The organism is Streptomyces sp. NPDC059832 (assembly GCF_042731715.1).
Classification (GTDB): Bacteria; Actinomycetota; Actinomycetes; order Streptomycetales; family Streptomycetaceae; genus Streptomyces.
Genome location: NZ_JBHWIY010000044.1, coordinates 1 through 46,218, shown reverse-complemented (window position 1 = coordinate 46,218; position 46,218 = coordinate 1). Strand labels below are relative to the sequence as shown.

Genomic DNA, 46,218 nt, shown 5'->3' with positions numbered 1-46,218 from the left:
CCGCCGGTGGCTGCGGCGCACAGCCGCCCTGATCATCGGGGCGCCGCTCGTCGCAGCTCTGCTGGCCGGCCCGACCGCACCCGCGGCGCAGGCCGGCGGGACCGGCAAGGCCCCCACCGGGTCCGAAACGGTCGACGTGTCCCTGAACACCCTGGCTCCGAGTGCGCCGGTCAAGGGGGACACCCTGACCGTCTCCGGCACTCTGACCAACAGGGGCAAGGACACGATCACGGGGGCCACGGTCGACCTTCGGGTGGGCCCGAAGCTCCGCAGCAGGACGGAGATCGACACCGCCGCCAGACGCACCGGGTACGTGCTCGGCAGCGACCCCGCCCCGCTCGGCGACAAGTACACCGTGAAGGTCGCGAAACTCCCTTCCGGAATCAGCCAGGACTTCACGCTGTCCGTCCCGGTCGGCAAGCTGGGGCTCGGCGACGACGGCGTCTACCAGCTCGGTGTCTCGCTGTCGGGGCAGACCTCCAGGGTCCCGTACCCCCAGGTGCTGGGGATCGAGCGCACCTTCCTGCCCTGGCAGGAAGAGGAGCGTGACTCCAGGACGAAGGTCACCTATCTCTGGCCGCTCATCGCATCGGCCCATGTGACAGCCGAAACCGGCACCGACGATCAGCAGACGCCCGTGTTCGCGGACGACAACCTGGCCGCCGAGCTGGCTCCGGGCGGACGGCTCGAACAGCTTGTCTCGCTGGGCAGCGAACTGCCGGTGACCTGGGTGATCGACCCGGATCTGCTGGCCAGTGTCGACGCGATGACGGGGAACTACCGCGTCAAGTCCGGCGACACCACCGTCGCCGGGACGAACCAGGCCGTTGCCAAGCAGTGGCTCACCTCGCTCGAGGCCGCGGTGTCGGACGGGAAGGTCGTCGCACTGCCGTTCGCCGATCCTGATCTGGCGTCCATCGCACACCGCGGCAAGAACGTCTCCGGCACCCTCAGCCATCTGCAGACCGCCACCGAGGTGGCCGGGACGACGGTACAGACCATCCTCCATGTGAAGCCGTCGACCGACTTCGCGTGGCCCGTCGACGGGGCCATCGACCCGTCGGTCGTCGATGTCGCCACCTCGGCCGGGGCCCACAAGGTGATCGCCCGCAGCGACAGCCTCCAGGAGACCGGCGGTCTGCTGTACACGCCGACCGCTGCCCGGCCGATCGGCGGCGGCACCACCGCGGTGGTCGCCGATGCCCGGCTCTCCACGGCCTTCCAGGGCGATATGTCGAAGGCGGGGAACTCCACCCTCGCCGTGCAGAAGTTCCTCGCTCTGACTCTCGCTCTGACCGAACAGGACACGGACGCGGAGCGCAGCATCGTCGTCGCACCGCAGCGGATGCCCACCGTGGCCCAGGCCCAGTCGATGGCCCGCGCCCTGCACGGACTCGACGACGAGCGCTGGACACAGCCCCTCGGGCTGGTGGAAGCGGCCGGTGCGAAGCCCGACGCGGACGCGACGACCAGCGTCCCCCGGGCCTCCCAGTACCCGAGGAAGCTCCGCAGCCAGGAGCTGCCCACCCAGGCCTTCCAGGACATCAAGTCCACCCAGGCCTCGCTGAACAACTTCCAGGTCATCCTCACCCAGCCCGAGCGGGTGGTGACCCCCTTCGGCAACGCGCTCAACCGGTCCATGTCGACGTCGTGGCGCGGCAGGCCGCTGGAGGCCCAGCAGTACCGGGACTCGGTCCGCACCTATCTGCAGGACCTCACCAACGAGGTCCAGCTCATCTCGAAGTCGGACGTCACCCTGTCCGGCCGCAGCGCCACGATTCCGGTGACCGTGCAGAACAGGCTGTTGCAGGGCGTGGACCATCTCGTCCTCCGGCTGAAGTCGGAGAACGCGACACGCCTCAAGCTCAACGACGGCGGGGCCGTGGCGGAGCAGCCGATCCGGATCGGCGCCGGCCACAGCCAGTCCGTGAAGTTCGACGCGGCGGCCAACGTCAACGGCCAGGTGCAGATGACGGCGCAGCTCTACACGGAGGACGGCACGCCGTACGGCGGAGAGATGACCTTCACCGTGAAGGTCTCCGAGCTCACCCCGACCGTGCTGCTGGTCATCGCCGGCGGGCTGCTGCTCCTGGTCCTCGCGGGCATCAGGATGTACACCCATCGCAAGCGCGCCAACGCGGGCGGCGCGACCGGGGACGACGGCGGCGAACCCGGGCAGCCGAGTGACCCGACTCCGGACACCGGTCCGGAAAGCGGGGAGCCGTCGGGCTCGGGTGAGAAAGTGGAACGTTGAGCGATGTCTGTCGTGGCCGGTCGGCCGGGGACGATGAGGTGGGGTTTCGATGAACGCGCCGTACGACGGTGACCGCGGTCAGGGTGCGGGCGGAGCCGGGTCTTCCGGCGGGCCCCCGATGCCTCCGGGGCCTGGCCAGGTTCCGCCGACGCCCGATCCGTACCTGCAGGACGCCTACGACCGCGATCCCTACCGCGCCCAGGATCTGTCGGTTCAGGACCCGGTGACCGAGGCGCTGTACGACCGGGCCGCGCACCCGCCGCCGCCGCCGGGCACGTACCAGCAGCCCCAGCCGCTCTACCAGCAGCCGGCCGCGGCCCAGTACCCGCCCGATCCGCGCATCTGGGCGCAGACCCCGCCTCCCGAGCCCGGTGGCCCGTCGCGGCACCTGCCGTACGGCGACAATCCGGCGACCACCCAGTTCGTCGGGGTGGACGACCTCGTCAGCCAGGCTTCCCGGGACGACGAGCAGCCGGATGCCTTCGCGCACCTCTTCCGGGACCAGGAGGGCCCGGCAGGAGCCGCCCCCGTCCCTCCGGAGCCCGAGCCGGCCCCGGCACCCGCTCCGCCCAAATCCGGCGGCCGGGCCTCCGGAATACTGAAGTCCAGCGCACTGATGGCGGCCGGCACGCTCGTGTCCCGCCTCACCGGATTCGTCCGCAGCCTCGTGATCACCGCCGCGCTCGGTGCCGCACTGCTCGGCGACAGCTTCACCATCGCCTACACCCTGCCCACGATGATCTACATCCTCACCGTGGGCGGCGGCCTGAACTCGGTCTTCGTACCCCAGCTCGTCCGGTCCATGAAGGACGACGAGGACGGCGGCGAGGCCTACGCCAACCGGCTGCTGACTCTCGTCATGGTCGCGCTCGGCGTGATCGTCGCGCTCGCGGTCTTCGCCGCTCCATGGCTGATCCACATGATGTCGCCGACGATCGCCGAGGACGCGGCGGCCAACAGCGTCGCCGTGACCTTCGCCCGGTACTGCCTGCCGACCATCTTCTTCATGGGCGTGCACGTCGTGATGGGCCAGATCCTCAACGCCCGCGGCAAGTTCGGCGCGATGATGTGGACCCCGGTCCTCAACAACATCGTCATGATCTTCACGTTCGGCATGTTCATCTGGGTCTACGGAACATCCGCCGAGTCCCAGATGGGCGTCCAGACCATTCCCCCGGAGGGCGTCCGGCTCCTGGGCATCGGCACGCTGCTCGGGCTGGTCGTACAGGCCCTGGCCATGATCCCGTACCTGCGCGAGGCCGGTTTCCGCTTCCGCCCGCGCTTCGACTGGAAGGGACACGGGCTCGGCAAGACGATCAAGCTGGCCAAGTGGACCGTCCTGTTCGTGCTGGCCAACCAGGCGGGTGTGATCGTCGTCACCCAGCTCGCGACCTCGGCGGGCAAGCTGTCCGGCAAGGACGGCACCGGCTTCCTCGCCTACTCCAATGCCCAGCTCATCTGGGGCATGCCGCAGGCGATCATCACCGTCTCCGTCATGGCGGCCCTGCTGCCCCGCATCTCCCGCGCCGCCCACGACGACGACCCGGGGGCCGTCCGCGACGACATCTCCCAGGGGCTGCGGAACTCGGCCGTCGCGATCGTGCCGGTGGCCTTCGCCTTCCTCGCACTCGGCCTGCCGATGTGCACCCTCCTGTACGCCTCCGCAGGCACCGAGGCCGCCCGCTCCATGGGCTTCATCCTCATGGCCTTCGGTCTCGGCCTGATCCCGTACTCCGTGCAGTACGTCGTACTGCGCGGCTTCTACGCCTACGAGGACACCCGCACGCCCTTCTACAACACGGTCATCGTCGCCGCGGTCAACGCGGCGGCCTCGGCCCTCTGCTACGTGGTTCTGCCCGCCCGCTGGGCAGTGGTGGGCATGGCCGCCTCGTACGGGCTCGCCTACGCCGTCGGCGTGGGCATCGCCTGGCGGCGGCTGCGCAACCGCCTGGGCGGAGATCTGGACGGTGCCCATGTCGTACGCACCTACGCCCGGCTGTGCCTGGCCGCGATCCCGGCGGCGGTGCTCGGCGGCGGCGTGGGCTTCGCCGTTCTCCTGGGCCTCGGCGAAGGCGCCTTCGGTTCGCTCACCGCTCTGATCTGTGGTGGAGCCGTTCTGCTGGGGGTCTTTTTCGTCGCCGCCAAGCGGATGCGGATCGAGGAGATCAACGGCATGGTCGGCATGGTCCGAGGGCGGCTCGGTCGCTGAGGAACAACGGCCGCACAACCATCACCGCCCCTTGCGTGTCGTGCATAGCGCCGGAGTGTGGGCACAATTGGCGTGACTGTGCAGAGCTGGCTGGCATCGCGCAACGGATGGGGAGGCAGGAACGACGGTGGCGGAACGTAGCACGGCTGCCGTCGACGTGGCCGACAACAGCGGTGATGAACCGCTGGCCGCCAAGGCGGACGAGGCCACGACCGACGGGACGGCAGAAGCTCAGGACACCAAAGGCACGAAGCCACAGGACACGGATGGTGAACACATCGGTTCCGAGGCCACCCTGCCGAGCCCCGATCTGCACAGCGGGCACAAACTTGCCGGACGCTACCGGCTCGAGGAATGCGTCACCCGTCTGGACGGCTTCAGCAGCTGGCGCGCCGTCGACGAGAAACTTCGCCGCGCGGTGGGCGTCCACCTGCTCCCGGCCGACCACCCGCGTGCCCGCTCCGTGCTGGCCGCAGCCCGGTCCTCCGCACTGCTCGGCGACCCACGCTTCGTGCAGGTGCTCGACGCGGTGGAGGAGGACGACCTCGTCTACGTCGTCCACGAATGGCTCCCCGACGCCACCGAGCTCACCTCCCTGCTGGCCTCGGGGCCGATGGACGCGCACGACGCGTACCAGCTCGTCAGCCAGGTCTCCCAGGCCATGGCCGCAGCACACCGGGAAGGCCTCGCACATCTGAGGCTCACCCCGGGGGCAGTGCTGCGGAGCTCGACGGGGCAGTACCGGATCCGCGGCCTCGCGGTGAACGCCGCCCTGCGGGGCATCACCGCCGACAGTCCCCAGCGAGCGGACACCGAGGCGATCGGCGCCCTGCTCTACGCCGCGCTGACCCAGCGCTGGCCTTACGAGAACGACGCGTACGGCCTGGCCGGGCTGCCCAAGGGAGTGGGGCTGATCGCTCCCGACCAGGTGCGGGCCGGCGTCCACCGCGGCCTTTCCGAGCTCGCCATGCGCGCGCTCGCCAACGACGGCGCCACTGCCTCCCGGCAGGAGCAACCGTGCACCACGCCGGACGAGCTGGCCAAGGCCGTTGCCGCGATGCCCCGCATCCGTCCCCCGGAGCCCGCCTTCACAGCGCCTCCCGAGTACCAGCGCACGACCTACCAGCAGGGTTCGTACGGGCGTCCGCCGACCGGTCCCATCGCCGCGCCGCCCACGATCGCCGTGCCCCTGGCACCGCTCCAGAGCCGCACCGGCAAGGCCCTCAAGTGGGCCGTGTCTGCGCTGCTCATTGCCGCGCTGGGCCTCGGCAGCTGGCAGCTCGCCGAGGCGCTCCTCGACCGCAACAAGGGCTCCGACCCCGGGGACAGCACACAGACCGACCCGGAGGACAGCGACAACAAGCCTCGGCAGCCGACCGAGCCGCTGCGCATCGCCGGTGCGACGGAGTTCATGCCCAGCGGTTCGGGGATCAAGCAGAACGAGGTGCCGAACTCCGTCGATGGCGATGCGAGCACGGCCTGGGTCACCCCGCGCTATCGGGGCTACGCGAACTTCGGCAACTACCCCAACCGCAGGGACGGCAGTGGCATAGTCGTCGACCTGGGCAGCGTCAAGGACGTCGCGGGCATCACGGCCAAGATGTACCGCAGCGGACAGAAGGCCGAGGTACTGGCGGCCGATCCGAGCGCCTCCGCCCCGTCGTCCCTCTCGGACTTCCCACAGCGCCTCACAGAGCTCGGAACGGTGGGAAGCGATCTGAAGGAGACCTTCTCCAAGCCGGTACGGACCCGCTACGTCCTGATCCATCTCACCGAACTGCCGTCGGACGGAACAGGTGGCTACCGGGGCGGCATCTCGGAGATCTCCGTACTCAAGTGACGGAGAGGCCGGTGGGGGCGCCCCCACCGGCCTCCCGCGCTTCCGTGCCTGAAGCTCTCGTTCCCGCATCGGACAGTGCCGCTTTCGCCCCCTGCCCCCGCACGCTCGAATCGTGATAGACAGACGCACCTTGACGCAGCGAAAGGGAGGGAGGGGGAGGTGGCCGCCGAGCCGTCGGAACCACTCAGCGACTCAGACCTCCTCGCTCGCCATGTGGCCGGCGAACCGGACGCCTTCGGCGAGCTGGTACGGCGCCACCGCGACCGGCTGTGGGCCGTCGCGATACGGACCCTGGGTGACCGCGAGGAAGCCGCGGACGCCGTCCAGGACGCCCTTGTCTCCGCCTTCCGGGCCGCCCACACCTTCCGCGGCCAGTCCGCCGTCACCACCTGGCTGCACCGCATCACCGTCAACGCCTGCCTCGACCGGGTCCGCAAGGCGGCCACCCGCAGGACCGCGCCGGTCGACGACACCGAACGGTTCGAGCAACTCCTCGAACCGCACGAATCCGCGGAGGCACCGGCGGAGCGCCAGGACCTGCACCGCGAGCTTCTGGCCGCACTCGTCACTCTCCCCGCCGAGCAACGGGCCGCGCTCGTCCTCGTGGACATGCAGGGTTACCCCGTGGCCGAGGCGGCACGCATCCTCGACGTACCGACAGGCACCGTGAAAAGCCGCTGTGCGCGAGGGCGGGCCCGGCTGGCTCCGCTGCTCACCCACCTCCGCAGCGAGGTCGCAGAAGCCGACGGGACGGCCACGAAAAGGAACCGGACGCCGCGTACATCCGTCCCACCGGCATCGGGGCCGAGAGATGCGGGCACAAGCGATCCCGCTGCAGTGAAGGGCGGAGGTGGGCGCACATGACATCAACGACCGACACGGCCCAGCACCCGGACGTCACGGAGATCTCCGACCTGGCGGAGGGGCTGCTCCCACCGTCACGTGCGGCAGAGGTGCGCGGCCACATGGATGGCTGCGAACTCTGCGGTGAGGTCCATGCCTCCCTCACGGAGATCCGCGAGCTGCTCGGCACCGTACCCATGCCACAGCACATGCCGGACGACGTCGTGGACCGCATCGATGCCGCACTCGCCGCCGAAGCGGCTACCGGCACCACGGCCCCACATGAATCGGCGCCTGTTTCACAGGGCTCCGCGCATGTTTCACGTGAAACAGAAGCGCCGACAGCACAGAAGCCGAATACAGAGCCCAGCCCCTCGGACCGTCCCGCAGGGCGTCCTCGGTCGACCACCGGCCCCGGCCGTCGACCGGTCCGGCGCCGCCGCCGCACAGCCGTACTCGGGACCGCTCTGGGTGCGGCCGTGGTCGGCGTGAGCGTCTTCCTGCTGCAGAGCGTCCAGCCGTCCCAGGATTCCGCGAGCCTCAAAGCGGCAGACCGCGGGTCCAGCTCCGAGGGCAACGGCAGAGGAGACTTCTCGGAGCCCACACTCGAAGACCAGGTGCAATCGCTCCTTCTCAGTACCAGCACGAAGCCGTCCAGGTCGGCGGATGGTGTGGGGGCTGAGAAGCAGGCGCCTTCCGCCGAGTCGCAATCGACGCCCAAAAGCACCTCGGCCGGGTCGGGGTCGCCCCAGACACCATTGCGCGCACCCACCGTGCCCGTCCCGCCCTGTGTGGAGCAGGGCACCGGGCGCAACGCCGCAGCCCTCGCGGTGGAAGAAGGCACCTACGAAGGCACGGATGCCTTCCTCGTCGTGCTGCCGCACCCATCCGACGCGACCCGCGTACAGGCGTACGTCATCGACGCGTCCTGCGTCCATGAGAAGCCCGCGGGCAAGGGGGAACTCCTGCTGACCCGCACCTACGCACGCCCCTGAGAATCGCGTCGGACGCCGCCCCGGCACAGCGGGGAATGCATCCCCCGTAGGATCCGTTGGGTGGGGTGAGAGTCGTTGAACCGACCCCAGTAGGCGTGGACAGTAGGCAGTCTGCAGAGACGAGGAAGAAACCCGTGAGCGACGTCCGTAATGTGATCATCATCGGCTCCGGCCCCGCAGGCTACACGGCCGCCCTTTACACCGCACGCGCCTCGCTGAAGCCGCTGGTGTTCGAGGGCGCCGTCACCGCCGGTGGTGCGCTGATGAACACCACCGACGTGGAGAACTTCCCGGGCTTCCAGGACGGGATCATGGGCCCGGAGCTCATGGACAACATGCGCGCCCAGGCCGAACGCTTCGGTGCCGAGCTCGTCCCCGACGATGTCGTCTCCGTGGACCTCACCGGAGACATCAAGACCGTCACCGACACGGCCGGCACGGTGCACCGTGCCAAGGCCGTCATCGTGACGACCGGCTCCCAGCACCGCAAGCTCGGCCTGCCCAACGAGGACGCCCTCTCCGGACGCGGCGTCTCCTGGTGCGCCACCTGTGACGGCTTCTTCTTCAAGGACCAGGACATCGCTGTGGTCGGCGGCGGCGACACCGCGATGGAGGAGGCGACCTTCCTCTCCCGCTTCGCCAAGTCGGTCACCATCGTCCACCGTCGCGACACGCTGCGCGCCTCCAAGGCGATGCAGGAGCGCGCCTTCGCAGACCCGAAGATCAAGTTCGCCTGGGACAGCGAGGTTGCCGGAGTGCACGGCGAACAGAAGCTGTCCGGCCTGACCCTTCGGAACACCAAGACCGGCGAGACGTCGGAGCTCGCGGTGACCGGCCTGTTCATCGCGGTGGGCCACGACCCGCGCACCGAGCTCTTCAAGGGCCAGCTCGACCTCGACGACGAGGGCTACCTCAAGGTCGCTGCTCCCTCCACGCGTACCAACCTGACCGGTGTCTTCGGCGCCGGTGACGTCGTCGACCACACCTACCGGCAGGCCATTACCGCTGCCGGCACCGGCTGCTCGGCCGCACTCGACGCCGAGCGCTTCCTCGCCGCGCTCGCCGACGACGAGAAGGCCGCTGCGGTCACCGCCTGACTCACGACTCTCACCCCACACACCCCAAGAAGTTAAGGAGGCCGCCGTGGCCGGCGCCCTGAAGAACGTGACCGACGACTCCTTCGACGAGGTCGTCCTGAAGAGCGACAAGCCTGTGCTGGTGGACTTCTGGGCAGCCTGGTGCGGCCCGTGCCGTCAGATCGCCCCCTCCCTGGAGGCCATCGCCGCCGAGCACGGCGACCAGATCGAGATCGTCAAGCTCAACATCGACGAGAACCCGGCCACGGCCGCCAAGTATGGCGTCATGTCCATCCCGACCCTGAACGTCTACCAGGGCGGCGAGGTCGCGAAGACCATCGTCGGCGCCAAGCCGAAGGCCGCGATCCTCCGTGACCTCGAAGGCTTCCTCGGCGAGTAGGACCGCAACTCGCTGTTTCACGTGAAACGGGTCCATCCCTCGGGGGATGGACCCGTTTCACGTTGTCATGGGCTCTCGAATCACAGCGGCCTCAACGCCGGCTCCTTCTGCACTGCACCGAGCAACCGGTCCAGTGCCAGCTCGACGTCTTCCTTCCAGGACAGCGTCGTACGCAGTTCCAGCCTCAGCCTCGGATGGACGGGATGCGGCCGTACGGTCTTGAAGCCGACTGCCAGCAGATGATCCGCGGGAAGCACACAGGCAGGCTCCTTCCACCGAGCATCGCCGAAAGCCTCGATCGCCTTGAACCCCCGGCGCAGCAGGTCCTTGGCAACGGCCTGCACCATGACCCGGCCCAGTCCCTGCCCCTGGTAGCCCGGCACGATCCAGGCAGTCATCAACTGCACGGCATCGGGGGAGACAGGGCTGGTGGGAAACGCGGTCGAACGCGGGACATAGGCCGGCGGCGCATAGAGAACGAAGCCCACCGGCACATCATCGACATAGACAACGCGGCCGCACGACCCCCACTCCAGGAGAACGGCCGAGATCCAGGCCTCCTTCTCCAGCTCGGGTGTTCCCGCCTTTACCGCAGCTTCCCCGCTGACCGGATCAAGCTCCCAGAAGACACACGAGCGGCAGCGTCCGGGGAGATCGGAAAGGTTGTCCAGTGTGAGCGGTACGAGCCGACGCCCCATGAAGGCTGTTCCTCGCTTCCTTCGCCCGCCTCATCGCGTGCGACAGTCAGTGCACTCCGTTCGAGGAGCAGGCTGCCGACGAACCCTCCGACAGCCCCCAGGCCCAGCCCCACTGTCATCAGTCGGCTGCGGCTCACTGATCGCATGGCCCTCCCTACCGAGGTGGCCCAAGCCGGATGTGCCATACCAGAACGCATCGTATCCACCCAGGGATGAAGCCGACACCGAGAGAAAGCAAAGGGCGGGCTGTGTTCCGGTAACCCCCGGAATACAGCCCGCCCCACAACCCCGTCAGCAGGGTCAGCCCTCGTCGTCCTCTGCGGAATCCTCGGAGGGGGCCCGATCCAGCACGCGCCCCTCGCCCGGTGCCAGGCTGCCGAGAATGCGGTCCAGATCCTCCATCGACGCGAACTCGACGACGATCTTCCCCTTCTTCTGACCGAGGTCGACCTTCACCCTGGTCTCGAAGCGGTCCGAGAGCCGGGTGGCGAGGTCCGACAGTGCGGGCGACACCCGACCACCGGCCCGCGGCCCCTTGGACTTGGCGGGGCTCGTGGGGCTGGAACCCATGAGGGTCACGATCTCCTCGACCGCACGCACCGAAAGCCCCTCGGCCACGATGCGATGAGCCAGCCTGTCCTGCTCCTCCGAGTCGTCCACGGACAGCAGCGCCCGCGCATGACCGGCGGACAGCACCCCGGCCGCCACCCTCCGCTGCACCGGAGCTGACAGCCTCAGCAGTCGCAGCGTGTTCGACACCTGCGGCCGAGAACGCCCGATCCGGTCGGCCAGCTGGTCATGCGTGCACTTGAAGTCCTTGAGCAGCTGGTCGTACGCGGCTGCCTCCTCCAACGGGTTCAGCTGAGCCCGGTGAAGGTTCTCCAGGAGTGCGTCCAGGAGAAGCTTCTCGTCATCCGTGGCCCGGACGATAGCCGGGATCCGCTCCAGACCCGCCTCCCGGCAGGCCCTCCAGCGCCGCTCGCCCATGATGAGCTCATAGCGCTCCGGCCCCACCTTCCGCACGACAACAGGCTGGAGAAGGCCCACCTCCTTGATGGAGGTCACCAACTCCGCGAGTGCGTCCTCGTCGAACACCTCACGGGGCTGGCGGGGATTCGGCGTGATGGAGCCGAGAAGAACCTCGGCAAAGTACGCCCCGGCAGGTCCCACCGATTCGGCGGCCGCTCCGGACTCCGAAACCGGTGCACTCGGCTCCGGCACCACTGGAGCACCCCCGAGCGCGGCCACCTTTGCCGCAGCCACCCCCCGCTCCGCCGTCATCACAGGACCCGCCCCGACAGAGGTCGATCCCACCCCTGAGGACGGCACCTGCTTCTCCTGCGGAGCGGCGGGGATCAGGGCACCCAGCCCACGCCCCAACCCTCTTCGACGCTCACTCACTGAATCCCCTCCGAAATGCTCTGCTGGCTGTTCCCGCTGCCCGTCCGGGCGTGCTGGGACTCGTAGTGGATCCCGACACCCCGCAGGGCGATCTCACGCGCCGCTTCGAGGTACGACAGCGACCCGCTGGAACCCGGATCGTAGGTCAGCACGGTCTGCCCATAACTGGGCGCCTCCGAAATCCGCACCGATCGCGGAATGCTCGTCCGCAGCACCTCCTTGCCGAAGTGGCTGCGCACCTCCTCCGCAACCTGCGAAGCGAGCCTGGTCCTGCCGTCGTACATGGTGAGCAGGATCGTCGACACATGAAGATCGGGGTTGAGATGCCCCCGCACCAGGTCCACATTGCGCAGCAGCTGCCCCAGCCCTTCCAGCGCGTAGTACTCGCACTGGATAGGGATCAGCACCTCGGCGCCGGCGACCAGCGCATTGACCGTCAGCAGGCCGAGTGAAGGCGGGCAGTCGATGAGGATGTAGTCCAACGGCTGCTCATACGCCTGGATCGCTCGCTGCAGTCGACTCTCCCGCGCCACCAGCGACACCAGCTCGATCTCCGCACCGGCGAGATCGATGGTGGCGGGGGCGCAGAAGAGACCTTCGACGTCCGGTACGGGCTGAACCACCTCGGAGAGCGGCCTGCTCTCCACCAGGACGTCATAGATGGAGGGGACTTCGGCATGGTGATCGATACCCAGAGCCGTAGAGGCGTTCCCCTGCGGGTCGAGGTCGACCACCAGAACACGTGCGCCGTGAAGCGCGAGCGAGGCAGCAAGATTGACCGTCGTGGTCGTCTTGCCCACACCGCCCTTCTGATTGGCCACCACCATGACCCGTGTCCGGTCAGGACGGGGCAGGCCCTCGCCGGCGCGGCCGATGGCCTCAACCGCCAGCTGGGCCGCGCGACCGATAGGTGTGTCGTCCATCGGCGGCGGTGTTTCACGTGAAACACCCTCCCCCGCCGATTCGGTTCGGGGACCGGGGACCGGATCGGTCATCGGTCCCGCGATGTTGGCGTCGGACCGCAAGGATTCACTCTCCTCGACTTCAGGCTCGCAATGAACAGAGCCTGCCATGCTTTCGGGGCCGTGAACCAGCGAGGCCCGCTCTTCTGTGGATGAATCCACTTCTGTGGACAACTCCGTAGCCCTAACGGGCCTGCGATGCCGCGGCGCGGCAGCCACGCGACCGCGGCTGATGATTCCATGCAGCAGAGAGCGACGTTTCACGTGAAACACGATGCCCCTGCAGCCTAGCTACAGGGGCACGACACTCCGCATGGGGACGTACGGCTACATACCGGAAGCACAACCGGCAGACGGCATGAACCGCACGTAGCACTCGACCCCGCGGCGCAACCGGAGACGTCAGCGACGGCGCCTCGTACGACTCGTCCTGGCGGCCTTGGCCCTCTTTGCGGCGAACCTCACACCGCCCGGACTCTCACCGACCACCACACGCACCACTGTGGACATCGGATCGACAACGCCCTCCCCGACATGCAGCACCTCGGTCTCCACCACACCGAGCTTGCTCAGCGCCGCACGAGCCCCGACGATCTCCTCCTCGGCGGTGTCCCCCTTGAGCGCCAGCATCTCTCCGTACGGACGCAGCAGCGGAACGCCCCAACCGGCCAGCCGGTCCAGCGGCGCCACAGCACGAGCCGTCACCACATGCACCGGCTGAAGCGAGCCCAGAACCTCCTCGGCCCGGCCACGCACGACCGTCACATGGTCCAGACCCAGCAGCTCCACGACTTCCTGAAGGAAATTGGTGCGTCGGAGCAGTGGCTCCAGCAAGGTGATCTTGAGATCCGGGCGCACCAGCGCCAGCGGAATACCGGGAAGACCCGCACCCGACCCCACATCGCAGACCGTGACTCCCTCGGGCACGACCTCGGAGAGCACCGCACAGTTCAGCAGATGGCGCTCCCACAGCCGCGGGACCTCACGCGGGCCGATCAGCCCCCGCTTCACCCCGGCATCCGCCAGCAGCTCCGCGTACCGGACGGCCTCCGGGAAGAACTCGCCGAAAACCGCCCGCGCTCCTTGGGGCGCCTGGGGAAGCTCTACTTCCGCCGTCACGGGGACCGTCCTTCCATACCGCACTACCGCACTGTGGGTGGCTGACTATCAGGCTGACAAAGATCGGCCCCGCCTGCGAACAGACGGGGCCGACAGAACTAGGGTCCGGTCAGGCCGGGAGGACGACGACGAAGCGCTCCGGCTCCTCGCCCTCGGACTCGCTGCGCAGACCGGCGGCCGCGACCGCGTCGTGAACAACCTTGCGCTCGAACGGCGTCATCGGGTCCAGCTTCACCGGCTCACCGGTGCTCTTGACCTCATCCGCGGCCTTGGCACCCAGCTCGGCGAGCTCCGCCCGCTTCTTGGCCCGGAAGCCCGCGATGTCCAGCATCAGTCGGCTGCGGTCTCCGGTCTCCCGGTGAACAGCGAGCCGCGTCAGCTCCTGGAGCGCCTCCAGCACCTCACCGTCGCGGCCCACGAGCTTCTGCAGATCACGTGCCGAGTCGCTGATGATCGAGACCGCGGCCCGGTCCGCCTCGACATCCATGTCGATGTCGCCGTCCAGGTCGGCGATGTCGAGCAGACCCTCGAGGTAGTCCGCTGCGATCTCGCCCTCCTGCTCAAGGCGGGTCAAGGTGTCGCTGCCCTCAGCGGCCGTGGAGGTGGTGCCTTCCGTCACGGATGGACTCCTTCTTACTTCTTGGACGGGTGCTTGGGCCGCTGCGGACCCTTGCGCTGTCCGGACTTGGCTTGGCGTGAGGAGCCGGACGCGGGCTTGCCCGCCGGCTTGGACTTCTCGTCCTGCGATGCGTCCCGCTTCTGCAGGGAGGTCTTGGAACCCGACTCGGTCGAATCGGCGTCCTTGGCCCCTGCCTGCGTGGCACCGGTCTGACGCTGGGACTTGGTCTGGCGCTTGGGCTGCTGACGCCGCTGCGCGGCACCGCCCTCGGCCTCGGAGACAGCGGTCTCGCCCTTGGTCACCGTGCCGTCCTCCTGGGCGACGAGGCCCAGCTTGGCCAGCCCGGTGACGAACTTCCGCTCGATGTCATTGCGGTCCGGGCCCTTGGCCACGATCCGCTTGACGGTGTTGCGCCTGGTCCTGCCGCGAACCTCACCATGAGCGGTGACGCTCTTCAGCAGACGTCCCAGGTACTGGTCCTGCGCCTTGCTGCCCGGGGTCGGGTTCTGGTTGATCACGTACATCTGCTGACCCATGGTCCAGACGTTGGTGGTCAGCCAGTAGACGAGGACACCGACGGGGAAGTTGATGCCCATGCCGGCGAAGATCAGCGGGAAGATGTACATCAGCATCTTCTGCTGCTGCATGTACGGCGTCTTGACCGTCAGGTCGACGTTCTTCGTCATCAGCTGGCGCTGGGTGAAGAACTGGGACGCCGACATCATCACGATCATGACCGCGGTGACGACCCGGACATCGGTCAGAGAGGCGCCGAGAGCGCTGACCTCCGACGAGCTGTTCATGAACTTGGCGGCGAGCGGAGCACCGAAGATGTGTGCCTGACGGGCGCTGTCGAGCAGCGACTGGTCGATGACACCGATCTTCTTGTTCGAGGCGATGGCCGACAGCACGTGATACAGGGCGAAGAAGAACGGTGACTGCGCCAGGATGGGAAGGCACGAGGAGAGCGGGTTGGTACCCGTCTCCTTGTACAGCTTCATCATCTCTTCGGACTGACGCTGCTTGTCGCTCTTGTAGCGCTCCTGGATCGCCTTCATCTTCGGCTGGAGCACCTGCATGTTGCGGGTCGACTTGATCTGCTTCACGAAAAGCGGGATCAGGCAGATCCGGATCAGCACCACCAGGGACACGATGGACAGGCCCCAGGCCCAGCCCGTGTCGTCGCCGAAGATCGCCCCGTACAACTTGTGGAACTGGACGATGACCCATGAGACGGGCCAGGTGATAAAGCTGAACAGACTGGCAATCGTGTCCACTAATCAGGCTCCTTGAGCATTGGGCGAAGTCTCTGCGGCCTGACTCGGGGCTTCGGAAGCCGATCCCCGGACAGACGCATCAGCGGCGGAGTCCCCGCCCTTGCCACCGCGCATGGCATTACGCAGGAGTTCATGCCAACGCGGACGTTTGCGTGGTGGAACATGGTCCACGCCACCGGGTGACCACGGATTGCACCGCAGGATGCGCCAGGCCGTCAGCGCGGTTCCCTTGATCGCTCCGTGCCGGTCGATCGCCGTATATCCATAGTGGGAACACGACGGGTAGTAACGGCAGACAGGCCCGAGTAGTGGGCTGATCGTCCACTGATACAGCTTGATAAGAGCCAGCAGCGGGTACTTCATCGCGCGCCCCCTCCCAGCAGCCGCTGCAGAGCGGCGTCCAGGTCTCGGGCCAGCTGTTCATGGTCGGCGTCGCCCGCTCCGGGCAACGCTCGTACGACAACCAGGCTACCGGGGGGCAGCAGGGCAAGCCGTTCTCGGACCAGGTGGCGAAGCTTCCGCTTCACCGCTGTGCGTACAACCGCTCCACCCACGGCTTTGCTGACAACGAAACCCGCACGCGGCGGGGGAGCATTCTCCCCAGTCACGTGCGGGTCCGTTGCACCGCTGCGTAGATGAACGACGAGTAGCGGGCGGCCGGCCCGGCGTCCTCGACGTACTGCGGTCGCGAAGTCCTCGCGCCGCCTCAGCCGATTCTCGGTAGGCAGCACGTCATGACCTGTAAGCGATCAGGCGGACAGGTTGGCGCGACCCTTGCCACGGCGGGACGCGAGAATCGCGCGGCCGGCACGGGTGCGCATACGCAGCCGGAAGCCGTGGGTCTTCGCGCGACGACGGTTGTTCGGCTGGAAGGTGCGCTTGCTCACTAGGGGGCTCCAGAAATGACTCGTGTGTTGGCGGGACATCGCCTGGCTGTCACCGTGCGCCCACGAGAGACTCGCGTAAACGCTCTAGTGCACCGCTTCACAATCACAGATCGTGATCTTTGCCCATCGGAGGCAGGCGGCAGCAGCCATCGACAACTCGACCTGGTCACGGTACGCGCGGCTACGCCATCCGGTCAAACCGGCTCCGCAACACCCCCCACTGTGCACAGGCTGTGGACAACAACTTGAACCTCGCGGGTCGCCCTGACTACCGTGGCTGAGTTCCGGTCTTTTCTTCCTGCCTGCCGGTCCCCACCCATCCCGTCCCGAGAACCACACATTCGTGGGACCAGCGAGAGAGCGTGCCTTGTGGCTGACGTACCTGCCGATCTTGCCGCAGTGTGGCCACGAGTACTGGAGCATCTCCTCGGGGAGGGCCAACAGGGCATCGAGCCGAAGGACAAACAGTGGATCGAGCGCTGCCAGCCGCTCGCCCTGGTCGCGGACACCGCGCTGCTCGCCGTCCCCAATGAATGGGGCAAGCGCGTCCTCGAAGGACGGCTCGCGCCGCTCATCAGCGAGACGCTGAGCCGCGAATGCGGCCGCCCGATCCGCATCGCGATCACCGTCGACGACTCCGCGGGCGAGCCTCCGAGCCCGCCCGCGCCTCCGATGCACCAGTCCCAGCAGCCCCAGCAGCACCGCTACCAGGGACCTCAGCACGACGAGCGGCAGCACAACGACGCGTACGACGGATACGGGCACCGGCCCTCCGACGACGGCATGCCGACCGCCCGGCCGGCCTACCCCGACTACCAGCAGCAGCGTCCCGACCCCGGCGCGTGGCCGCGCACCCAGGAGGACCTCTCCTGGCAGCAGCCCCGGCTCGGCGGATTCCAGGACCGCGAGGCTCCCGCGGACCAGTGGCGCGAGCCGTACGCCGGCGGCCGCCCCCAGCAGCCGCAGCACGACTACCGTCCGCAGCCGCCCGAGCGCCAGGGTTACGAGCAGCAGCGCCCCGACCACCACGACATGCAGGAGCCCCAGCCGCAGCACCGGCAGGGCGGCGCCGGCACCGGACGGCCCGGCGGCGCCTCCGGACCGATGGGCTCGCAGCCCGCTCCCACGCCCGGCCCCGGCGAACCGGCGGCCCGGCTGAATCCGAAGTACCTCTTCGACACCTTCGTCATCGGCGCGTCCAACCGGTTCGCGCACGCCGCGGCGGTCGCGGTCGCCGAAGCCCCCGCCAAGGCGTACAACCCGCTCTTCATCTACGGGGAGTCCGGGCTCGGCAAGACCCACCTGCTGCATGCGATCGGTCACTACGCCCGCAGCCTCTACCCGGGCACCCGGGTGCGGTACGTGAGCTCCGAGGAGTTCACCAACGAGTTCATCAACTCGATCCGCGACGGCAAGGGCGACACCTTCCGCAAGCGCTATCGGGATGTGGACATCCTGCTCGTCGACGACATCCAGTTCCTGGCGAGCAAGGAGTCGACGCAGGAGGAGTTCTTCCACACCTTCAATACGCTCCACAACGCCAACAAGCAGATCGTGCTGTCCTCCGACCGGCCGCCCAAGCAGCTGGTGACCCTGGAGGACCGGTTGCGGAACCGTTTCGAGTGGGGTCTGACCACCGACGTGCAGCCGCCGGAGCTGGAGACGCGGATCGCGATCCTCCGCAAGAAGGCGGTGCAGGAGCAGCTCAATGCCCCGCCGGAGGTGCTGGAGTTCATCGCCTCCCGTATCTCCCGGAACATCAGGGAACTGGAGGGGGCGCTGATCCGGGTCACGGCCTTCGCCAGTCTCAACCGTCAGCCGGTGGACCTCGGGCTGACCGAGCACGTGCTGAAGGACCTGATCCCGGGTGGCGAGGACTCGGCTCCGGAGATCACGGCGACGGCCATCATGGCCTCGACCGCGGACTACTTCGGCCTCACGGTGGACGATCTCTGCGGAACCTCGCGCAGCCGCGTGCTGGTGACGGCCCGCCAGATCGCCATGTACCTCTGCCGGGAGCTCACCGATCTCTCACTGCCCAAGATCGGTGCGCAGTTCGGCGGCCGCGACCATACGACGGTGATGCACGCCGACCGGAAGATCCGCGCACTGATGGCGGAACGGCGCTCCATCTACAACCAGGTCACCGAGCTCACCAACCGCATCAAGAACGGCTGACGGACCGCCGACCGGCGCCGACGCCGGTCGGCACCCGGGTCGCCACGCACCTCGACAGCTGCTCCCGTACGCGCCTCAAGGGCGCCCGAAGAGCCCTCACAGGGTTCCTCGGGCGCCCTTTTCGTTGCCTGGAAACCGCCCGGAGGCCGTCCTGATAGCCGCCGGAAGCCGTCCTGGAAGCCGCCCGGAGACCGCGCCGGAACCGCCCGGAAGTCGCCGGAAGGCACTCGGAGACCGTCCGGAGGCGCCGCGGAGGCCGCTCAAAGGCCCCTGGAGACGGTCCGGATGCCGTCCGAACGCCGCCTGGGGACCTCCCATCGCCCGCCCCGGACCCCACGGCCAACGCTCCGACGCCACCACGGTGTTCGAATACCTGCCGCCAGCCGTCCGTTCTCCACAGATCTGGTGAGTTTTCCCCTTCCACAGCCTGGGGATCCGGAAGTTGTCCATATTGCTTCCACAGGGCCGACTGCCGATACTCCATCAGGCCAGGTCAAGGGCCTGGGGATTTGTGGTCAACAATGATCCACAGCCTGTGGACAAAATATTCGTCCACAGGAGGCGGATGATGTTGTCCACTGGCGGCCCACAGGTCGAGCCGTGTTGTCCCCAGCTTCCTGCTGCTTCTCCACACCCCTGTCCACTGTTCGGCAACGCGGCACCGCCTTTCACCGCGCCGAGTGAAAGGCGTCACACCAAGAGGGTCGGTTGGGCTGTGGGGAACCTGGGTAAAGCTGGGGACAGCCCTGGGGAGAAACCCCCCTGTCCTGTGCATCGGGTGTGCAGAACTTTCCTGTGTCCACAGAAGCGCCGTGTTGTCCACCGGTGCCACCCACAGGGTCGGTGGACAAAAAACCGGACTTGACCTGCGGAAACGACGTTATCCACGGTTTCCACAGGCCCTACTACTACTGCCACATAGAGTTAGCCCGGAATCCGCTTCGAAGTGGGGCCTGTGCACAACTCGGGGCCGGAGCGCTCCGAAGCTCTTGTCGCGACTTGACCCCGAGCAGCACCGAGTGTCGGTGCCGTACGTCAGACTGGTCCCCGGCGTCCTTCCTGCCTCGTCGGCGGGAGACCCGATCAGACGACGAAGGCCAGCAGGGCGAGCGAGCAACAGCAGGAGGCGGTTCCGGTGAAGATCCGGGTGGAGCGCGATGTACTCGCGGAGGCTGTGGCCTGGGTGGCCCGTAGCCTCCCGGCCCGTCCGCCGGCGCCCGTTCTTGCGGGCCTTCTGCTGAAGGCTGAGGACGGGGCCCTCAGCTTCTCCAGCTTCGACTACGAGGTCTCGGCCCGGGTCTCGGTGGACGCCGAGGTCGAGGAGGACGGCACGGTGCTGGTCTCCGGCCGGCTGCTCGCCGACATCTGCCGCGCCCTTCCCAACCGCCCGGTGGAGATTTCCACAGACGGTGTGCGGGCGACCGTGGTCTGCGGCTCCTCGCGATTCACCCTCCACACCCTTCCTGTGGAGGAGTACCCGGCGCTTCCCGAGATGCCGACCGCGACGGGCACGGTCCCCGGCGAGGTCTTCGCCTCGGCCGCCGCCCAGGTCGCCATCGCCGCAGGCCGTGACGACACGCTGCCGGTGCTGACCGGTGTGCGGATCGAGATCGAGGGCGACACCGTCACCCTGGCCTCGACCGACCGCTACCGCTTCGCGGTCCGCGAGTTCCTCTGGAAGCCGGAGAACCCGGACGCCTCGGCCGTCGCCCTGGTGCCCGCCAAGACGCTGCTGGACACCGCCAAGGCCCTGACCAGCGGTGACACGGTGACCCTGGCGCTGTCCGGCTCGGGTGCCGGTGAAGGGCTGATCGGTTTCGAGGGCGCGGGCCGGCGGACGACCACGCGGCTGCTCGAAGGTGATCTGCCGAAGTACCGCACGCTCTTCCCCACGGAGTTCAACTCGGTCGCGGTCATCGAGACGGCGCCGTTCGTCGAGGCCGTCAAGCGTGTGGCTCTCGTCGCCGAGCGGAACACCCCGGTGCGGCTCAGCTTCGAGCAGGGCGTGCTGATCCTGGAGGCGGGTTCCAGCGACGACGCACAGGCTGTGGAGCGGGTCGACGCGGTACTGGAGGGCGACGACATCTCGATCGCCTTCAACCCGACCTTCCTGCTGGACGGGCTGAGCGCGATCGACTCCCCGGTCGCCCAGCTCTCGTTCACGACGTCCACCAAACCCGCGCTGCTCAGCGGCCGCCCGGCCGTGGATGCCGAGGCCGACGACGCGTACAAGTACCTGATCATGCCGGTCCGCCTCTCCGGCTGACCCGGTCGCAGGTCCGGTGATCGGTCCGGTCGCAGGTCCTGTCATGGCGGATCCCGACGGGCACGCTCGGCTCCGAGCATGCCCGTCGGTCCGTCCCCGGCCGGGCGTAGGCTCGTCCTTGGGTACGAATCGGCACAACGCTTAAGGAATCTCTGATGGAGCTCGGTCTCGTCGGCCTCGGCAAGATGGGCGGCAACATGCGCGAGCGCATCCGCCGCGCAGGCCACACCGTCATCGGTTACGACCGCAATCCGGACGTCTCCGATGTCCACAGCCTCGAAGAGCTTGTGGGCAAGCTGAAGGGTCCCCGGGTCATCTGGGTGATGGTTCCGGCCGGCGCCCCGACCCAGGCCACGATCGACGAGCTCGCCGGTCTCCTCTCGCCCGGCGACATCGTCGTGGACGGCGGGAACTCCCGCTGGACCGATGACGAGAAGCACGCGGTCGAGCTGGGCATCAAGGGCATCGGCTTCGTGGACTGCGGAGTCTCCGGCGGCGTCTGGGGCCTGGAGAACGGCTACGCGCTGATGTACGGCGGCGACGCCGAGAACGTGGCGAAGGTCCAGCCGGTCTTCGACGCGCTGAAGCCCGAGGGCGACTTCGGTTCGGTGCACGCGGGCAAGGTCGGCGCCGGCCACTTCGCGAAGATGGTCCACAACGGCATCGAGTACGCCATGATGCAGGCCTACGCCGAGGGCTGGGAGCTCCTGGAGAAGGTCGACTCCGTCACCGATGTGCGCGAGGTCTTCCGCTCCTGGCAGGAGGGCACGGTCATCCGTTCCTGGCTGCTCGACCTGGCGGTCAACGCGCTGGACGACGACGAGCACCTCGACAAGCTCCGCGGCTACGCCGCCGACTCCGGTGAGGGCCGGTGGACGGTGGAGGCCGCGATCGACAACGCGGTGCCGCTGCCCGCGATCACCGCGTCGCTCTTCGCGCGTTTCGCCTCGCGCCAGGACGACTCCCCGCAGATGAAGATGATCGCCGCGCTGCGCAACCAGTTCGGTGGCCACGCGGTCGAGAACAAGAAGTAACCGCAACGGGAGGCGGGCCGGACCCATACGTCCGGTCCGCCCCACGAAGCACGGAGCAGGAAGCCGGGAAGGTCGGCGTACACCCATGCATGTCACGCATCTCTCGCTGGCCGACTTCCGCTCGTACGCCCGGGTCGAGGTACCTCTCGACCCGGGCGTCACCGCTTTCGTGGGGGCCAACGGCCAGGGCAAGACGAATCTGGTGGAGGCGGTCGGCTATCTCGCGACGCTCGGCAGCCACCGGGTCTCCTCCGATGCGCCGCTGGTTCGGATGGGCGCGGACCGGGCTGTCGTCCGTGCCGCCGTGACGCAGGGAGAGCGTTCGCAGCTGATCGAGCTGGAGCTCAATCCCGGCAAGGCCAACCGGGCCCGTATCAATAGATCGTCGCAGGTCAGGCCGCGTGACGTGCTGGGGATAGTACGTACGGTGCTGTTCGCGCCGGAGGATCTGGCGCTGGTCAAGGGCGATCCCGGGGAGCGTCGGCGCTTCCTCGACGAGTTGATCACGGCTCGTTCGCCGCGGATGGCGGGTGTGCGTTCGGACTACGAGCGGGTGCTGAAGCAGCGCAACACGCTGCTGAAGTCGGCGGCGATGGCGCGGCGGCACGGCGGCAGGTCGATGGATCTGTCCACGCTCGACGTGTGGGACCAGCATCTGGGCCGGGTGGGTGCGGAGCTGCTGGCGCAGCGGCTGGATCTGATCGCGACCTTGCAGCCGCTGGCGGACAAGGCGTACGGGGATGTCGCGCCGGGCGGTGGCCCGGTGGCGTTGGAGTACCGCAGCTCGGTCGGGGCGGGTGTGGAGTCCGCCCGTACCCGTGAGGAGCTGTACGAGCAGCTGATCGCCGCCCTGGTGGATGTCCGCAAGCAGGAGATCGAGCGGGGGGTGACTCTGGTCGGTCCGCACCGTGACGATCTGCTGCTGGGGCTGCGGGGGATGCCGGCCAAGGGGTACGCGAGCCATGGTGAGTCGTGGTCGTACGCGTTGGCGCTGCGGCTGGCTTCGTACGATCTGCTGCGCAGCGAGGGCAATGAGCCGGTGCTGGTGCTGGACGACGTCTTCGCGGAACTGGACGCGCGGCGCCGTGAGCGGCTGGCGGAGCTGGTGGCTCCGGGTGAGCAGGTGCTGGTGACGGCTGCGGTGGACGACGATGTTCCGGGTGTGCTGGCGGGGACGCGGTACGCGGTGTCCGCGGGTGAGGTGGAGCGGCTGTGAGCGGCCGTGGCGAGGGGCTCGGGGAGCCGTCGCGGGAGCGTTCCGGCGGGGGGAAGGCTCCAGAGCCCTCGGGCGTCGATCTGGCGCGGGTGGCGTTGCGCGCGGCCAAGGAGCAGGCGCGCGCGCGTGGTGCTGCCGCGCAGCAGAAGAAGCAGGCCAGGCGGGGTGGCGGGCTGCGTTCGGGCGCGCGGGCCGATGGGCGTGATCCGTTGCCGCTGGGCTCCGCGATCAACCGTCTGATCACCGAGCGCGGCTGGGAGACGCCCGCGGCGGTGGGCGGGGTGATGGGGCGCTGGCCGCAGATCGTCGGTGAAGATCTGGCCAATCATTGTGTGCCGCTGCGGTACGACGAGGATCCGGACGAGCGGGTGCTGACGGTGCAGTGCGACTCGACGGCGTGGGCGACGCAGCTGCGGTTGCTGGCGCCTCAGCTGGTGGCCCGGCTGAACGCGGATCTGGGGCAGGGCACGGTGCGGTTGATCAAGGTGCTGGGGCCCAGCGGTCCGCAGCGCAGGTTCGGTCCGCTGCGGGCGCCGGGGAGCACCGGTCCGGGCGATACCTACGGCTGACCTGGGCTTTTCTCTGTTTCGGAGCTGTTGCAGGGCCGTTGTCGCGCTGCTCTTCTGTCTCTTCCGGGCCCTGTGCGGGCCCCGTTCCCGGTTCGGATGCGGCTCTGCCGCGGTGTTGGGCTGTCCGTGCGGGGCACTGCCCGTCGGGTCCGTGTTGTACGGGTATGTGGTGGTTGAAACCATGCGGTGAGAATGGGGCGTCCCTCACGGTAGCGGGAGCTTGACAGGCCGAAGCGCTCAAGGCCCGCGTGAGCCTCCTGAGGGCCCTTCCTGAATATGGGGAGTCGTCAGCCGCTCATTCAGGGCGGCACATGCGTACTCAGGTACCGGCAAACCCCCATTCATGTCAGCGCTACCGGTAGACTGGTGAACAATCCCGCATCCTTGCGGGAGTCGTCGATACAAGCCGAACGACGCAGCCGCTCCCGTTTGCCCGGAGAACGGCCTGTGCTGTGCCAGAAAGGGCGCTTCGTGGCCGATTCCGGCAACCCCAACGAGAACATTCCGTCCACACCCGGTGAGAGCGCCGAGGCTGTCGCCGCGGGCGAGGCCGTGGGCACCGGCGAGGTCACCGCCTCGTACGACGCCAGCGCGATCACCGTCCTCGAGGGCTTGGACGCGGTCCGCAAGCGACCTGGCATGTACATCGGTTCGACCGGTGAGCGCGGCCTCCACCACCTCGTGCAAGAGGTCGTGGACAACTCGGTCGACGAGGCGATGGCCGGGCACGCGGACACGATCGACGTCACGGTCCTCGCCGACGGCGGGGTCCGCGTGATCGACAACGGCCGCGGTATCCCGGTCGACATCGTGCCGTCGGAGAAGAAGCCCGCGGTCGAGGTCGTGCTGACGGTGCTGCATGCCGGCGGTAAGTTCGGCGGTGGCGGTTATGCCGTCTCCGGCGGTCTGCACGGTGTCGGTGTCTCCGTGGTGAACGCGCTGTCGTCGCGGGTCGCGGTCGAGGTCAGGCGGGACGGTTACCGCTGGACGCAGGAGTACAAGCTCGGTGTCCCCACCGCCCCGCTGGCCCGTAACGAGGCCACCGACGAGTCGGGGACGTCCGTCACCTTCTGGGCCGACGGGGACATCTTCGAGACGACCGAGTACTCCTTCGAGACCCTGTCGCGCCGTTTCCAGGAGATGGCGTTCCTCAACAAGGGCCTGACGATCAAGCTCACCGACGAGCGCGAGTCGGCGAAGGCGACGCTGGGTGCGGAGGTCGCCGAGGTGGCCGAGGCCGCCGAGGCGGAGCAGGCCCGTACGGTCACGTACCACTACGAGGGCGGCATCGTCGACTTCGTGAAGTACCTCAACTCCCGCAAGGGCGATGTCATTCACCAGTCGGTGATCGACATCGAGGCCGAGGACAAGGAGCGTCTCCTCTCGGCCGAGATCGCGATGCAGTGGAACACGCAGTACAGCGAGGGGGTCTACTCCTTCGCGAACACGATCCACACGCATGAGGGCGGTACGCACGAGGAAGGCTTCCGCGCCGCGCTGACCACGCTGGTCAACAAGTACGCGCGCGAGAAGAAGCTGCTGCGCGAGAAGGACGACAACCTCACGGGTGACGACATCCGCGAGGGTCTGACGGCGATCATCTCGGTGAAGCTGGGCGAGCCGCAGTTCGAGGGCCAGACGAAGACCAAGCTGGGCAACACGGAGGCGAAGACCTTCGTCCAGAAGGTCGTCCACGAGCAGCTCACGGACTGGTTCGACCGCAATCCGAACGAGGCGGCCGACATCATCCGCAAGGGCATCGCGGCGGCCACGGCCCGTGTCGCGGCCCGCAAGGCGCGTGACCTGACCCGTCGTAAGGGGCTCCTGGAGAGCGCCTCGCTGCCGGGCAAGCTGTCCGACTGCCAGTCCAACGACCCGACGAAGTGCGAGATCTTCATCGTCGAGGGTGACTCCGCCGGTGGTTCGGCGAAGTCCGGCCGCAACCCGATGTACCAGGCGATCCTGCCGATCCGCGGCAAGATCCTGAACGTCGAGAAGGCCCGGGTCGACAAGATCCTGCAGAACACCGAGGTCCAGGCGCTGATCTCGGCCTTCGGTACCGGGGTCCACGAGGACTTCGACATCGAGAAGCTCCGCTATCACAAGATCATCCTGATGGCGGACGCCGATGTCGACGGTCAGCACATCAACACCCTGCTGCTGACGTTCCTCTTCCGCTTCATGCGTCCGCTGGTCGAGGCCGGGCACGTGTATCTCTCCCGCCCGCCGCTCTACAAGATCAAGTGGGGCCGGGACGACTTCGAGTACGCGTACTCGGACCGGGAGCGCGACGCCCTGGTCGAGCTGGGCAAGCAGAACGGCAAGCGGATCAAGGAAGACTCGATCCAGCGCTTCAAGGGTCTCGGCGAGATGAACGCCGAGGAGCTGCGCGTCACCACGATGGACGTCGACCACCGGGTCCTCGGCCAGGTCACTCTGGACGACGCGGCGCAGGCCGACGACCTCTTCTCGGTGCTGATGGGCGAGGACGTCGAGGCGCGGCGCTCGTTCATCCAGCGCAACGCCAAGGACGTCCGCTTCCTCGACATCTGAGTCGGCCGTACCAGCAAGCCGCCGCTCGAAAGGACTTTGACCAGCAATGGCCGACGAGAACACCCCTGTGACACCCGAAGAGGAGCCCGCCGCCGGTGTGGGCATGCGTGTCGAGCCCGTCGGGCTCGAGACGGAGATGCAGCGCTCCTACCTCGACTACGCGATGTCCGTCATCGTCTCGCGTGCGCTGCCGGACGTGCGGGACGGTCTCAAGCCCGTGCACCGCCGGGTGCTGTACGCGATGTACGACGGCGGTTACCGGCCCGAGAAGGGCTTCTACAAGTGCGCCCGTGTCGTCGGTGACGTCATGGGTACGTACCACCCGCACGGTGACTCGTCGATCTACGACGCACTGGTGCGTCTGGCGCAGCCGTGGTCGATGCGCATGCCGCTGGTGGACTCCAACGGCAACTTCGGTTCTCCGGGCAACGACCCGGCCGCCGCCATGCGGTACACCGAGTGCAAGATGATGCCGCTGTCCATGGAGATGGTCCGGGACATCGACGAGGAGACCGTCGACTTCCAGGACAACTACGACGGCCGCAACCAGGAGCCGACGGTTCTGCCGGCGCGGTTCCCGAACCTGCTGGTCAACGGTTCGGCGGGCATCGCGGTCGGTATGGCGACCAACATCCCGCCGCACAACCTGCGCGAGGTCGCGGCCGGTGCGCAGTGGTACCTGGAGCACCCGGAGGCCTCGCAGGAGGACCTCCTGGAAGCGCTGATCGAGCGGATCAAGGGCCCGGACTTCCCGACGGGCGCGCTCGTCGTGGGCCGCAAGGGCATCGAGGAGGCGTACCGCACCGGCCGTGGCTCGATCACGATGCGCGCGGTCGTCGCGGTCGAGGAGATCCAGAACCGGCAGTGCCTGGTCGTCACGGAGCTTCCGTACCAGACCAACCCCGACAACCTGGCGCAGAAGATCGCCGACCTGGTGAAGGACGGCAAGGTCGGCGGGATCGCGGACGTCCGTGACGAGACCTCGTCGCGTACGGGTCAGCGCCTGGTCGTCGTGCTGAAGCGGGACGCGGTCGCCAAGGTCGTTCTGAACAACCTGTACAAGCACACCGATCTGCAGACCAACTTCGGCGCCAACATGCTGGCGCTGGTCGACGGTGTGCCGCGCACCCTCTCGATCGACGCGTTCATCCGTCACTGGGTGACGCACCAGATCGAGGTCATCGTCCGGCGTACGAAGTTCCGTCTGCGCAAGGCGGAGGAGCGGGCGCACATCCTGCGTGGCCTGCTCAAGGCGCTGGACGCGATCGACGAGGTCATCGCGCTCATCCGGCGCAGCCAGACGGTCGAGGTGGCGCGCGAGGGCCTGATGGGCCTGCTGGAGATCGACGAGATCCAGGCGAACGCGATCCTGGAGATGCAGCTGCGCCGGCTGGCCGCGCTGGAGCACCAGAAGATCACGGCCGAGCACGACGAGCTCCAGGCGAAGATCAACGAGTACAACGCGATCCTGGTGTCGCCGGAGCGGCAGCGGAAGATCGTCAGCGAGGAGCTGGCGGCGATCGTCGACAAGTTCGGCGACGACCGGCGTTCCAAGCTGGTGCCCTTCGACGGTGACATGTCCATCGAGGACCTGATCGCCGAGGAGGACATCGTCGTCACGATCTCCCGCGGCGGCTATGTGAAGCGCACGAAGACGGACGACTACCGTTCGCAGAAGCGCGGCGGCAAGGGCGTGCGCGGTACGAAGCTCAAGGAAGACGACATCGTCGACCACTTCTTCGTGTCGACGACGCACCACTGGCTGCTGTTCTTCACGAACAAGGGCCGGGTGTACCGGGCGAAGGCGTACGAGCTCCCGGACGCCGGCCGTGACGCCCGCGGTCAGCATGTCGCCAATCTGCTGGCCTTCCAGCCGGACGAGCAGATCGCCCAGATCCTGGCGATCCGTGACTACGAGGCCGCGCCGTATCTGATCCTGGCCACGAAGGGCGGTCTGGTGAAGAAGACCGCGCTGAAGGACTACGACTCCCCGCGTTCAGGTGGTGTCATCGCCATCAACCTCCGGGAGACGGGGGACGGCTCGGACGACGAGCTGATCGGCGCGGAGCTGGTCTCGGCCGAGGACGACCTGCTGCTCATCAGCAAGAAGGCCCAGTCGATCAGGTTCACCGCGACGGACGATGCGCTGCGCCCGATGGGCCGTGCCACCTCTGGTGTCAAGGGCATGAGTTTCCGCGAGGGAGACGAACTGCTCTCGATGAATGTTGTCCGGCCGGGTACGTTCGTGTTCACTGCCACCGACGGTGGGTACGCGAAGCGGACTCCTGTCGACGAGTACCGGGTTCAGGGCCGTGGCGGTCTGGGCATCAAGGCTGCCAAGATCGTGGAGGACCGGGGCTCGCTGGTCGGTGCGCTGGTGGTCGAGGAGACGGATGAGATCCTCGCCATCACGCTCGGCGGTGGTGTGATTCGTACGCGAGTCAATGAAGTCAGGGAGACGGGCCGTGACACCATGGGCGTTCAACTGATCAATCTGGGCAAGCGCGATGCCGTCGTCGGTATTGCCCGTAACGCCGAAGCCGGTCGTGAGGCCGAAGAGGTCGAGGGGTCCGAGGACGCCGAGGCCGCGACGGCGGAGGGTGCCGAGAGCACGGTCGAGGGCAATGTCGAAGGCACCTCGCCTTCGGCCGGGGAGCACGAGGAGTAGAGCGTGAGTGGAGCCACGGGCGCCGGTTCGGCCGCTTCCGGAGCAGGAGCGAACGGTGCCCGTGGCCCTGCCACGGACTCCCAAGGGGGCACTGTGACGGACACCCGGGGGCCTCAGCCCCAGTACGAGGGCTATGCGACCGGGCCGTTGCCCGGTGAGCGCGAGCCCGCACCGGGGCAGGCGAGCGGGCCGTACCACCCGCCGCAGGCGTATCCCTCGCCCGCCGGCGGGACCCAGGGCGGCCGGCCGCACGGCACGCAGGGCGCCGGCGCCGCGCAGGCGGCCCGGCGGCCGAGGACAGGGGCGCGGACGACTCCGCGTACCCGCAAGGCGCGGCTGCGGGTGGCCAAGGCCGATCCGTGGTCGGTGATGAAGGTCAGCTTCCTGCTCTCCATCGCGCTCGGCATCTGCACGGTGGTGGCTTCCGCGGTGCTGTGGATGGTGATGGACGCGATGGGCGTCTTCGAGACCGTGGGCGGCACGATCAGTGAGGCCACCGGGTCGAACGACAGCAACGGCTTCGATCTCCAGTCGTTCCTGTCGCTGCCGAGGGTTCTCATCTTCACCTCGGTCATCGCGGTGATCGACGTGGTTCTGGCGACCGCGCTGGCGACGCTGGGCTCCTTCATCTACAACTTGTCGGCGGGTTTCGTGGGCGGTATCGAGCTCACGCTGGCCGAGGACGAGTAGGGCGCCGGGTATCGATTTTGGGACTGGCCCCGACGTGCGCTAATCTTCAGAAGTCAGCGCAGAGCGCGGCGGGGCTATAGCTCAGTTGGTTAGAGCGCATCCCTGATAAGGATGAGGCCACAGGTTCAAATCCTGTTAGCCCCACCAGTACGAAGGCCCCTCACCGGAAACGGTGGGGGGCCTTCGGCATGTACGGCTGATGTGTGCGGCTGATGTGTGCGGCCGGCGTCAGTAGGTTGGCCGCATGTCTTCCGTACTTGTTGTCGGTTACGACCCGCAGGCACTGCCCGGCGTCGACGCGGAGGTCGTTCGCGCGACCCTCGCCGAGGAGGTGAGGCGGTTCGGCGAGCTCGGTATCGAAGTGGCCATGACGCTGGTCGTCTTCGACGAGTCCGCCGAGCCCGCGATCGTCGCGTCGCTGGCCGAGCGTCCGTGGGACGTGGTCGTCGTCGGGGGCGGGATCCGCAAGACCGAGCAGTTGCTCCCGCTCTTCGAGCGGATCGTGAATCTGATCCGCCGCCATGCGCCGGGGGCCGCCATCGCGTTCAACACCAACGCGGGGGACAGCGTCGAGGCGGCGCAACGCTGGCTCCAGTAGGCGGGAGAGCCGCTGGAGGGCACGGAGAAGCCCCCGTCCGGTGTGAACCGGTCCGGGGGCTCAGTGCGTCAGTTGAGCGGCTCTCAGGGCGGAAGGAGGGACGCGTCCCCCGCCGGGGCCCCGTGGGGGCTGCGGACGGCGTTCCTGGTGTCGGTGGCCGTGTTGTCGACGGACAGCTGACGGGTCGCGGGTGAGGAGCCGTGTGCCTCGGCGCGGATGCGCTGCTTCATCGTGGGTGGCAGCGCCCTGTCACGCGGAAGGGTCCATCGCACCGACGGGGTGGTCGCGGTTGCCGCGGTCGCACCCATGTGCTTCTGGGTCGTGGTGGTCGGCTCCGCGGCGCTCTGCTCCGTGGCCGCCGCCGGGGTGCTCATGAGCCCCAGCGCGGCGAGCAGTGCGAAGAAGGCGGTGACGAAGGCGGTCCAGATGCTCTTGGGCTTGAAGGTGCTCATGGCCCCTCGCTTTCGGGTGGTCCGGTTTGCTTACCTTTCCGATGATGTGGATGTGGCTCGCGATTTCATGGACCGACGCCACCGATCCGCCGATCTTCGGATGAACACCACTCGTATGGTTCAACCGGTCCTGACGGGCTTGTTCCGGGCCGCGGGACGGGGCCGGATCCGCCGGGCGGAACGATCCTCGGACGATCGCTTTTCCCGGGGTGCCAGTTGGGTCGCAGGCAGGTCACCGGTTGATATCGGCCGGTGTGTATAGTCGGGCGGCAGAAGTCCCCTACGTCAAGGAAAGACGAGGTCGCGCGGTGAAGAAGCTTCTCCTGGTCGCACTGGCCGCCATCGGCGGGCTCCTCGTGTACCGCCAGATCCAGGCGGATCGCGCCGAGCAGGATCTGTGGACGGAGGCGACTGACTCCGTGCCCGCAGGTTCGGGTGTGTGAGACAGAACAGCCTGATTGCGAGCCCCGGTCGCTGAGCGGCCGGGGCTTCGTGCTGTTGCGGGACCGTGACGACCGTGCTCTTGAGTTCACCCGAGCAAATCAATACGTTGCTTGAGCAAAACAGCCGGGTTTTGGTCGAGGGGGCACGGGTGAAGGCACGGGACCACCATCGCCGTACCGCAGGCGCGGGGGCATGGACCGGCGGGGCGCTGCTCGCCCTGCTGGCGTGCGCGATGCCGGCCGTGGCGGCGCCCGCGGACACCGCGCCCGGAGCATCCGGAGCATCCGGAGCCGGCTCGAACGGCAGCCTGGTCATGGTCCTCGACTCGTCCGGCTCCATGGCGGACGACGACGGGACGGGGCACACCCGGATGGAGAGTGCCCGTACGGCCGTCGGGACCGTCGTCGACGGCCTTCCCGACGGGTATCCGACCGGACTGCGGGTGTACGGCGCCGACCGCACCCGGGGCTGCGCGGACACCAGGCTGGTGAGGCCGGTGCGCGGGCTCGACCGGGCGGCCGTGAAGCGCGCCGTGGCGGCCGTACGGCCCAGGGGCGACACTCTCATCGGCCTGTCGCTGCGGAAGGCCGCCGAGGACCTTCCGCGGCCGTCGGGCGGCGCCATCGGTACGCGCACGATCCTGCTGGTCTCCGACGGCGAGGACAACTGCGGTACGCCACGGCCCTGCGAGGTCGCCGAGCAGCTCGGCAAGGAGGAGATCGGGCTGCGGATCGACACCGTGGGCTTCCAGGTGAGGGGCGCGGCCCGCGAGCAGCTCGAATGCGTCGCGGCGGCGGGCAACGGCCGCTACTACGACGCACCGGACGCCGATTCGCTGGCCAGGCAGTTGCAGCGGGCGTCCCAACTCTCCGCGGACGGCTACCGGTTCCGGGGCGAGCGGATCGCGGGCACGGCGACGAGCGCGGGGGCGCCCGTGCTCGGAGCCGGGCAGTATCTCGACACCATCGGGCCGGGTGAGAAGCGGTACTACGCCGTCGACCTGGACGCCGCCTCGACGGCGGACTTCTCGGCCACGGCCGTGCCGCAGCCCGGGGCGGCCGTCGACACCTTCGACGCGCTGCGCACCGGCATCGCGTACGGCGCCGGCGGTTCCTGCGGGTCGGAGACCGCGCACTTCTCCCAGAAGGAGGGCGCGACCCCGCTGACCTCGGCGATCGCCCGTATCCCCACCGCGCGGGGCACCGGTCCCTGCGACCGGGCGGGCCGGTACTGGCTGGTGGTCGAGCGGGAGAGCAAGAAGGGCTCCGACGCGGCGCGTTGGCCGCTCGAACTCGTCCACGGGGTGGAGGCGCCGCTGCCGAAGGGCGTCACGCCCGCCCAGTCGCAGCCGGAGTACGGCGGGGGCGGCGAGGACGCCGTGCCACCCTCCGGCGACCCCCGCGACGTACGGGGCGGCACCGGCTTCAACGATGCCGGGAAGATCGCCCCGGGTGTGTGGCGCGACCGGATCCTTCCGTCGCAGACCCTCTGGTACAAGGTCCCGGCCGGCTGGGGCCAGCAGGTGCGCTACGACGTGGAGTTCGCGAACGAACCCACGGTGGAGCGCGGCGGATCCACGTACTCGTACGGAGCGACGCAGCTCTTCACACCCGCCCGGTTCCCGCTCACCGGAGGCGGCGAGTTCACCCCGACGACCCTGTACGGCGGCCGCCCTTCGGCGGTCCGGATGGGCGGTGTGCCGGTCGCCTGGACCAATCGCTACGAGAACGGCACCCATGTCCGGCCCGTGCACGCCGGGGGCGACTTCTACATCTCGGTGACGCTGGGGGCGCGGGCCGCGGACATCGCGGAGAACCCGCAGATCGGTGTGGTGCTGCGGGTGTCGGTCCTCGGCAACGAGCTGGCCGGCCCCGAGCACCATGCTCCCGCTGCCGCCAAGAACGCGGACAAGAAGGGCAATTCGAGCAGGGCCGAAGACAGCAGCGGTACGGGCGGGGCAGGATGGACCGGCATTGCGGCCGCTGCCGGGGCGGGCGCCGTGGTGGTGGTGATCGCGGGGCTCGTGTTCGTACGCGGGCGTCGCGGGCGGGCCGCACAGACGACGAGGGGAAGCGCGTGATGAGGCAGCGCAACAGGGGCCGGGTGGCGCTGGCCGCGGTCGCGGCGATGTGCGCGGCGGCGGCGCTGCCGGGGCAGGCGTTCGCGGCCGGGGAGCCCGCCGCGTACACCTTCGACCCCGGGGCGGAGAAGGTCGTCGGCACGGAGGTCAGCACCGAGGCGTCGGCGCTGACACCCGGATCGGTCTACAAGAGCTCGATCAAGCCCGGCGAGAAGCTCTACTACCGCCTCAACCTCGACGCGAGGACGAACGCGTACGTCTCGGCGGTGGCCGTGCCCAGGGGCGGCGGCCAGGTCGCCTACGGGGACGGCATTACGGTCAGCATCCGCGACAGCACGGACATGCAGTGCAGTTCGGATGACGCGCGGTTCGAGTCGGCGGAGTTCCCGCGTCCGATCGCCACGTACGCCTACCGGATCATGCAGAAGGACAGCAGCACCTGCCAGGAGGCCGGTACGTACAACGTCCTGATCGAGCGGGAGAGCAAGGAGACCTCGGCGCCCGACGAGTGGGACCTGGAGCTGCGCTACGAGTCGGAGCCGCAGCTGAAGTCGGCCGGTTCGATGCCGACCGAAGCGCCGGAGGACTGGCCGTCCGCCTCGCCCACGCCGCCCACGACCGCCCCGCAGAAGCGGTCGGGCGGCACCAGCTACTACGACGCGACCGGTCTGGAGACCGGTGAGTGGCAGGAAAAGGGCGGCATCAAGCCGGGGCAGACCCTCTTCTACCGGGTGCCGGTGGACTGGGGCCAGCAGATCTTCGCCACCGCGGACCTGAGCAACAACAACGCCTCGGACGAATTCATCGGCAACGCCCTCGCGATGTCCCTGGACAATCCGGCGCACGGCCACGTCGACTCCGCGACGCCGCTGTCGTACTCCGGCAAGCCCGCGTCCGTGTCGCTGGATCCGCTGCCCCCGGTGGCGTACGAGAACCGCTACGACTCCACGGGCAGCGTCAGCGCGATGCGGTTCGCCGGCTGGTACTACCTGTCGGTGACGCTCAGCCCGGCGATTGCGAAGTCGTACGGCGACAAGGCGATTCCGCTGACCCTCAAGGTCAAGGTCGAGGGGAAGGCGCGGAATTCGCCGTACACGGGGGACGCCGGGGACTTCTTGGTCACGCAGGACGACAAGGACATGGCGAAGAGCGGCCAGAGCGGCCCGCAGGCGGCCAGGAGCGACACGATGAAGACGGTCGGCGCGGCCGGGATCGGCGCGGGTTCGGTGCTGGTGCTCGGGCTCGGGGTGTGGACGCTGCTGGCCCGGCGCCGCGCGAGCACCGCCCCGGCCGGACCGTCCGGCGGCGAGCAGTCGTACGGAGGCCCGCCGCAGGCCCGGTAGCCGGGCCGGAACCCGAGCCCCGTGCAGCAGGGGCTCGGGCGACCGGGCTCAGCTCTGGGTCAGCGCCCAGATGCCCACCGCGAAACAGATCAGCGCCACCAGCAGCACCGGGACCGCCACCTTCGGGGACGGTCCCGGACGTCTCTGTGGGGCGCGCGCCGGAGCGACCGCCGGGCCGTGCGGGGGAACCTCCGCGCCGGGCGCGGGAGTCCGCGGCTGCCCGACGGTGTACGCGCGGGTGAGAGCCGGTTCGTGCTGCACGGCGGACGTGGGCGCCTGTGAGGGATCCGGCGCGGGACCGGGAGCGGGAGCGGCGTACGGGGTCGCCGCGTGCGCCGTGTGCGCCGGGAGTGGAGAGTGCGGCGTGACCGGCTGAGCCTGCTGGGGTGACGGCGCGGCCTGCTGCGGAGGCGGCGGGAGGTGGAAGCTGCCCGTCTCCGACATCGGCACCGGCGGCTGGGTGTACGGCTGCTGCACGGGCTGTCGGGCCGCTGGCTGGTCCGGCTGGACTGGCTGGCCCGGCTGTCCCGGCTGGGCGTCCTGGGCGTTCTGCGTGTTCTGCGCGTTCTGAACGGGGGCTGTGATCGGTCCCGAGGGGCCGAACCCGGGGGGCAGCGGCCCGATCTGGTCGAAGACCTCGACCGGCTCGTCCTCGGCTCCGGGCTCCGGCAGCATCTCGACCGCGGCCGTCAGCGCCTTGCGCGCACCCGTGGCCGTACGGAACCGGGCCTGCGGATCCGGTTGCAGCAACCCCGCGAGGACCTGCCACAACGGCTCGGGGATCCCCTCCGGTGCGGCGGGCGTGCCGTACGAGGCGAAGTGCTCGACGATCGCCTGCGCGTCGGGCTTCTTGCCCTGGAGCAGATACAGCGCGACGAGGCCGACCGCGAACAGGTCCGCGGGGAAATCGGGTTCCGCGCCCATCATTTGCTCGGGCGCGAAATAACCGGGTGTTCCCACCACGTAGTTGGTCTCGGTGAGGCGCGGCTCTCCCTTGCGCATGGAGATGCCGAAGTCGGACAGCCGCAGATGCGGTCGTCCGGTACCGGTCGCCTCCATCAGGATGTTGGCCGGCTTGATGTCCCGGTGCACCACACCCTCCGCATGCACCGTGGACAGCCCCGACAGCAACTGGTCGAGGAGCGTGCAGACGAAACGGGGCGGCAACGGTCCGTAGTCGCCGATGACATGCGCCAGCGAACCGCCGCTCACCAGATCCATGGTGAACAGGACCTTGTCGTCGTCCGCCGCCCAACTGGCGGGCGCGAGCACATGCGGATGCTCGATCCGCAGCGCCTGCTCGCGGACGAAGCGCAACAGCGTGTGCGCGTCGCTCTGCTGGAGGACCTTGGCCGCCACATAGCGGCGGCGCCGGTGGTCCCAGGCCCGCCAGACGGCGCCGACCCCACCACGTCCGATCGGATCGATCAGTTCGTACCGACCGGCGAAGACCTCACCCATTGTGCTGCGTCCGCTCCCAGTTCCTATTTCGGTCCACGGCGTTCCTGTTTCGGCCCACGGCCGGCTTCGGGGGTGGTGCCCGGCCCGATCCAGCGAAAGCTAGCCCTGGTGTCCCTCGTAGTGCGCCACCGCGTCCGCGGTGCGCCCTGCGCCGTACACCCGGAGGAACTCTGCCAGTTCCGGGTGGGTCGGGGCGAGGGAGTCGGCGGCATCGATGATGTCACCGGCGGCCGCGACCGACCGCAGCAGCGACTGGATCTCGCGGACCACGCGCCGGACGGTGGGGGCGCCGCCGGTGGTCGAGGTCTGGCCGGTGCCGGTGAGGACGGAGCCGCCCTGGGACTTCTTGATCTCTTCCATGCGGTCGGTGGCCTCGCCCGCGCTGACGCTGCCGTCCGCGACCTGTCCGGCCAGCTCCTGGAGCGCCTGGACGCGCTGGACGACCGCGGGGTTGCCGATCTTCGCCCGCTGCCCGCTCATCAGCTGGGAGAGCATGGGGGCGGACAGCCCGAGGACGGCGGCGAGCCGGGCCTGGTTCAGGCCGAGATCATCGATCAGCCGGCGGAAGAGCGCACCGAGAGGCTCCCCGTACCAACTGCGCTGAAGCTCTCTGGCCCTTGCCGTTGCCTCTTGCTGCGCTGCGTCCATGGCGTCTCCCCTTCGCTGCGGCTTCGCTGCTGCGAACCTCGTCGAGCATCTTACGGAGAGTGGTCGCCGACCGGGAGCCCCCATCTTTTTTGCAGGATTCCGGGGAGTACCCGGTACTCTGGTCTGCGGCGGTGGCCAGGACGCTGAAGCGTCTGGGGCTGTCCGTTTTTCGGGGCCTTAGCTCAGTTGGTAGAGCGCTGCCTTTGCAAGGCAGATGTCAGGAGTTCGAATCTCCTAGGCTCCACACATCAACCCCCTCTGACCGGCACGAACGCGGTCGGAGGGGGTTTTGCGTGCTGTCGTGCTGTCGTGCTGTCGAGGTGTGCGGCGTGAGGGCATGGCGGGGCAGCGAGGGAATGCGGCCGGGCGGCCGGGCGGTGGGGAAAACGGAACCCGCGCCGGGAGACCATGATGTCTTCCGGCGCGGGTTCGTCGTTCGGGGACCGGCTCAGCGGCGGTCGTCCGGTCCGGTGCCGTCCACACCCTCGGGGCCGTCCGATCCGTCGGCCTCCGAGTCGGCCTGCTTGGCCCGGACCTCGGGGTCCAGCGGAGCCGGGCCGCTGCCGTCGACCGAGGTCAGCGGCGCACGGTCGGAGACCTCCGTGGCAGCGGGCGGTTCGACCAGCCAGTCGGGGTTGGCCTGCTTGTCCCACCACCGCCAGGCGGCGTAGGCGCCGCCCGCCACGATGCCGACCACGACGAGCCCCTTGAACAGCCGCCCGGCCTTCGCCCGCCGCTCGTGCTTCCTGGCCAGCTGCCGGATCTCCGCCGCCGTGACCTGCCCGCGCAGTGCGGCCAGCGCGGCGGCGCTGCGGGCCGAGGCCTCCTCGGCCATGGGCTGGGCGACGGCCATCGCGTGCTCGACCCGCGGCACCGTGTAGTCCGCGGCGGTACGGGCCGCCCGGCGGGTGCGGTGCGCGGCGCGCCGGCCGACCTCGTCGACCTTGGGCGGCACATGGGTGAGGGCCAGTTCGATACGTGGTGCCAGATGCGCGTCGTACTGGACGCGGGCTTGCTGGGCCGCCTTGGACACCTTCGGCGCGAGCCGCGTGCGGGCCTCGTACGCAAGATGTGCGGCCTGGTCCTTGGCCGTGTCGGCGTAGGGCGCCACCACTTCCGCGGCGTGCTGCACGCTGTCCTTCGCCGAGTCGGTTGCGGCGCGCACGCTGTCGATGCGGGTCACGGGATCCTCCTCCTTGGTGGCGGGTAGACACTCCGCCTTTCCACCCATTTCGAGATCATGCCTGCCGGAGTCCCGTATGGCATGCGGGGCGGGCATCCGGGTCATTCATGTAATTCAGGTCATGAGTGATGCTTTCGGGCAATGCGGTGCAAGGGGAGCTTGCCGACGACAATGCCACGGTTCGCTCCAGCCCGCGCCGCTTCGTCACGCACTTGGCCGCATTTGTTCCTGCGGGGAGCGGCACGGGAAGCGGACCGGCGGGGATCCGGGCGGGCGCGGACTGCGACGGCGTGCGAGGCGCGGAACGGGGGCGCGGAATGGGGCAGGGAGGTGAGCGCCACGCCTTCGCCGGTGGCGGCCGGGCGCCGGAGCGCACGGTCCGTGCGAGGATCGGTGAGCGTCACTGAAGACTTGGTGAATGTCACTGAGACCTTGGTGGACGTCACTGAGGACTCAACATCACCGAAGACTTACGGAAGGCAGATCGTGGCCGAGGAGCTTTACGCCACCTTGAAGACCAACCAGGGCGACATCGAGATCCGGCTTCTGCCGAACCACGCGCCCAAGACGGTCAAGAACTTCGTCGAGCTCGCCAAGGGCGAGCGTGAGTGGACGCACCCCGAGACCGGTAAGAAGTCGACGGACAAGCTGTACGACGGCACCGTCTTCCACCGGGTCATCAGCGGCTTCATGATCCAGGGCGGCGACCCGCTCGGCAACGGCACCGGTGGCCCGGGGTATGAGTTCGCGGACGAGTTCCACCCCGACCTCGCCTTCACCAAGCCGTACCTGCTGGCCATGGCCAACGCCGGTCCGGGCACCAATGGCTCGCAGTTCTTCGTGACCGTTTCGCCGACCGCCTGGCTGACCGGCAAGCACACCATCTTCGGCGAGGTCACCGACTCCGCCAGCAAGAAGGTCGTGGACGCCATCGCCGCCACCCAGACCAACGCCCGCACGGACCGCCCGGTGCAGGACGTCGTGATCGAGTCGGTCGTCATCGAGACCCGTTGAGTCATCGGGACCCGCTGATCACCTGAGGACCCATTGATCGGTTGAGGACCAGCTGATCAGCTGAGGGCTCGTTGATCACCTGTGGTCATCGACTGATCACACACTGATTGCCCGTTCGGGAACCAACCGCCCTGCCCGTCCGTACTGATACATAGCGGACGAGCAGGGCGGCGTTGTGCGTGCCGTGCCCGCCATGACGAGGACCGAAGGGACCGGGAAGTGATGGGACCGATGGACCAGCAGCCGCCGGGAGGCACGGACCAGTCCGCCGCCGCGGGCGGCTCGCTCAGCTGCTACCGCCACCCCGGTCGCGAAGCGAACATCCGCTGCACCCGCTGCGAGCGCCCGATCTGCCCCGAGTGCATGATCTCCGCCTCGGTGGGCTTCCAGTGCCCGGACTGCGTCCGCCGGGGATCGGGTACGGGACACGGACCGGCCGCCAATCAGCCGCGCACTGTCGCGGGCGGCAGCGTCACCGCCGATCCCCGCCTCGTCACCAAGGTCCTTCTCGGTATCAATGTCGCCGTGTACATCGCAGTGCTGGCGAGGGGCACCGCGCTGGTCGACGAGCTGATGCTGATCGGCCGCGCCACGATCCACTACGGCGGTCCGCTCGAAGGCGTCGCGGAGGGCCAGTGGTACCGGCTGGTGACGTCGATGTTCCTGCACCAGGAGGTGTGGCACATCGCGTTCAACATGCTGGGGCTGTGGTGGCTGGGCGGGCCGCTGGAATCGGCGCTCGGCCGTGCCCGCTACCTCACGCTCTACATGATCTCCGGCCTGGCCGGCAGTGCCCTCACCTACTGGCTCTCCGTGCCCGTGCAGGGTTCGCTCGGAGCCTCCGGGGCGATCTTCGGGCTGCTGGGCGCCACCGCCGTGCTCCTGCGCCGGCTCAACTACGACATGCGTCCGGTTCTCGCGCTCCTCGCGGTGAACCTGGTCATCACCTTCAACCCCTGGGGCGGAATCGCCTGGCAGGCACATGTCGGCGGCCTGATCGCGGGCACGCTGATCGCGATCGGCATGGTCCACGCACCTCGCGAGCGGCGCGCGCTGGTGCAGTACGGCACGTGTGCCCTGGTCCTGGCGGCCGTGATTTTCGTCGTCGTCGCCAGAACTGCCGCGCTGACCTGAGCGGACGTGGCACCCGGGTCGGTTGTCCACGGTTGTCCACAGTCGTAGTTGTCCACAGCGGGTGCCGGATCTTGTGCATTCTGTGGGAACAACTGTGCCCCTTGTCGCTGAGCTGGGTTTTTCCAGTCAGGACAAGGGGCGTGCCATCCCCCGATAGGGGAGACTGCAGTCACATCGGCGTCAACCGCCAGGGAGTTATCCACAGATCGTCTGACCTTTTCCCCCGCCTGTGGATAACGCTGTGGGTAACTTGGGGCAAGGCTTGCGGGACGGGGCCCCGCTGTGCCACCAGGAGCGCCGCGGTTCTGCTCCGCCGCGGTGCTACTGCTGCTGCGGTGCTACTTCCACTGCGTGGAGACACCGAAGCCGCCGGCGATGAAGCCGAAGCCGACGACGATGTTCCAGTTCCCCAGGTCCTTGATGGGCAGATCGCCGTCGGTCACATAGAAAACGACGATCCAGGCCAGACCGATCAGGAAGAGCGCCAGCATCACCGGCGCCACCCAGCTGCGGCTGGTCAGCTTTATGTTGGTTGCCTGCTTCGCCGGAGGAGGCGTGAAGTCGGCCTTCTTGCGGATACGTGACTTCGGCACGAGGAACTCTCCTGTCGATGCGCTGCGTGACCGCGCAGGGAACTGTGGCTGGCGCCGGGGCGGGGCTCGAGGGGGAATACTGCCTCCCCCGGGCGTCCGTTAGCGTAGTGCTTCCCTGGCGCCGAAGGAGATAAGGGTACGTTGAGCAATTCTGCCGACTCCCCCCAAGGCCCGGTCCGGCGCACCTTCCGGCACCCGGCCCGCGTGCTCACCGCTGCCGTCTTCGCCCTCGCCGGACTGATCTTCGTCACCAGCGCCAACACGGCCAAGGGCACCAATATCCGCACCGACTCCTCGCTGCTGAAGCTCTCCGACCTCATTCAGCAGCGCAGCAACAAGAACGCCCAGCTGGACGAGACCAACGCGGCCGTGCGCGAGGACATCGACGCCCTCGTCCGCCGCGACGACGGCAGCACCAAGGCGGAGGACACCCGGCTCAAGGAGCTGGAGCGGGCCGGCGGCACGACGAAGCTCACCGGCCGGTCGGTGAGCGTCACTCTCAATGACGCCCCGCCCAATGCCACCGCCAACCCCGGCTACCCCGACCCGCAACCCAATGACCTGGTCATTCACCAGCAGGACCTGCAGGCGGTCGTCAATGCCCTCTGGCAGGGCGGGGCCCGGGGCATCCAGGTCATGGACCAGCGGCTGATCTCCACCAGCGCGGTGCGCTGCGTCGGCAACACCCTGATTCTCCAGGGCCGGGTCTACTCCCCGCCCTACAAGATCACCGCGGTCGGCGACCCGGGCAAGCTCAAGCAGGCGCTCAACAATTCCCCGGCGATCAGCAACTACCTGCTGTACGTGAAGGCGTACGGGCTCGGCTGGAAAGTCGACGAGCACGAGGCGGTGACTCTTCCCGGCTACTCGGGCACAGTGGACCTCCACTATGCGGAGCCCGTGAAGTAGCGAGCGGCTGTGGGGAGGCCGGCCAGGTGTCGGTGCGACTGATCGTCAGGACGTTCAGCGAACTCTGCATCACCATCGGCGCCCTGATCGTGCTCTTTGTGGTGTACGTGCTGTTCTGGACCGGAGTGAAGGCGGCCGACGCGGCCGAGGGGCAGATCGACTCCCTGCGCAGCCGGTGGGCACAGGGGACGGTGTCCGCACCCGCGCCGCAGGCCTCCCCGACGTCGAAGGCATCGAAGTCCTCGAAGGCACCGAAGGAGCCTCCCGCCCCCGCCGCGTACCAGGACGGCAAGCCGTTCGCGATGCTGTACATACCCCGCTTCGGCAAGGGCTGGGAGTGGCCCGTCCTGGAGAACACCGAGGTAAGGACCTTGCAGAAGGGCCTCGGCCACTACGCGGGGACCGCCCGCCTCGGTGCGAGCGGCAATTTCGCGGTGGCCGGACACCGCCGTACCTACGGGGATCCGTTCAAGGACTTCCCGAAGCTGCGCCCGGGAGACGCGGTGGTGCTGACGGACGGGACGACGTGGTTCACGTACCGCATCGACAAGAAGCCCTACCGGACGGTCCCGAGCGACATCGGGGTCATCGACCCCGTCCCCCGGAAGTCAGGCTTCGACGGGCCGGGCCGCTATCTGACGCTGACCACCTGCGACCCCGAATGGGGCAGCAGCCACCGGCTGATCGCCTGGGCGCACCTCGATGCCACCCAGCCTGTGACCGAAGGCAAGCCGGCAGCTTTCCACAGCTGACCCACGCTTCTGCCCCGGCCCTTTAGTCTGGTCCCGTACCGAATGGAGGGGACAGCATGTACGGCTGGATCTGGCGGCATCTGCCGGGCAACGCATGGGTGCGTGCGCTCATCTCGCTCGTGTTGGTGCTGGCTGTCGTCTACGCGCTCTTCCAGTACGTCTTCCCCTGGGCGGAACCGCTGCTTCCGTTCGGTGATGTGACGGTCGACGGCTCGACCGGGACGGAGGCCGGCCAGTGAGTGCCCGCATCCTTGTCGTGGACAACTACGACAGCTTTGTCTTCAACCTCGTCCAGTACCTCTACCAGCTCGGCGCCGAATGCGAAGTGCTGCGCAACGACGAGGTGACCACGGCACACGCCCAGGACGGCTTCGACGGCGTTCTGCTGTCGCCCGGTCCCGGCACTCCGGAGCAGGCGGGCGTCTGCGTCGAGATGGTGCGCCACTGCGCGGCGACGGGCGTGCCGGTCTTCGGAGTCTGCCTGGGCATGCAGTCGATGGCGGTGGCGTACGGCGGTGTGGTGGACCGTGCCCCGGAGCTGCTGCACGGCAAGACCTCGCCGGTGACCCATGAGGGAGCGGGGGTCTTCGCCGGCCTGCCGTCCCCCTTCACCGCGACCCGTTACCACTCGCTCGCCGCCGAACCGGACACCGTCCCGGCGGAGCTGGAGGTGACGGCGCGGACCGCCGACGGCATCATCATGGGGCTGCGCCACCGTGAACTGCTGGTGGAGGGCGTGCAGTTCCATCCGGAGTCGGTGCTGACCGAGTACGGGCATCTGATGCTGGCCAACTGGCTGGCGCAGTGCGGTGACACCGGAGCCGTCGCAAGGTCGGCGGGGCTCGCGCCGGTGGTGGGCAAGGCCGTCGCGTGACCGCACTCCGCCCCGAACCCGACGCCGGAGAGGACGGCCCGTACGAGCAAGGAGCGTACGAGGCCGCAGGCGCGTTCGAGGCGGCGGTCGACCGGCTGGCGGACCCGTTGAACGATCCGCTGCCGGGGCGGCACGCCTCGCCGTGGTTCAGGGCGGGGAACCCGGCTGAGGCGGCGGAGGCGGCCGAGCCACCGGGAGCGGGACAAGGACAGCACCGGGCCCCGGACCCGCAGGCACGGGCAGCGTCTCGGGCCCAGGAGCAGGCGCAGGCGCCACATGGGGTGCAGAGCCCCGGGGGAGCTCCGCGGGAGTGGTACGACCCCAAGGGGTTCGAACGGGACTGGTACGGGCAGCAGGCGCCCGCGCAGGCGCCTGCGCAGGTGCCCGTTCCGGAGCCCCGGGCGCAGCCCGCGCCTCTTCCCTTCCCGCTCGGCGACGAGACGGTCAATCTGCCCCGGCTCCGGGGTGACACCCCGCCGGAGCCGGGTTCAGATCCGAACTCGAATCCGATTCCGATTCCGGCGAGCGACGTGGAGAGCTTCGCCGAACCCGGAACGGACCCCGAAGACACCGACCCGGAACCGCGCACCGGAGGCCGTGCCGAACGGCGTCGCGCCGCCAAGGGGCGGGGACGCCGCCGAGCCGACCAGCGGCCGGACACCGCGGCGACGGCCGCCGCACAGGCCGACAAGCCGATGTCACGTGTCGAGGCACGGCGTGCGGCGCGCGCGGCGAAGGACAGCCCGGCCGTGGTGGCCAGCCGGGTCACCGGGGAGCTGTTCATCACGCTCGGCGTGTTGATGCTGCTGTTCGTCACCTATCAGCTCTGGTGGACGAATGTGCGCGCCGACCAGTACGCCGGCAAGGAGACGCACAAGATCCAGGACGACTGGGCGAAGGGCGACCGCAATCCCGGTGTGTTCGAAGCGGGGCAGGGATTCGCCATCATCCACATCCCCAAGCTGGACGTGGTCGCTCCGATCGCCGAGGGCATCAGCAAGGAGAAGGTCCTCGACCGGGGCATGGTGGGTCATTACGGCGAAGGCGCGCTCCGTACCGCGATGCCGTCGGCCAAGCAGGGAAATTTCGCCCTGGCCGGTCACCGCAATACGCACGGCGAGCCGTTCCGCTACATCAACCGGCTGAGCCCCGGCGACCTGATCGTGGTCGAGACACAGGACGCGTACTACACGTACAGGACGACGAGGACGCTGCCGCAGACATCGCCGTCCAATGTCTCGGTGATCGATCCGGTTCCGCGCGGATCCGGGTTCACCGGGCCGGGCCGGTACATCACTCTGACGACCTGTACGCCGGAATTCACGAGTACGTACCGTTTGATCGTCTGGGGCAAGATGGTCGACGAACGACCGCGCAGCAAGGGGAAGCCCGACGCGCTCGTGGGCTGAATCATCATCACGACAGGGACGGGTGCGGTGACAGCTAGGACCGAGCACGAAGAGCGGGTCGGCGAATCCGCGCCTCCGCCCCGGCGCAGGGGCCGCCATCCCGTCGCGACCGTGATCAGTGTCTTCGGCGAACTGCTGATCACCGCGGGCCTGGTGCTGGGGCTCTTCGTCGTCTACTCCCTCTGGTGGACGAATGTGCTCGCCGATCGTGAGGCCACCAAACAGGGCCACACCGTCCGCGACCGCTGGGCGGACGGGCCGGGCGCGCTGGACACGAAGGACGGCATCGGCTTCCTGCACGTCCCGTCGATGAAGAACGGCGAGGTGCTGGTCAAGAAGGGCACCGACACCGAGAACCTCAACGACGGCATCGCGGGCTACTACACGGACCCGGTGAAGTCGGCGCTTCCGTGGGACAAGAAGGGCAACTTCACCCTGGCCGCCCACCGTGACGGGCACGGTGCCAAGTTCCACAACATCGACAAGGTGAGGACCGGGGACGCGGTCGTCTTCGAGACCAAGGACACCTGGTACGTCTACAAGGTCTTCAAGGAGCTTCCCGAGACGTCGAAGTACAACGTCGACGTTCTGCAGCCCGTGCCGAAGGAATCGGGCGCCGAGAAGCCCGGCCGCTACATCACGCTGACGACCTGCACGCCGGTCTACACGTCGAAGTACCGCTACATCGTGTGGGGCGAGCTGGTGCGTACGGAGAAGGTGGACAAGGACCGTACGAAGCCGGCGGAGCTGCGCTAGCCGATACGATGAGCCGGGCCCGAAGTCGCAACCAATCCTTGCGACTTCGGGCCTCTGTCGCTCCGGCCGGCTGCTCCTACTTGAGCACCTGCAGCTTCGCGCCCGCGCTCCAGGCCTCCAGGAGGCCGCGGTGCACGGCGGTGACGCCGGCCTGCATCGCGATATCGGGTGTCTCGCGGGAGAACGGGCAGGTCGCCACGTACACAGCAACGTCCGCCCGGTTCAGAGTCTTGGTGCCGACGAACTTCTGCATCTCACCACTCCACACAGAGCGGTACGGGGCGAAGTTCTTGCACTGGACGACCAGTCGGCGTCCGTCGGCGGTGTAGCTCCCGGCGGAGCAGTTCGGCGATGTGTTGCTCGAACTCCCGCCAGTTCATGGCGTCCATGGCGGCCATGACTCCGACGAGCGGGCGCCGTTCCTGTGCCGCTGGAGGCGCCGCAGCTGGATGTCGTGCCGGGACGAGCCGAGCGACCTCGTTGATCACGTTTTTGGCCCTTCGCGTAGCAGGATGTACGGCCGGAGCCCGATGCCCCGCCCCGCCCTGCCTGATCAACGAATCACCACATATGAAGACGCGATCGGTTTACAACCACATGTGCGGTATGCAACGGATCCGTGGTGGCGAGCACAGCAAAGGGCCCCGGTCGCCGTGCTTAGGTTCTAGGAGTCGTCGCAACACCCCAGCTCAAGGGGTGCGATGGAGTTCGAGATCCGTAAGGTGCGGACGGTGGCCCAAGGCCGCAAGAAGCTGGTCCGTGAGCGGGAGGAATACTTCCGGCTCATGGACCAGGGCCTGACCAGCTACGAAGC

The 46,218-nt window shown here is 68.3% G+C and carries 43 protein-coding genes and 2 tRNA genes; 29 read left to right on the top strand and 16 right to left on the bottom strand.

Going from position 1 to position 46,218, the window contains the following annotated elements; all coding sequences use genetic code 11:
* The 4 genes from ACFV8T_RS40505 to sigM form a co-directional block, all read left to right on the top strand.
* The coding region (locus ACFV8T_RS40505) for a DUF6049 family protein (RefSeq protein ID WP_385337520.1) at positions 1-2,254 on the top strand (2,254 nt) is incomplete at its 5' end.
* Positions 2,255-2,303: 49 nt separating this feature from the next.
* The gene (murJ, locus tag ACFV8T_RS40500) at positions 2,304-4,463 is read left to right on the top strand and encodes a murein biosynthesis integral membrane protein MurJ (protein ID WP_385337517.1); all 2,160 of its coding nucleotides are present in this window, start codon (positions 2,304-2,306) and stop codon (positions 4,461-4,463) included.
* Between the two features lie 127 nt (positions 4,464-4,590).
* On the top strand, positions 4,591-6,303 hold the full coding sequence (locus ACFV8T_RS40495) for a protein kinase family protein (protein WP_385337515.1): 1,713 nt from the start codon (positions 4,591-4,593) through the stop codon (positions 6,301-6,303).
* Positions 6,304-6,462: 159 nt separating this feature from the next.
* Complete coding sequence (gene sigM, locus ACFV8T_RS40490) at positions 6,463-7,167, top strand: RNA polymerase sigma factor SigM (protein ID WP_385337512.1); 705 nt, start codon at positions 6,463-6,465, stop codon at positions 7,165-7,167.
* Positions 7,168-7,241: 74 nt separating this feature from the next.
* Here the strand turns inward: sigM and ACFV8T_RS40485 are convergent, their stop codons facing one another.
* Positions 7,242-7,430, bottom strand: coding sequence for a hypothetical protein (locus tag ACFV8T_RS40485; RefSeq protein WP_385337509.1), 189 nt, complete (start codon positions 7,428-7,430; stop codon positions 7,242-7,244).
* 489 nt (positions 7,431-7,919) lie between these two features.
* Between ACFV8T_RS40485 and ACFV8T_RS40480 the strand changes: the two genes are divergently transcribed.
* The 3 genes from ACFV8T_RS40480 to trxA all read left to right on the top strand — a co-directional run bounded on the left by ACFV8T_RS40480 (position 7,920) and on the right by trxA (position 9,617).
* Positions 7,920-8,141: a hypothetical protein gene (locus tag ACFV8T_RS40480; protein WP_385337506.1), complete on the top strand. Its 222-nt coding sequence runs from the start codon at positions 7,920-7,922 to the stop codon at positions 8,139-8,141.
* 134 nt (positions 8,142-8,275) lie between these two features.
* Complete coding sequence (trxB, locus tag ACFV8T_RS40475; protein ID WP_385337503.1) at positions 8,276-9,238, top strand: thioredoxin-disulfide reductase; 963 nt, start codon at positions 8,276-8,278, stop codon at positions 9,236-9,238.
* A 46-nt stretch (positions 9,239-9,284) separates the two neighbouring features.
* Positions 9,285-9,617: a thioredoxin gene (gene trxA, locus ACFV8T_RS40470; RefSeq protein ID WP_266416822.1), complete on the top strand. Its 333-nt coding sequence runs from the start codon at positions 9,285-9,287 to the stop codon at positions 9,615-9,617.
* A gap of 80 nt (positions 9,618-9,697) precedes the next feature.
* On the opposite strand, the gene ACFV8T_RS40465 is transcribed toward trxA, so the two are convergent.
* The 9 genes from ACFV8T_RS40465 to rpmH form a co-directional block, all read right to left on the bottom strand.
* Positions 9,698-10,315 carry a GNAT family N-acetyltransferase gene (locus ACFV8T_RS40465; RefSeq protein WP_385337500.1) on the bottom strand — a complete coding sequence of 206 codons (618 nt, stop codon included), beginning with the start codon at positions 10,313-10,315 and terminating at the stop codon, positions 9,698-9,700.
* Between the two features lie 300 nt (positions 10,316-10,615).
* Positions 10,616-11,716 (bottom strand): ParB/RepB/Spo0J family partition protein, encoded by a 1,101-nt coding sequence (locus ACFV8T_RS40460; protein WP_385337497.1) that lies wholly within the window; start codon positions 11,714-11,716, stop codon positions 10,616-10,618.
* Positions 11,713-12,789 (bottom strand): ParA family protein, encoded by a 1,077-nt coding sequence (locus ACFV8T_RS40455; RefSeq protein ID WP_385337528.1) that lies wholly within the window; start codon positions 12,787-12,789, stop codon positions 11,713-11,715. Before ACFV8T_RS40455 ends, ACFV8T_RS40460 begins: the two co-directional genes overlap by 4 nt.
* Positions 12,790-13,080: 291 nt before the next feature.
* Positions 13,081-13,797, bottom strand: coding sequence for a 16S rRNA (guanine(527)-N(7))-methyltransferase RsmG (gene rsmG / locus ACFV8T_RS40450; RefSeq protein ID WP_266416829.1), 717 nt, complete (start codon positions 13,795-13,797; stop codon positions 13,081-13,083).
* A gap of 109 nt (positions 13,798-13,906) precedes the next feature.
* Positions 13,907-14,416 carry a R3H domain-containing nucleic acid-binding protein gene (locus ACFV8T_RS40445; RefSeq protein ID WP_124719874.1) on the bottom strand — a complete coding sequence of 170 codons (510 nt, stop codon included), beginning with the start codon at positions 14,414-14,416 and terminating at the stop codon, positions 13,907-13,909.
* A gap of 14 nt (positions 14,417-14,430) precedes the next feature.
* Positions 14,431-15,693 (bottom strand): membrane protein insertase YidC, encoded by a 1,263-nt coding sequence (yidC, locus tag ACFV8T_RS40440; protein ID WP_385337494.1) that lies wholly within the window; start codon positions 15,691-15,693, stop codon positions 14,431-14,433.
* Positions 15,694-15,696: 3 nt separating this feature from the next.
* Positions 15,697-16,056, bottom strand: coding sequence for a membrane protein insertion efficiency factor YidD (gene yidD, locus ACFV8T_RS40435; protein ID WP_266416835.1), 360 nt, complete (start codon positions 16,054-16,056; stop codon positions 15,697-15,699).
* The gene (gene rnpA, locus ACFV8T_RS40430; RefSeq protein WP_266416837.1) at positions 16,053-16,424 is read right to left on the bottom strand and encodes a ribonuclease P protein component; all 372 of its coding nucleotides are present in this window, start codon (positions 16,422-16,424) and stop codon (positions 16,053-16,055) included. Before rnpA ends, yidD begins: the two co-directional genes overlap by 4 nt.
* 18 nt (positions 16,425-16,442) lie before the next feature.
* On the bottom strand, positions 16,443-16,580 hold the full coding sequence (rpmH, locus tag ACFV8T_RS40425; RefSeq protein WP_030930485.1) for a 50S ribosomal protein L34: 138 nt from the start codon (positions 16,578-16,580) through the stop codon (positions 16,443-16,445).
* Between the two features lie 369 nt (positions 16,581-16,949).
* Here rpmH and dnaA point away from each other — a divergent pair, with 369 nt between their 5' ends.
* The 10 genes from dnaA (at position 16,950) to ACFV8T_RS40375 (ending at position 30,352) form a co-directional block, all read left to right on the top strand.
* Positions 16,950-18,758 (top strand): chromosomal replication initiator protein DnaA, encoded by a 1,809-nt coding sequence (dnaA, locus tag ACFV8T_RS40420; RefSeq protein WP_385337490.1) that lies wholly within the window; start codon positions 16,950-16,952, stop codon positions 18,756-18,758.
* Between the two features lie 1,135 nt (positions 18,759-19,893).
* Positions 19,894-21,024 carry a DNA polymerase III subunit beta gene (dnaN, locus tag ACFV8T_RS40415; RefSeq protein ID WP_072487582.1) on the top strand — a complete coding sequence of 377 codons (1,131 nt, stop codon included), beginning with the start codon at positions 19,894-19,896 and terminating at the stop codon, positions 21,022-21,024.
* A gap of 155 nt (positions 21,025-21,179) precedes the next feature.
* Entirely contained in the window at positions 21,180-22,058 is an 879-nt protein-coding gene (gene gnd / locus ACFV8T_RS40410; protein WP_093548106.1) for a phosphogluconate dehydrogenase (NAD(+)-dependent, decarboxylating), read from the top strand.
* An 85-nt stretch (positions 22,059-22,143) separates the two neighbouring features.
* Positions 22,144-23,274, top strand: a complete 1,131-nt coding sequence (gene recF / locus ACFV8T_RS40405; protein WP_385337486.1) for a DNA replication/repair protein RecF — start codon at positions 22,144-22,146, stop codon at positions 23,272-23,274.
* Complete coding sequence (locus ACFV8T_RS40400; RefSeq protein ID WP_385337483.1) at positions 23,271-23,843, top strand: DUF721 domain-containing protein; 573 nt, start codon at positions 23,271-23,273, stop codon at positions 23,841-23,843. Before recF ends, ACFV8T_RS40400 begins: the two co-directional genes overlap by 4 nt.
* 447 nt (positions 23,844-24,290) lie before the next feature.
* Positions 24,291-26,396, top strand: a complete 2,106-nt coding sequence (gene gyrB, locus ACFV8T_RS40395; RefSeq protein WP_385337480.1) for a DNA topoisomerase (ATP-hydrolyzing) subunit B — start codon at positions 24,291-24,293, stop codon at positions 26,394-26,396.
* 46 nt (positions 26,397-26,442) lie between these two features.
* Positions 26,443-29,064 carry a DNA gyrase subunit A gene (gene gyrA, locus ACFV8T_RS40390; RefSeq protein WP_266416845.1) on the top strand — a complete coding sequence of 874 codons (2,622 nt, stop codon included), beginning with the start codon at positions 26,443-26,445 and terminating at the stop codon, positions 29,062-29,064.
* A gap of 93 nt (positions 29,065-29,157) precedes the next feature.
* The gene (locus ACFV8T_RS40385; RefSeq protein WP_385337477.1) at positions 29,158-29,754 is read left to right on the top strand and encodes a DUF3566 domain-containing protein; all 597 of its coding nucleotides are present in this window, start codon (positions 29,158-29,160) and stop codon (positions 29,752-29,754) included.
* Between the two features lie 70 nt (positions 29,755-29,824).
* Positions 29,825-29,901: transfer RNA gene (locus ACFV8T_RS40380), tRNA-Ile, on the top strand.
* Positions 29,902-29,998: 97 nt separating this feature from the next.
* The gene (locus ACFV8T_RS40375) at positions 29,999-30,352 is read left to right on the top strand and encodes a hypothetical protein (protein ID WP_385337473.1); all 354 of its coding nucleotides are present in this window, start codon (positions 29,999-30,001) and stop codon (positions 30,350-30,352) included.
* 83 nt (positions 30,353-30,435) lie between these two features.
* Here the strand turns inward: ACFV8T_RS40375 and ACFV8T_RS40370 are convergent, their stop codons facing one another.
* The gene (locus tag ACFV8T_RS40370; protein ID WP_385337470.1) at positions 30,436-30,804 is read right to left on the bottom strand and encodes a DUF6344 domain-containing protein; all 369 of its coding nucleotides are present in this window, start codon (positions 30,802-30,804) and stop codon (positions 30,436-30,438) included.
* Between the two features lie 308 nt (positions 30,805-31,112).
* Here ACFV8T_RS40370 and ACFV8T_RS40365 point away from each other — a divergent pair, with 308 nt between their 5' ends.
* From ACFV8T_RS40365 to ACFV8T_RS40355, 3 genes are all read left to right on the top strand, one after another.
* Entirely contained in the window at positions 31,113-31,247 is a 135-nt protein-coding gene (locus ACFV8T_RS40365) for a DLW-39 family protein (protein ID WP_003958712.1), read from the top strand.
* A gap of 233 nt (positions 31,248-31,480) precedes the next feature.
* On the top strand, positions 31,481-33,328 hold the full coding sequence (locus tag ACFV8T_RS40360; RefSeq protein WP_385337525.1) for a VWA domain-containing protein: 1,848 nt from the start codon (positions 31,481-31,483) through the stop codon (positions 33,326-33,328).
* Entirely contained in the window at positions 33,328-34,671 is a 1,344-nt protein-coding gene (locus tag ACFV8T_RS40355; protein ID WP_385337467.1) for a hypothetical protein, read from the top strand. The genes ACFV8T_RS40360 and ACFV8T_RS40355 overlap by 1 nt, the downstream gene beginning before the upstream one ends.
* Before the next feature lie 48 nt (positions 34,672-34,719).
* Here the strand turns inward: ACFV8T_RS40355 and ACFV8T_RS40350 are convergent, their stop codons facing one another.
* Both ACFV8T_RS40350 and ACFV8T_RS40345 read right to left on the bottom strand, forming a co-directional pair.
* A complete protein-coding gene (locus tag ACFV8T_RS40350; protein ID WP_385337465.1) occupies positions 34,720-36,132 on the bottom strand; it encodes a serine/threonine protein kinase in 1,413 nt (470 codons plus the stop codon).
* 99 nt (positions 36,133-36,231) lie between these two features.
* On the bottom strand, positions 36,232-36,780 hold the full coding sequence (locus ACFV8T_RS40345; protein ID WP_266416858.1) for a DNA-binding protein: 549 nt from the start codon (positions 36,778-36,780) through the stop codon (positions 36,232-36,234).
* A gap of 171 nt (positions 36,781-36,951) precedes the next feature.
* Here ACFV8T_RS40345 and ACFV8T_RS40340 point away from each other — a divergent pair.
* A tRNA-Ala gene (locus ACFV8T_RS40340) sits at positions 36,952-37,024 on the top strand.
* 204 nt (positions 37,025-37,228) lie between these two features.
* Here the strand turns inward: ACFV8T_RS40340 and ACFV8T_RS40335 are convergent.
* Positions 37,229-37,963 (bottom strand): DUF5324 family protein, encoded by a 735-nt coding sequence (locus ACFV8T_RS40335; protein ID WP_385337462.1) that lies wholly within the window; start codon positions 37,961-37,963, stop codon positions 37,229-37,231.
* 486 nt (positions 37,964-38,449) lie between these two features.
* Here ACFV8T_RS40335 and ACFV8T_RS40330 point away from each other — a divergent pair, with 486 nt between their 5' ends.
* Both ACFV8T_RS40330 and ACFV8T_RS40325 read left to right on the top strand, forming a co-directional pair.
* Positions 38,450-38,977, top strand: coding sequence for a peptidylprolyl isomerase (locus ACFV8T_RS40330; RefSeq protein WP_385337459.1), 528 nt, complete (start codon positions 38,450-38,452; stop codon positions 38,975-38,977).
* Between the two features lie 231 nt (positions 38,978-39,208).
* Positions 39,209-40,111, top strand: a complete 903-nt coding sequence (locus tag ACFV8T_RS40325) for a rhomboid family intramembrane serine protease (protein WP_385337522.1) — start codon at positions 39,209-39,211, stop codon at positions 40,109-40,111.
* A gap of 338 nt (positions 40,112-40,449) precedes the next feature.
* Here ACFV8T_RS40325 and crgA read toward each other — a convergent pair whose 3' ends face one another.
* A complete protein-coding gene (gene crgA / locus ACFV8T_RS40320) occupies positions 40,450-40,704 on the bottom strand; it encodes a cell division protein CrgA (protein WP_093548084.1) in 255 nt (84 codons plus the stop codon).
* A 141-nt stretch (positions 40,705-40,845) separates the two neighbouring features.
* Here crgA and ACFV8T_RS40315 point away from each other — a divergent pair, with 141 nt between their 5' ends.
* The 6 genes from ACFV8T_RS40315 to ACFV8T_RS40290 are packed head-to-tail and all read left to right on the top strand — an operon-like array spanning position 40,846 to position 45,404.
* Positions 40,846-41,613: a DUF881 domain-containing protein gene (locus tag ACFV8T_RS40315; RefSeq protein ID WP_385337456.1), complete on the top strand. Its 768-nt coding sequence runs from the start codon at positions 40,846-40,848 to the stop codon at positions 41,611-41,613.
* A 26-nt stretch (positions 41,614-41,639) separates the two neighbouring features.
* Positions 41,640-42,365: a class E sortase gene (locus ACFV8T_RS40310; protein WP_385337453.1), complete on the top strand. Its 726-nt coding sequence runs from the start codon at positions 41,640-41,642 to the stop codon at positions 42,363-42,365.
* A gap of 56 nt (positions 42,366-42,421) precedes the next feature.
* Complete coding sequence (locus ACFV8T_RS40305; protein WP_072487564.1) at positions 42,422-42,604, top strand: hypothetical protein; 183 nt, start codon at positions 42,422-42,424, stop codon at positions 42,602-42,604.
* A complete protein-coding gene (locus ACFV8T_RS40300; protein ID WP_385337450.1) occupies positions 42,601-43,239 on the top strand; it encodes an aminodeoxychorismate/anthranilate synthase component II in 639 nt (212 codons plus the stop codon). Before ACFV8T_RS40305 ends, ACFV8T_RS40300 begins: the two co-directional genes overlap by 4 nt.
* Positions 43,236-44,648 (top strand): class E sortase, encoded by a 1,413-nt coding sequence (locus ACFV8T_RS40295; RefSeq protein WP_385337447.1) that lies wholly within the window; start codon positions 43,236-43,238, stop codon positions 44,646-44,648. Before ACFV8T_RS40300 ends, ACFV8T_RS40295 begins: the two co-directional genes overlap by 4 nt.
* Before the next feature lie 27 nt (positions 44,649-44,675).
* Positions 44,676-45,404 (top strand): class E sortase, encoded by a 729-nt coding sequence (locus ACFV8T_RS40290; RefSeq protein ID WP_385337444.1) that lies wholly within the window; start codon positions 44,676-44,678, stop codon positions 45,402-45,404.
* A 76-nt stretch (positions 45,405-45,480) separates the two neighbouring features.
* Here ACFV8T_RS40290 and ACFV8T_RS40285 read toward each other — a convergent pair whose 3' ends face one another.
* Complete coding sequence (locus tag ACFV8T_RS40285; protein WP_385337441.1) at positions 45,481-45,672, bottom strand: hypothetical protein; 192 nt, start codon at positions 45,670-45,672, stop codon at positions 45,481-45,483.
* Positions 45,673-46,218 lie beyond the last annotated feature (546 nt).

Coding starts and splice junctions, on each gene's coding strand:
- ACFV8T_RS40345 (WP_266416858.1), bottom strand. CDS start 36,780: ATGGACGCAGCGCAGCAAGAGGCAACGGCAAGGGCCAGAGAGCTTCAG.
- ACFV8T_RS40355 (WP_385337467.1), top strand. CDS start 33,328: ATGAGGCAGCGCAACAGGGGCCGGGTGGCGCTGGCCGCGGTCGCGGCG.
- ACFV8T_RS40325 (WP_385337522.1), top strand. CDS start 39,209: ATGGACCAGCAGCCGCCGGGAGGCACGGACCAGTCCGCCGCCGCGGGC.
- ACFV8T_RS40455 (WP_385337528.1), bottom strand. CDS start 12,789: ATGGCAGGCTCTGTTCATTGCGAGCCTGAAGTCGAGGAGAGTGAATCC.
- gyrA (WP_266416845.1), top strand. CDS start 26,443: ATGGCCGACGAGAACACCCCTGTGACACCCGAAGAGGAGCCCGCCGCC.
- yidD (WP_266416835.1), bottom strand. CDS start 16,056: ATGAAGTACCCGCTGCTGGCTCTTATCAAGCTGTATCAGTGGACGATC.
- ACFV8T_RS40465 (WP_385337500.1), bottom strand. CDS start 10,315: ATGGGGCGTCGGCTCGTACCGCTCACACTGGACAACCTTTCCGATCTC.
- ACFV8T_RS40375 (WP_385337473.1), top strand. CDS start 29,999: ATGTCTTCCGTACTTGTTGTCGGTTACGACCCGCAGGCACTGCCCGGC.
- ACFV8T_RS40360 (WP_385337525.1), top strand. CDS start 31,481: ATGCCGGCCGTGGCGGCGCCCGCGGACACCGCGCCCGGAGCATCCGGA.
- ACFV8T_RS40305 (WP_072487564.1), top strand. CDS start 42,422: ATGTACGGCTGGATCTGGCGGCATCTGCCGGGCAACGCATGGGTGCGT.
- ACFV8T_RS40350 (WP_385337465.1), bottom strand. CDS start 36,132: ATGGGTGAGGTCTTCGCCGGTCGGTACGAACTGATCGATCCGATCGGA.
- gnd (WP_093548106.1), top strand. CDS start 21,180: ATGGAGCTCGGTCTCGTCGGCCTCGGCAAGATGGGCGGCAACATGCGC.
- ACFV8T_RS40370 (WP_385337470.1), bottom strand. CDS start 30,804: ATGAGCACCTTCAAGCCCAAGAGCATCTGGACCGCCTTCGTCACCGCC.
- recF (WP_385337486.1), top strand. CDS start 22,144: ATGCATGTCACGCATCTCTCGCTGGCCGACTTCCGCTCGTACGCCCGG.
- ACFV8T_RS40485 (WP_385337509.1), bottom strand. CDS start 7,430: ATGTGGGGCCGTGGTGCCGGTAGCCGCTTCGGCGGCGAGTGCGGCATC.
- murJ (WP_385337517.1), top strand. CDS start 2,304: ATGAACGCGCCGTACGACGGTGACCGCGGTCAGGGTGCGGGCGGAGCC.